Annotated in this window: 50 protein-coding genes (2 of these 50 running past the window's edge); 36 read left to right on the top strand and 14 right to left on the bottom strand. The window is 38.8% G+C overall.

Annotated features, from left to right (window positions below; translation table 11 throughout):
• The 9 genes from AC0L7T_RS24055 to AC0L7T_RS24015 all read left to right on the top strand — a co-directional run.
• Positions 1-1,060 carry the 3' portion of a nucleoside hydrolase gene (locus tag AC0L7T_RS24055; protein WP_473338988.1) on the top strand. The gene continues 5 nt to the left of window position 1, outside the view, so the window shows 1,060 of its 1,065 coding nt (coding positions 6-1,065); its start codon lies beyond the left edge, outside the window; it ends in the stop codon at positions 1,058-1,060.
• Entirely contained in the window at positions 1,057-2,415 is a 1,359-nt protein-coding gene (locus AC0L7T_RS24050) for a hypothetical protein (protein ID WP_473338987.1), read from the top strand. The genes AC0L7T_RS24055 and AC0L7T_RS24050 overlap by 4 nt, the downstream gene beginning before the upstream one ends.
• Positions 2,416-2,911: 496 nt before the next feature.
• Positions 2,912-4,018 (top strand): chorismate mutase, encoded by a 1,107-nt coding sequence (locus AC0L7T_RS24045; protein WP_473338985.1) that lies wholly within the window; start codon positions 2,912-2,914, stop codon positions 4,016-4,018.
• A gap of 240 nt (positions 4,019-4,258) precedes the next feature.
• Entirely contained in the window at positions 4,259-5,296 is a 1,038-nt protein-coding gene (aroB, locus tag AC0L7T_RS24040) for a 3-dehydroquinate synthase (protein ID WP_473338984.1), read from the top strand.
• Between the two features lie 59 nt (positions 5,297-5,355).
• A complete protein-coding gene (locus AC0L7T_RS24035) occupies positions 5,356-6,585 on the top strand; it encodes a 3-phosphoshikimate 1-carboxyvinyltransferase (RefSeq protein WP_473338983.1) in 1,230 nt (409 codons plus the stop codon).
• A gap of 113 nt (positions 6,586-6,698) precedes the next feature.
• Positions 6,699-7,514 (top strand): prephenate dehydratase, encoded by an 816-nt coding sequence (locus tag AC0L7T_RS24030; protein ID WP_473338981.1) that lies wholly within the window; start codon positions 6,699-6,701, stop codon positions 7,512-7,514.
• A complete protein-coding gene (locus tag AC0L7T_RS24025; RefSeq protein ID WP_473338979.1) occupies positions 7,514-8,674 on the top strand; it encodes a pyridoxal phosphate-dependent aminotransferase in 1,161 nt (386 codons plus the stop codon). Before AC0L7T_RS24030 ends, AC0L7T_RS24025 begins: the two co-directional genes overlap by 1 nt.
• Positions 8,671-9,519 (top strand): prephenate dehydrogenase, encoded by an 849-nt coding sequence (locus tag AC0L7T_RS24020; RefSeq protein ID WP_473338978.1) that lies wholly within the window; start codon positions 8,671-8,673, stop codon positions 9,517-9,519. Before AC0L7T_RS24025 ends, AC0L7T_RS24020 begins: the two co-directional genes overlap by 4 nt.
• Positions 9,520-9,576: 57 nt before the next feature.
• Entirely contained in the window at positions 9,577-10,794 is a 1,218-nt protein-coding gene (locus tag AC0L7T_RS24015; RefSeq protein WP_473338977.1) for an arginine deiminase, read from the top strand.
• Positions 10,795-10,866: 72 nt separating this feature from the next.
• On the opposite strand, the gene AC0L7T_RS24010 is transcribed toward AC0L7T_RS24015, so the two are convergent.
• Positions 10,867-13,599 carry a putative LPS assembly protein LptD gene (locus AC0L7T_RS24010; protein WP_473343399.1) on the bottom strand — a complete coding sequence of 911 codons (2,733 nt, stop codon included), beginning with the start codon at positions 13,597-13,599 and terminating at the stop codon, positions 10,867-10,869.
• Positions 13,600-13,698: 99 nt separating this feature from the next.
• Here AC0L7T_RS24010 and AC0L7T_RS24005 point away from each other — a divergent pair, with 99 nt between their 5' ends.
• A complete protein-coding gene (locus AC0L7T_RS24005) occupies positions 13,699-14,499 on the top strand; it encodes an N-acetylmuramoyl-L-alanine amidase family protein (RefSeq protein WP_473338975.1) in 801 nt (266 codons plus the stop codon).
• 124 nt (positions 14,500-14,623) lie between these two features.
• Positions 14,624-15,460, top strand: coding sequence for a transglutaminase-like domain-containing protein (locus AC0L7T_RS24000; RefSeq protein ID WP_473338974.1), 837 nt, complete (start codon positions 14,624-14,626; stop codon positions 15,458-15,460).
• Here AC0L7T_RS24000 and AC0L7T_RS23995 read toward each other — a convergent pair.
• Together AC0L7T_RS23995 and AC0L7T_RS23990 are read right to left on the bottom strand one after the other, a co-directional pair.
• Complete coding sequence (locus tag AC0L7T_RS23995; RefSeq protein ID WP_473338973.1) at positions 15,457-16,038, bottom strand: redoxin family protein; 582 nt, start codon at positions 16,036-16,038, stop codon at positions 15,457-15,459. The genes AC0L7T_RS24000 and AC0L7T_RS23995 overlap by 4 nt on opposite strands.
• Before the next feature lie 39 nt (positions 16,039-16,077).
• The gene (locus AC0L7T_RS23990) at positions 16,078-16,707 is read right to left on the bottom strand and encodes a 4'-phosphopantetheinyl transferase family protein (protein ID WP_473338972.1); all 630 of its coding nucleotides are present in this window, start codon (positions 16,705-16,707) and stop codon (positions 16,078-16,080) included.
• A 43-nt stretch (positions 16,708-16,750) separates the two neighbouring features.
• Here AC0L7T_RS23990 and AC0L7T_RS23985 point away from each other — a divergent pair, with 43 nt between their 5' ends.
• From AC0L7T_RS23985 to AC0L7T_RS23970, 4 genes are read left to right on the top strand one after another with little or no spacing between them, the layout of a single operon-like run.
• Positions 16,751-17,665 (top strand): WD40 repeat domain-containing protein, encoded by a 915-nt coding sequence (locus AC0L7T_RS23985; RefSeq protein WP_473338970.1) that lies wholly within the window; start codon positions 16,751-16,753, stop codon positions 17,663-17,665.
• Positions 17,666-17,698: 33 nt separating this feature from the next.
• Positions 17,699-18,535, top strand: coding sequence for a DivIVA domain-containing protein (locus tag AC0L7T_RS23980; protein WP_473338969.1), 837 nt, complete (start codon positions 17,699-17,701; stop codon positions 18,533-18,535).
• Entirely contained in the window at positions 18,535-18,900 is a 366-nt protein-coding gene (folB, locus tag AC0L7T_RS23975; protein ID WP_473338968.1) for a dihydroneopterin aldolase, read from the top strand. The genes AC0L7T_RS23980 and folB overlap by 1 nt, the downstream gene beginning before the upstream one ends.
• A 12-nt stretch (positions 18,901-18,912) precedes the next feature.
• Complete coding sequence (locus tag AC0L7T_RS23970) at positions 18,913-19,374, top strand: DUF4268 domain-containing protein (RefSeq protein WP_473338966.1); 462 nt, start codon at positions 18,913-18,915, stop codon at positions 19,372-19,374.
• 42 nt (positions 19,375-19,416) lie between these two features.
• Here the strand turns inward: AC0L7T_RS23970 and AC0L7T_RS23965 are convergent, their stop codons facing one another.
• Complete coding sequence (locus AC0L7T_RS23965) at positions 19,417-19,734, bottom strand: HesB/IscA family protein (protein WP_473338965.1); 318 nt, start codon at positions 19,732-19,734, stop codon at positions 19,417-19,419.
• Positions 19,735-19,846: 112 nt separating this feature from the next.
• Here AC0L7T_RS23965 and AC0L7T_RS23960 point away from each other — a divergent pair, with 112 nt between their 5' ends.
• From AC0L7T_RS23960 to AC0L7T_RS23935, 6 genes are all read left to right on the top strand, one after another.
• Positions 19,847-20,368: a DUF7935 family protein gene (locus tag AC0L7T_RS23960; RefSeq protein ID WP_473338964.1), complete on the top strand. Its 522-nt coding sequence runs from the start codon at positions 19,847-19,849 to the stop codon at positions 20,366-20,368.
• A 27-nt stretch (positions 20,369-20,395) separates the two neighbouring features.
• Positions 20,396-20,812, top strand: a complete 417-nt coding sequence (locus tag AC0L7T_RS23955) for a YkvA family protein (RefSeq protein ID WP_473338962.1) — start codon at positions 20,396-20,398, stop codon at positions 20,810-20,812.
• Positions 20,809-21,531: an NAD-dependent epimerase/dehydratase family protein gene (locus AC0L7T_RS23950; protein ID WP_473338960.1), complete on the top strand. Its 723-nt coding sequence runs from the start codon at positions 20,809-20,811 to the stop codon at positions 21,529-21,531. Before AC0L7T_RS23955 ends, AC0L7T_RS23950 begins: the two co-directional genes overlap by 4 nt.
• Complete coding sequence (dtd, locus tag AC0L7T_RS23945) at positions 21,528-21,980, top strand: D-aminoacyl-tRNA deacylase (RefSeq protein WP_473338958.1); 453 nt, start codon at positions 21,528-21,530, stop codon at positions 21,978-21,980. The genes AC0L7T_RS23950 and dtd overlap by 4 nt, the downstream gene beginning before the upstream one ends.
• Positions 21,981-22,059: 79 nt before the next feature.
• The gene (locus AC0L7T_RS23940; RefSeq protein WP_473338956.1) at positions 22,060-23,562 is read left to right on the top strand and encodes an ATP-binding cassette domain-containing protein; all 1,503 of its coding nucleotides are present in this window, start codon (positions 22,060-22,062) and stop codon (positions 23,560-23,562) included.
• A 12-nt stretch (positions 23,563-23,574) separates the two neighbouring features.
• The gene (locus AC0L7T_RS23935) at positions 23,575-23,901 is read left to right on the top strand and encodes a nucleotide pyrophosphohydrolase (RefSeq protein ID WP_473338954.1); all 327 of its coding nucleotides are present in this window, start codon (positions 23,575-23,577) and stop codon (positions 23,899-23,901) included.
• A gap of 59 nt (positions 23,902-23,960) precedes the next feature.
• Here AC0L7T_RS23935 and AC0L7T_RS23930 read toward each other — a convergent pair whose 3' ends face one another.
• Positions 23,961-24,755, bottom strand: a complete 795-nt coding sequence (locus AC0L7T_RS23930) for an MOSC domain-containing protein (protein WP_473338952.1) — start codon at positions 24,753-24,755, stop codon at positions 23,961-23,963.
• A gap of 196 nt (positions 24,756-24,951) precedes the next feature.
• Here AC0L7T_RS23930 and dnaK point away from each other — a divergent pair, with 196 nt between their 5' ends.
• The 3 genes from dnaK to AC0L7T_RS23915 all read left to right on the top strand — a co-directional run bounded on the left by dnaK (position 24,952) and on the right by AC0L7T_RS23915 (position 30,634).
• A complete protein-coding gene (gene dnaK, locus AC0L7T_RS23925) occupies positions 24,952-26,874 on the top strand; it encodes a molecular chaperone DnaK (protein WP_473338950.1) in 1,923 nt (640 codons plus the stop codon).
• Between the two features lie 260 nt (positions 26,875-27,134).
• Positions 27,135-27,509 carry a co-chaperone GroES gene (locus AC0L7T_RS23920; protein WP_473338948.1) on the top strand — a complete coding sequence of 125 codons (375 nt, stop codon included), beginning with the start codon at positions 27,135-27,137 and terminating at the stop codon, positions 27,507-27,509.
• Between the two features lie 515 nt (positions 27,510-28,024).
• Positions 28,025-30,634, top strand: a complete 2,610-nt coding sequence (locus AC0L7T_RS23915) for a PAS domain S-box protein (RefSeq protein WP_473338946.1) — start codon at positions 28,025-28,027, stop codon at positions 30,632-30,634.
• Positions 30,635-30,752: 118 nt separating this feature from the next.
• Here AC0L7T_RS23915 and AC0L7T_RS23910 read toward each other — a convergent pair whose 3' ends face one another.
• From AC0L7T_RS23910 to rocD, 5 genes are all read right to left on the bottom strand, one after another.
• On the bottom strand, positions 30,753-31,922 hold the full coding sequence (locus AC0L7T_RS23910; RefSeq protein WP_473338944.1) for a porin: 1,170 nt from the start codon (positions 31,920-31,922) through the stop codon (positions 30,753-30,755).
• 107 nt (positions 31,923-32,029) lie between these two features.
• Positions 32,030-33,328, bottom strand: a complete 1,299-nt coding sequence (locus tag AC0L7T_RS23905) for an ammonium transporter (RefSeq protein WP_473338942.1) — start codon at positions 33,326-33,328, stop codon at positions 32,030-32,032.
• Positions 33,329-33,825: 497 nt separating this feature from the next.
• Positions 33,826-34,794 carry a porphobilinogen synthase gene (hemB, locus tag AC0L7T_RS23900; RefSeq protein ID WP_473338941.1) on the bottom strand — a complete coding sequence of 323 codons (969 nt, stop codon included), beginning with the start codon at positions 34,792-34,794 and terminating at the stop codon, positions 33,826-33,828.
• An 86-nt stretch (positions 34,795-34,880) separates the two neighbouring features.
• Positions 34,881-35,537: an HAD family hydrolase gene (locus tag AC0L7T_RS23895; RefSeq protein ID WP_473338939.1), complete on the bottom strand. Its 657-nt coding sequence runs from the start codon at positions 35,535-35,537 to the stop codon at positions 34,881-34,883.
• Positions 35,534-36,823: an ornithine--oxo-acid transaminase gene (gene rocD / locus AC0L7T_RS23890; RefSeq protein ID WP_473338937.1), complete on the bottom strand. Its 1,290-nt coding sequence runs from the start codon at positions 36,821-36,823 to the stop codon at positions 35,534-35,536. Before rocD ends, AC0L7T_RS23895 begins: the two co-directional genes overlap by 4 nt.
• A gap of 223 nt (positions 36,824-37,046) precedes the next feature.
• On the opposite strand from rocD, the gene rpmB reads away from it, so the two are divergent.
• The 7 genes from rpmB to AC0L7T_RS23855 all read left to right on the top strand — a co-directional run bounded on the left by rpmB (position 37,047) and on the right by AC0L7T_RS23855 (position 44,820).
• A complete protein-coding gene (gene rpmB, locus AC0L7T_RS23885; protein ID WP_473338935.1) occupies positions 37,047-37,289 on the top strand; it encodes a 50S ribosomal protein L28 in 243 nt (80 codons plus the stop codon).
• A gap of 34 nt (positions 37,290-37,323) precedes the next feature.
• Positions 37,324-37,506, top strand: coding sequence for a 50S ribosomal protein L33 (rpmG, locus tag AC0L7T_RS23880; protein WP_014020702.1), 183 nt, complete (start codon positions 37,324-37,326; stop codon positions 37,504-37,506).
• Positions 37,507-37,537: 31 nt separating this feature from the next.
• On the top strand, positions 37,538-37,690 hold the full coding sequence (locus AC0L7T_RS23875; protein ID WP_020888572.1) for a DUF4295 domain-containing protein: 153 nt from the start codon (positions 37,538-37,540) through the stop codon (positions 37,688-37,690).
• 90 nt (positions 37,691-37,780) lie between these two features.
• The gene (gene ftsY / locus AC0L7T_RS23870; protein WP_473338933.1) at positions 37,781-38,737 is read left to right on the top strand and encodes a signal recognition particle-docking protein FtsY; all 957 of its coding nucleotides are present in this window, start codon (positions 37,781-37,783) and stop codon (positions 38,735-38,737) included.
• Between the two features lie 262 nt (positions 38,738-38,999).
• Complete coding sequence (locus AC0L7T_RS23865) at positions 39,000-42,500, top strand: sulfatase-like hydrolase/transferase (protein ID WP_473338932.1); 3,501 nt, start codon at positions 39,000-39,002, stop codon at positions 42,498-42,500.
• 163 nt (positions 42,501-42,663) lie between these two features.
• Positions 42,664-43,545, top strand: a complete 882-nt coding sequence (locus AC0L7T_RS23860; protein WP_473338931.1) for a cation diffusion facilitator family transporter — start codon at positions 42,664-42,666, stop codon at positions 43,543-43,545.
• 387 nt (positions 43,546-43,932) lie between these two features.
• Entirely contained in the window at positions 43,933-44,820 is an 888-nt protein-coding gene (locus AC0L7T_RS23855) for a dienelactone hydrolase family protein (RefSeq protein WP_473338930.1), read from the top strand.
• 196 nt (positions 44,821-45,016) lie between these two features.
• Here the strand turns inward: AC0L7T_RS23855 and AC0L7T_RS23850 are convergent, their stop codons facing one another.
• Together AC0L7T_RS23850 and AC0L7T_RS23845 are read right to left on the bottom strand one after the other, a co-directional pair.
• A complete protein-coding gene (locus AC0L7T_RS23850) occupies positions 45,017-46,081 on the bottom strand; it encodes an STING domain-containing protein (protein ID WP_473338928.1) in 1,065 nt (354 codons plus the stop codon).
• An 18-nt stretch (positions 46,082-46,099) separates the two neighbouring features.
• Positions 46,100-48,589 carry an NAD-binding protein gene (locus AC0L7T_RS23845; protein ID WP_473338927.1) on the bottom strand — a complete coding sequence of 830 codons (2,490 nt, stop codon included), beginning with the start codon at positions 48,587-48,589 and terminating at the stop codon, positions 46,100-46,102.
• 338 nt (positions 48,590-48,927) lie between these two features.
• Here AC0L7T_RS23845 and AC0L7T_RS23840 point away from each other — a divergent pair, with 338 nt between their 5' ends.
• A complete protein-coding gene (locus AC0L7T_RS23840) occupies positions 48,928-50,274 on the top strand; it encodes a M28 family metallopeptidase (protein WP_473338926.1) in 1,347 nt (448 codons plus the stop codon).
• 61 nt (positions 50,275-50,335) lie between these two features.
• On the opposite strand, the gene AC0L7T_RS23835 is transcribed toward AC0L7T_RS23840, so the two are convergent.
• Together AC0L7T_RS23835 and AC0L7T_RS23830 are read right to left on the bottom strand one after the other, a co-directional pair.
• A complete protein-coding gene (locus AC0L7T_RS23835) occupies positions 50,336-51,892 on the bottom strand; it encodes a S1 family peptidase (RefSeq protein ID WP_473338925.1) in 1,557 nt (518 codons plus the stop codon).
• Positions 51,885-52,754: a hypothetical protein gene (locus AC0L7T_RS23830; RefSeq protein ID WP_473338924.1), complete on the bottom strand. Its 870-nt coding sequence runs from the start codon at positions 52,752-52,754 to the stop codon at positions 51,885-51,887. The genes AC0L7T_RS23835 and AC0L7T_RS23830 overlap by 8 nt, the downstream gene beginning before the upstream one ends.
• A gap of 484 nt (positions 52,755-53,238) precedes the next feature.
• Between AC0L7T_RS23830 and AC0L7T_RS23825 the strand changes: the two genes are divergently transcribed.
• The 4 genes from AC0L7T_RS23825 to AC0L7T_RS23810 all read left to right on the top strand — a co-directional run.
• Complete coding sequence (locus AC0L7T_RS23825) at positions 53,239-53,520, top strand: YciI-like protein (protein ID WP_473338923.1); 282 nt, start codon at positions 53,239-53,241, stop codon at positions 53,518-53,520.
• A gap of 216 nt (positions 53,521-53,736) precedes the next feature.
• Positions 53,737-54,642: a hypothetical protein gene (locus tag AC0L7T_RS23820; protein ID WP_473338921.1), complete on the top strand. Its 906-nt coding sequence runs from the start codon at positions 53,737-53,739 to the stop codon at positions 54,640-54,642.
• 449 nt (positions 54,643-55,091) lie between these two features.
• Positions 55,092-56,060 carry a ThuA domain-containing protein gene (locus tag AC0L7T_RS23815; RefSeq protein ID WP_473338920.1) on the top strand — a complete coding sequence of 323 codons (969 nt, stop codon included), beginning with the start codon at positions 55,092-55,094 and terminating at the stop codon, positions 56,058-56,060.
• Positions 56,061-56,263: 203 nt separating this feature from the next.
• Positions 56,264-57,671 carry the 5' portion of a sulfatase family protein gene (locus AC0L7T_RS23810; RefSeq protein WP_473338918.1) on the top strand. Its footprint extends 107 nt past the window's final position, so 1,408 of the gene's 1,515 nt are visible here — the first part of the coding sequence; the start codon lies at positions 56,264-56,266; its stop codon lies beyond the right edge, outside the window.

Raw genomic sequence — 57,671 nt, 5'->3', positions numbered from 1 at the left:
CAATATGATTTTGAAAACCATTCCAAGTTATAGATTAGTCGGTAGCTTAATTTTTCTTTCTTTTTTGCTCTATGGTCAAGATTCAATAGGCCAGGCTGAGAAAATCATACTGGACACAGATATGGGTTCCGATTGTGATGATGTGGGGGCTATGGCATTATTGCACCATTTTGCTGACCAGGGGAAGGTGGGAATTCTTGGGGTGATCTACAGTTCTGGAAAAGTCCCTTATGGTGTTGGTGTAATTGATGCCATCAACGTTTACTATGGGAGACCTGAAATACCGGTTGGTGCCAGTCATGACCTGAGCTTTGGGGATCCGAAGGATAAAATGCATGCTGAGAAGCTCGCCAAAGACACCGTTGCTTATAAAAATAAATTGATTCATAACCATGATGCCATGGAGCAAACTGTCCTAAATCGAAAACTATTGATACAAGCAGCGGATAACTCAGTTACCTATATTACTATAGGTCATACCAAAGGTTTATTTGAATTACTTAAATCGTCCCCAGGTAATGATTCTCCATTGACTGGTTTAGAATTGGTATCCCAAAAAGTAAAAAGATGGGTGGCACTTGGTGCATTAGGCGCATCCAATGAGGAAGGAGTGGGGGTGAAAGATTGGAATTTTTTCCGAAACAATACGGCTATCTATACGGATTACCTAATAGACCATTTCCCCAAACCTACTTATTTTGTGGATGCTGGAGCTAAAGTGTTTACTGGAGAATCGCTCGAAGCTTTAAACCCTGGAAATATTCTTAGGACAGCTTATAGGGATTGGCTTTGGAATATGGAAAGTAAAAGAATTAAGGATCAAAGGCCAAGTTGGGATCTGGCTACTGTTTATTACGCAGTGCTGGGCACGGGAGAATTTTTGGAGGAGTTAGCGCCAGGTGCGTTAACCTTTGATATAGAAAAGGGCAGTAAATGGGTTTCTGACACGGTCAATCCTTTGCACCACTTTATAGTACAGCAAAAGGAGGTTGACAATGCATTTGCAGACAAGTTAAATTCAGCCATTAGTGCTAGACCCAAAAATTCGATTGCAGAATGAAAAAATCGGTTTTTTTATTTTTGGGGTGTTTAATGTTGTCTTCCCCGTTTTTGCTGCAAGGTCAAATCCATGATAAGCAGAGTATTTTATCAAATGATCAATTTGAATTCCTGGAAGAGTTGACAGAAGCCGTTCTTGAAGCTTCCAGGATCTATCCAAAGCAATTTATATCTGATGCTTTTGGAGCAAATAATACTGGCGGAATGTTAATCAGGCCTGGAGGAAGAAATGCTTACCCTTCTTTTTGGATAAGGGACTATGCAATGGCCTTGGAAACTGGGCTGGTTTCGCTGGCAGAACAAAAACACATGTTGTTGCTCACAGCTCAAACGCAAGCAACTCAAACATGGATTACCTCAGGAGGAAGTATGATTCCTGTGGGAGCGATTGCCGATCATATTAGAATAGATGATGGTCTACCCATTTATTTCCCGGGAACGTATAGTTTTTCTGCTCAGGGTACAGAAAAATGGGGCAGCCTTCCTCCCTATGGTGATCAGTTTATGTTTGTCCACATGGCTCATTCTTATGTGAAAGCCAATGGGGGAATGTCAATTCTCTCGGAAGAAATCAATGGTTTAAGTTTGATGGATAGATTGGTTTTGGCTTTTCACGTTCCTCCTTCTGGTTTAGAAAACCAGTTGGTATTTGCCTCTGAGAAATTTAGAGGTGTAGATTTCGGGTTTAGGGATGCGATTGAACTCACAGGGGAGTTACTGTATCCATCTCTGCTTAAGTACAGGGCTGCCCTGGAAATGTCAGCGCTTTTCTCAATTATGAATCGCCCAGAGCTAGTCGTGAAATACCAGCAAATAGCAAAAACGATTAAGGAAAGCATACCCAATGTTTTCAGGGATGACAGTGGGTTTTTAAAGGCGTCCACAAAACTGAGTGCCCAACCGGATGTTTGGGGAACTTCCCTAGCGGTTTACTTGGGCGTTTTAGAAGGTGAAGAACTTGTCGCTGCTAGTAAGGTTTTGACGGAAGCTTATAAAAAAGGGACCATTAGCTACCGTGGGAATATCAGGCATGTACCTACAAACCTTGATTTTGATGAAAACAAAGTGTGGGAAAAGTCCTTAGCAGCGAAAAATACCTATCAAAATGGCGCTTATTGGGGAACTCCTACCGGCTGGGTGGCTTATGCCATTCATCACAGCAGCCCTGAGCTTGCTAAACAATTGGCGACGGAATACATAGATGAGTTAATAGAAAATGATTTTAGAAAGGGAGCAGCTTTTGGTGCGCCTTATGAATGCTTTGATAAGGCGGGCGCAACCCAAAACCCCGTTTACCTTACCTCTGTAGCAAGCCCACTTGCTGTTTTTAGAAAGATATTGGGAGGAGAGGAATAATTGGATATCCTTCAAGAAATAATAGCGGAATAGTAATATCCTGACAAAACAGCCATTACCAGTGCCCATATTTAAGAAAGAGAATAGGGTATATCCCTGATGAATTACTGGTTGTGGGGAAATCTTGCTCAATTACCAGAGTACAATTGCTTCAGGTGAATAGTATAATAAAATATCGTAAAGTCCTGACTGTTTGTTATTTATAATAATAAGTTAGATGAGTTTGCTAATCTAATGGAACAAACCTGCTTAAATTCAAGACTTAATGCGAAATAAACCAATAACTATTTGATTTTTAAAGGGGGATAGGTTACATTTGACGCATGAAAAATTTCGCAGCTACCTACTTTAGCTTCTTTTACTTTTACTTTCGTCCCCAAAGTCGAATCGGAGCTGCGTATTGTCTTAACAAAAAATAAAAAAAGATAAAAAACATAGAAGCCCGATTCGAAAGAGTCGGGCTTTTTTATTTTAATATTTAACCGAGAATACAGAAATGGAAAATCACTTACAAACAAAAGACTGGGGTTTAGGGCTTAACAACGAGCACCTGATTATCGCAGGACCTTGTAGTGCAGAAACTCCTGAGCAAATCGAAAAGGTTTGCGCAGACATGATCACCGCCAATGTTGTCCCTGACGTTTTCAGAGCAGGAATCTGGAAGCCTAGAACAAGGCCAGGAAGTTTTGAAGGTATTGGAGAAGAAGGATTGGGTTGGTTAGAAATCGTTAGAGAGAAACTTGATATTCCTATTACTATAGAAGTAGGGAATGCATCTCATGTAGAATCAGCGTTGAAACACGGCGTGGATATTCTTTGGATAGGTGCCAGAACAACGGTAAATCCATTTGCTGTTCAGGAAATCGCTGATGCCCTTAAAGGTGTTGACATTCCTGTAATGGTAAAAAACCCAATGAATCCTGATTTGGAACTTTGGAGAGGGGCTTTGGAAAGACTTCAGGTAGTGGGAGTGAACAAACTTGCAGCCATACATAGAGGATTCAGTGATGCTTATGACACTAAGTTCCGTAATAAGCCAAATTGGTCTATGCCTATTCATTTGAAAAGACTTTGGAAAGGGATGCAAGTCATCAATGACCCTAGTCATATTGTAGGAAATAGAAAAGGGATACTTGAAACAGCTCAGCGAGCGATTAATTTCGGTCTTGACGGATTGATGATAGAAACACATCATGATCCTGACAATGCGTGGAGCGATGCCAAGCAGCAGGTAACACCTCAGCAGCTTAGGGAGATTTTGGACAAAATTGATTTCAAACATCCAGTTCAAAATGAAAATCCTTCAGAAAAATTACAGGATCTTAGAAATGCTGTAGATCATTTAGACGATCAGTTGATGGATCTTCTTGCAGAAAGATTTTCTATTATAGATCAAATTGGTGAGCACAAAAGAGACAATAACCTAATTGTTTTTCAAGCAGATCGTTGGAAGCAAGTGATGGAATCCAGAACAGCTAAAGGGATGGAGAAAAATCTTAGCGAAAAGTTCATGAAAGAATTGCTTTATTGTATTCATGAAGAGTCTGTTAAACGTCAAGAGAAAAAATTGAGGGAAGACGTTTCCGCAAAAAAATCAGTTTGATGTTAAGCCCGTTTTTATTCTTAAATAAGTACTGATTGATGTCCATAAATTTATTAACAACCTTGTATTTGTAGTAGGAAGTGAAGTAAATTTAGTCTGAGATAGGGGTTAATTGCCTATTTCGGATTCAAGGGATTGAAATTCAGAGATTGGAAATAGTGAGGTAAATAACCTTTTTTCAATCCATTCTTTTAAGGGATAAAGACGGGTTTAATTTTTACCTTTACAAAAAAACAGATTTTGGAAACAATTATATTTTCTTCCCGAATAGCACAGGATTTGATTCGGTTTCTCGATTCAAAAAAGTACTCCAAACTAGGAGTCATTATGGATAGCCATACCATCAAACACTGTTACCCGTTAATCTCAAATCATCTTCCTGAGCATAGCAGTTTTGCTTTTGAAGCCGGGGAGGTTCATAAAACGCTCGACACCTGTGTGGGTATCTGGGAATGGATGACAGAGAATAGTTTTGACCGGAAGACCCTGATTTTGAATATTGGTGGTGGAGTAACAGGTGATATGGGAGGCTTTTGTGCCAGTACCTACAAGCGAGGCATAAGGTTTATTAATTTACCTACTACCCTGCTTTCCCAGGTTGATGCCAGTGTTGGTGGCAAGTTAGGGATTGACTTTAAGGGTTTTAAAAATCATATCGGCGTATTCAACCAACCTGAAGGGGTTTTGATCAGTGAAGAATTCTTAGGAACGCTACCTGAACCCGAATTGCGTTCAGGATACGCAGAGGTTATCAAACATGGGTTAATAAGGAATGAAAATTACTTTAATAGCCTTAAAACTGAAAATTGGCAAAATCAATCCTGGAAAGATATTATTTCTGTTTCAGTTGGGATCAAAAGAGAGGTAGTTGAAAAGGACCCAAAGGAAGATGGCCTCAGAAAAATCCTGAATTTCGGACATACCATCGGCCATGCCGTAGAGTCACATTATCTTGATACACCTTTACATCTTCTTCACGGTGAAGCCATTGCTGTAGGCATGGTAGCTGAAGGGTATCTTTCGCATAAATTTTTAAGATTGCCAAAGGAGCAGCTTGAAATAATTCAACAAAAACTTTTGGCAGTATATGGGAAGGTTCATATTGATGAAAAAGATTTTGATACAATAATTGACTTATGTTTTCAGGACAAGAAAAATGAAGGAAATGTGCTTAATTTTTCCTTGTTAAAAAGAATTGGAGACTGCGATTTTAATATTGTGGTAGGAAAAGAAGCCATTACAGAGGCCTTGGAATATTACAATCAATTGGAAAATTGAAAGCTGAACTATACCCCTTAATCGTTCTGAACCTGCAAATTTTAAGCTTTAAATAATTCATGAATACTATTGTACTGCCAAAAAAACGCGCATTTGGTCAAATTCAAATCCCACTTCCTTCATCTAAAAGTGAAAGCAATAGGGTTTTGATTATCGACGCCCTCACCAAAGGAGAGAATAAACTTTCCAATCTGGCTGAAGCCAGAGATACGCAGACCATGATTCGGCTACTCAAAGAGGATCCGGACACTTATGATGTGTTGGATGCAGGGACTACTATGCGGTTTTTGACAGCATATGCAGCGCTAAACAATAGACAAAAAACCATGACGGGAACTCCCCGAATGTGTGAAAGGCCTATAGGTATTTTAGTAGATGCCTTGAAAGAAATAGGAGCCAGTATAAGTTACCTTGAAAAAGAAGGTTATCCCCCTCTGTCTATAGAAGGGTTTTCTGGTCAAAAAACCAAGGAAATAGAAATTCGAGGTGATGTCAGTAGCCAGTACATCTCAGCCTTATTGATGAATGCCCCTTTACTTCCAGAAGGATTAGTGCTTAACCTCACGGGTAAAATTGGTTCAAGGACTTATATCACCATGACCCTGGAATTAATGAAGACCTTCGGTGTTGATTATATTTTTGAAGGAAGTAAGATTATAATTAAACCTGGAAAATACCAGCCCACTACTTTTTCAGTAGAGAGCGACTGGTCAGGAGCCAGTTATTGGTTTAGTTTATTGGCATGTGCTGATTCTGGGGAATTATTTCTTAAAGGTCTCAAAGCAGAAAGCCTACAGGGTGACGCAAAGATCGTTGCTATAATGGATAAGTTGGGAGTGGAGAGTGAATTTACAAGTGATGGAATACTCCTTAAGAAAAAAGCGATTAGCGGTTTGCCTTCATTTGACTTTACCCATTGTCCTGATTTGGCACAGACAGTAGCAGTTACCTGCGCACTTACGGGACAAACCTCTGATTTCACAGGCTTAGAAAGCTTGCGAATAAAAGAAACAGACCGAATTGATGCACTACAAAAAGAATTGGCAAAAATTGGTGCTTTACTTGAAGAACGCAATGAAGGTGTTTTTACCCTTGTCCCTGCTACGAATATTCCTGACACGGTAAGCGTTGCTACCTATGATGATCACAGGATGGCAATGGCATTCATGCCGCTGATAACCAGAACAAAGCTGGAAATAGAAGATCCAGAGGTAGTGAATAAATCTTATCCAAGTTTCTGGAAGCATTGTTCCTTATTGGATATTCAGCCAGAATTTATCAATGAATAATCCGTCACAATGTTTTTTCCTCGCTAGCTAGGAGCAATTATGGTAGGGAAAGCTGAGAGCATAAGCTGATTTTACAGTATAATCCACTTAATAGATAGATTTTGGAAAAGAAAATGAAAATAGCAATACAGGGCGTTCTGGGTTCTTTTCATCACCAGGTGGCCCAACAATATTTTGGGGAGAATATTGAAGTGTTTGGTTATAATACTTTTGAAGAAGTAGCCAAAAGTGTTGAGAATCAGGTTGTGGATGTGGCAGTAATGGCCATTGAGAATTCTATTGCAGGAGCTATATTGCCTAATTATGATATAATAGATCGGCATGAACTTTTTATCACCGATGAATACTATTTGCCCATTTCTCACAATTTAATGGCATTGCCAGGTCAGAAGTTATCTGATATTACAGAAGCCAGATCTCATCCCATGGCCCTGTTGCAATGCAAAACCTTCTTCGCCAATCACCCGTCCATAAACCCATTAGACGATGTTGATACAGCATATGTAGCCAAGATCATCTCAGAACAAAAAATCAAAGGATTAGCTGCAGTGGCCAGTATAAAGGCAGCGGAGTTTTATGGATTGGAGTTGTTGGCCGAGGATATTCAAACGGTGAAGAATAATTTCACCCGATTTATCATTCTTCAAAAGGAGAAACCCATAAGCATGGCTTTCCCTACAAAAGCAAGCTTGAAAATTACGATAAAAAATCAAAAAGGAGGTCTGGCCAAAATGCTAACCATTTTAAGTGACAATGACCTTGATTTGACAAAAATTCAGTCTATTCCAGTAATGAGCAAACCCTGGGAATATTCCTTTTTTATCGATACCCTTATTTCTGATGTTAAACAATTTAATCACGCGATGGATAAAATCGCTTCTGATTTTGGTTCAGTTAAGATTTTTGGAACTTATCAAAGTAGAAAATAATGAAAGGTTTTTCTGACAGATTAGGAGAAGTTAAGGAGTATTATTTCTCCAAAAAGCTTAAAGAGGTACAGAAACTTAGAGAAAGTGGAAGGCCTATAATCAACATGGGCATTGGTAGCCCAGACTTGCCTCCCGATCCTAGCGTGATAGAGGCGTTGAAGCGCACTGCCGAATCTGCCTCCGGACACGGATACCAATCCTATCAGGGTATTCCCGCTTTGAGAAATGCTATCGCAGCATTTTATGACAAGAATTATGGCGTGTCTTTAGATCCTGCTTCAGAAGTATTGCCTTTGATGGGTTCTAAAGAAGGGATTATGCACATTTCCATGGCTTTCCTGAATGAGGGAGATGAGGTTTTGGTTCCCAATCCAGGATACCCTACTTACACCTCTGTGACCAAATTGCTGAATGCCATACCTGTGTATTATTCACTTAATGAGAACGATAATTGGGAACCGGACTGGAAAGCATTGGCTGAAATGGATCTTTCAAAGGTTAAATTGATGTGGGTCAATTATCCCCACATGCCTACCGGTGCAAAGGGAAGCGAGTCCTTGTTTATAAAGCTTGTGGAATTTGCGAAAACACACAATATTCTCCTGGTTCACGACAATCCTTATAGCTTCATATTGAATGAAGAGCCAAAAAGTTTATTGGAAATATCCGGTGCCAAAGATCATGCTCTGGAGTTAAATTCTTTAAGCAAAACTTTCAATATTCCGGGTTGGAGAGTGGGAATGTTGGCTGGGAGGAGTGATTACCTTGATGCCGTTTTGAGAGTAAAGAGCAACATGGATTCGGGAATGTTTTTGGGAATTCAGGAGGGGGCTGTTGCTGCTTTAAAACTAGATGGTTCCTGGATACACTCTATGAACAAAATTTATGCAAGGAGGAGAGCACTCGTATTGAAAATGGCCAAGTTATTGCAGCTTGAAGTTCAGGAGGATGCAGTTGGCTTATTTGTTTGGGGGAAAGTTTCAGATGACATAACAGCCACTGATCTTGTGGATCAACTGCTTTATGAATACGATATTTTCATTACTCCGGGATTAATATTTGGTAGCAAAGGCGCTTCATACGTTCGTTTTTCATTGTGTATAGGTGAAGATAAAATTAATGAAGCAATAACAAGATTAAAAAATTATAAAACGCCATGAAAAAAATACATATCATAGGGCTGGGCCTGCTGGGTGGTTCTTTCGCACTGGCAGCCAAGAAAATATATCCTGAATTAGAGATCACTGGTTTTGATTCAGACAGTGTAAACATGGACCTTGCTTTGGACATGCAACTTATATCCAAAAGCCTTGCTGTACCGGACAAGGATACTGATATTGTGATTCTGGCAACCCCTGTTGATACTTTATTTGCGCTTTTAGAAAAGACGCTAGATCAAGTAGGAGAGAAAACATTAGTGATGGATTTCGGTTCTACAAAAGACCAACTTTGTCGCCAAATGAGTCAGCATCCCAAAAGGGCACAGTTTCTCGCTGTGCATCCCATTGCGGGCACTGAAAACTCAGGCCCCAGAGCTGCCCAAGAGGATCTTTTCGATGGGAATGTAATGATCATTTGCGAAATGGAGAAGACAGATGTTCACCTTAAGGGTATGGCTTATGAAATTTTTGATGCCCTAAATCTTCGGTTACGCTTTATGGATCCAAAAGACCATGATCTTCACCTGGCCTTTGTTTCTCACCTTTCTCATGCGACATCCTTTGTGTTGGGAAAGACTGTTATTGATAAAACAGCAGATGAGAGAAATATTCTAGACATGGCTGGAAGTGGGTTTACCTCCACGGTCAGACTGGCAAAAAGTTCTCCTGAAATGTGGGGGCCAATTTTTTTAGAAAATAAAACCAATGTTTTGGAAGCTTTTGATAGCTACATTGAACATTTGACAGCCTTCAGGAATAGAATAGCTGAAGATGACATTGAAGGTTTGAAAGCAGATATGAGAGAGGCCAATAGAATCAGAGATATTCTAGATTTTAAAGAATAAATTGAAAAAATGGTATTAATAGTTCATTAATTGTGGTTTTGTTGTAAATTGGTGAATATGCATTTGACCATTAACTCTGAATTCGCGACATTAAAAGAAGTACTAGTTCATCGACCTGGACGTGAGATTGATCGATTAACGCCCTACAACAAGCACCTGTTGTTATTTGAGGATGTTCCTTATCTGGAAGAAATGCAGCGAGAGCATGATGTTTTTACCCAGCTTATCAGTGAACAATGTGGCGCTCAAGTTTATTTTTTCGACAAATTATTGGGTGATATTCTTGAAGACAACTTATTAAGAAATGACTTGATACGGGAAGCACTTGCTGTTTCTAGATTGGAGCATTTGAGCGAAGAGCTGCTCGGGGTACTCAGCCAGGAGCAATGTGTTCAAGCTTTAATCGCAGGCATAAAAGTGCATGAAGTTAGGGGAAGAGTTAGTGCTGCGGCATTGGCTGATCTTTTAGACCTGGCATTTTTGATTCCCCCTTGTCCCAATTTGTATTTCCAGCGGGATACTGCTGCCATTTTGCCAGGAGGCATGGTTTTTTCCAGTATGCGCTTGGATCAACGACAAAGGGAAGCCAATATGGTAAGGAAAATATTTGAGAATCACTCTTTATTTAAGGATAAAATTCAACAAGTATATCCCATGACTACCCACAATCACACGCCATCAATAGAAGGGGGAGATGTGATTATTTTGTCAGATAAAGCTGTAGCCATTGGATGTTCAGAAAGAACAGACGAAAAGGCCGTATACCATGTGGCCAAAAACCTCATTGCTGATGGGCGAATTGAAAGAGTTTATGAGATACATTTGCCCAAGAAAAGAAATTTCATGCATTTGGATACCGTATTTACTATTTTGGATAAAAACAGGGTCCTAACTTATCCAGATGCGCTTCAAGCTGTTCAGCGCATTTCGGTATATACTCGAAAAGAAGAAGACAGTGAACAGGTTAACATCAAAAGAACTGTTTTAAAGAAACCCTTAAGAGAAGTACTTAGAATGGAAATTCCTGATTTGGAAATAATTGGTACCGACAAGGTAAACCAGGAATATGCCCTGAGAGAGCAATGGTTTGATGGAGCCAACGTATTTACCATTGGGCCTGGAAAGGTTATTTCCTACAATCGAAACAAACACACCAATCAAGCATTGAGAGAATATGGTATAGAAGTTTTGGAAATGCCTTCTTCGGAACTTTCTCGAGGTTTGGGTGGGCCAAGGTGTATGAGTCTACCGATTGCCAGGGAGGTAATTTTATAAGCTACTAAAAAGCGCCAATGATTTTACAAAGGGTTACCATACCTTTTTAGTGACTCAGTAATAGCGTAGGGATTAAAAACTATCGAAGAAGGACCTTCTTCTGGATACTTTAAGGTCACGAAGGATATTTGATTTTACCCGAATATCTATGCTGTAGGAAGTGAATTTCCCGAAAGGCACCCAATTCGCATTCAATTGCCAACAATGTAGGTCCCTCGCGATTCCTACCATGGTATTTGTGATCTTAGCAGTAGAAAGATCGTAACCACTGGTAAAGTTGATTTTCCATTTATCAGACAGGCTTAGATCACCTGAAATGTTTATTGCTTGGGTGACATTTTTAGTTCCTGAGGCGGCCTTACTGTAACTCAGGTTATAACTATAAGTCATGTTCCAGGGAATCGACCAATCGATGTACTGGCTCGGGTCATTGGCTATTCGATTGATTTCATTTTCTACAAAATCATTCATTTGACCACCTTGATTTAGAAATTCATCAGTCAGTTCGTCACGTACTTCACCGGGTGATTGCTCTGTTTTACTTGGGTTAATGCTTCCATTGATATTTAAAGAGGCTCTTCTGATGGCGCCTATTCCTTGACCCTTCTTCCAGGCAAACTCGTTTATTTTTCGTGTTGTCACCTCTTCACCGTTAGTAAATGTGGCAGTAGCATATGGGTCAAGTGTAGAGCTAAGATTGACAGAAAGCTTTTTATCAAATAATGAAGTTCTGGTACTGATAGTGAATGGCAAAAGGTTAAATGAATCTGCTGCAAAGTTGTAATTGGTAGATATGTTAAGTGATTGCAGGAGGGGTATTTTCTTGGTTGTGGTTTCTGCAGTATCACTTTCTGTCTTAAGTTTTGCTTCCAAAGTGTTTTTTATATTGATGCTCAGGGATTTTGACTCGCCCAATGGAGCACCGCCATAGATAAAACCCTGAAAACGAGATAAGCGCCGAAGGGTTCCGCTGGCATCCGTTTGTACTTCCTGATAATACCCGTATTTAGGATCGGAAAAATCAGGAGTACTGCTGAAACCAAAAGTAGGTTGCATGTGGTGCCTTATGGCTTCTATTTTAGAACCTTTCTTGAAGGTGTAAAAGCCATAAACATTGGTAGAGAGGTTAAAAGAACTTTGGTAATAATTTACTCTGTTAAAGCCACTTTCCAGAATTTGATCCAATCGTTCTTCTTCAGGATTGTAATAATAATTGATTTTGTCCAGGTACCACAGCTCCGTGAAGTTCATTGAGGCAGTGCCTGTAAAAAACCGAAATAGGCTAAAGTTTGAGGATATAGGGACCGTGTTTTTAAAGCCGTTATCAGCATCTCTAAGCAGTTGAGGGATATTTTCAATAGTAAACGGAATCACATTTGGAGTGGAGGTTGCTCCCAATTCCTCCAATTCTTGCTGAAGCCCTGGATCAACGCCCAATTCAGTTGTAATCCTATTATTAATAGAGTTTTGGGCATTAAAATTCCAAGATAGATTTAATGTCTTAAGGGGCTCGAATTTTATATTTCTAAAAGGATTTTGCCTATTCATATTGATCGCCACATCTGGCAGGAGCAAATTCACTTCGTCAGTTACCTGATTTTGAGAATGCCTCAAGTTGGCAGACATGCTAAAAGGTGTTCCCGTAAATGTTTTGCTATAAGAGATATTAGAAGAGAAATCTGACTGCTGATTTTGCTGGAAATTTCCCTGATTAAGGATATTGTCATTGTAGGACTTGGTGCCAAAATTAGCTGAAGCAGAGAACCTGGAATTGCCTCGGGTCTCGGGTGTGTGGTTCCACCTAAACCAGAAAGCATTGTATTCCAAAGGGGTTTCAGCTGTTTCCGGGCTTTGAAATTTCTGGTAATCAATATTTAATCCTCCTTTGTACCGGTATCTTTTATTGTAATTAGAGGCCGTCTTCAAGCCATATCCACCTTTAGAATACACTTCACCTGTCACCCGGGTGTGCACATAATCATTGAACGCAAAATAATAGCCGAAATCCCTCAGGAAGAAACCTCTTAGTTGTTCTTCGCCATAGGAAGGAAAAATTATCCCAGATGTTTTTTCTTCAGGAGTATCGGGAATTACGCCAAAAGGAAGGCCCAATGGTGTAGGGATATTGTTGAAATACAAATTAAATGGTCCGGAAATAATGTGCTTTCCACGGACCGATTTGATTTTGGAGGAGGAAATGTGCCAGTGTGGTTCCACCAGGTCACAGGTGGTATAAAAGCCTTTACTCAAATAAACTGAGCCATCATTGTCTTTTTTTACAATCGCTCCACGGAGAAGGCCCTCGTCCTGTTGCGTGACCACATCCGAGATAATGGCCTTTTGACTTTTAAAGTTATAGCGCATCTCCTTACGGATTTCATACACACTATTGCCCTCTTTAAACATTGGGGTCCCTTGTGCCACACCGAGACTGTCTTTCAATCCTGAGGCGTAGAGTTCATTTTTTTTCCAATCAATTGCGATATAATCTGCGTCCAGCCGTATATTTCCATACTCAAACCATGCACCTTTGTAAAGAAATACTTTATTTTGCGCAAAGTCAGTGATTATACTGTCTTCGGCGTAATAATTGATTGTGGTTTGAATATCACTTTTTGGTTGATTCAGCGTTGAATCCAAATCAGCAGCAGTGATAGTAAGTATGCTGTCTGGAAGTACTGGCATTAACGTGTCTCGGCTGACTTCGGGATTCCCCAAGGTGTCAGGAGATGTAAGTTCTAGTTCAGAAGTTCTTTCATTGCCGGGTTCCTGGGCCAGGACAGTATGCCCAAAGAAGGTGAGCATACAGATGGAAAGAAAAACGTTCTTAATTATCTGCACCAATTATTTATGTTTGCTATAAAAATCATTAAATTTTCAGTAAAGTTAAGGTTATTAACGTTTATGAAACGAACCAAATTGAAAAATATTCTTATAATTTCATTGCTCTTCATTACCACTGTTTTAGCGGGGTTTATCCCCCCAGATGAGAAAAAATCAGAATTCAAGTTGAGGAGGATTGTAATTGATGCCGGGCATGGGGGTAAAGACCCTGGGACTTCAGGAAGAATTTCGAGAGAAAAGGATGTTACACTGTCCATTGCGCTCAAGGTTGGTGGGTATATTTCAGAGTTGCTTCCTGATGTGGAGGTAATTTATACACGAAAAACCGATGTATTTATAGAACTAAAGGAACGGGCAAACATCGCCAATAGAAATAGAGCGGACTTATTTGTTTCCATTCATTGCAATGCGATTTCCTCAACCAGAGCTTACGGTACTGAAACTTATGTAATGGGGAATAAAAATTTCAATGGTAATTTTGAGATTGTCAAAAGGGAGAATGCAGTGATTCTACTAGAAGACGACTACCAACAAAACTATGAGGGCTTCGATCCCAAGTCACCTGAGTCATACATGATGTTTAACCTTATGCAAAAGGCATACTTTGCAAATAGTCTTTCTTTGGCAGAAAAAATTGAAACTGATTTGTCAACGAGAGTGAATCGGCATTCCAGAGGTGTAAAGCAAGCTCCTTTTTATGTTTTATGGACAACGAGTATGCCGAGTGTACTGATAGAAACAGGCTTTTTGTCAAACCCCGCTGAAGAAAAATACCTTAATAGTAAAAGTGGACAAACTTATGTAGCTTCTAGCATATTCAGGGCAATTAAGGCTTATAAGGAGGAATTGGAGGCTATTTAATGTTTTTATTGATGTTAAATTCAATTAATATCTTACCAAAAAATAAAATCACAGGTAATTTATTCCCAAAATTTGGTAAATTTGATTAGTTGAAACTGTGAGGTAAGTTGAGATGAATATTCAAATGACAGATAAAGAATTAAATGCTCTTGTGTCTTTGTTGGATGATGGGGATCAGGAAGTAAAGGAACATGTTAGGGATAAAATCCTCTCCTTAGGTAATGAAATCATTCCTTTCCTGGAAAATAAGTGGGAGGGTTCATTCAATCCTGAACTACAAAAAGAAATAGAAGAGATAGTACATGACATGCAGTTAAACCTGCTCATGGAAAGGCTTACGGATTGGAAAAATTCCGAGGAAAAAGAATTACTTGAGGGATTGTGGATTATCAATACCTACCTGTATCCTGAGCTTGAATTTGAACAGCTTAATGCCCTTATGCAGCAAATTTATTTTGATGTGTGGACGAACTTCAAGAACGAACTTTCGGTCTACGATAAAATTAAGTTGATCAACAATGTGATGTTTAATGACCTGAAATTTTCTGCCAATACCAAGAATTTTCATAGTCCGGCGAATAGCATGATCAAAACGGTGCTGGAAACAAAAAAAGGAAACCCTATAAGCCTTTGTTCTGTCTATTTATTGGTAGCAAAAAAACTTGGTCTGCCTGTTTATGGGGTTAATTTGCCCAATCTTTTTGTGCTGACTTATCAATCAGGTAAATTTAAATTTTACATCAATGCCTTCAATAAAGGCCTTATTTTTACGAAACAAGATATAAATAATTACCTGGATCATTTAAAATTGGACCCCAAGCCTGAATATTATGAGCCTTGCGAAAACATTGAAATTATCAGAAGAGTGATTCGGAACCTTATTTATTCATTTGAAAAAATAGGGGATTTGGACAAATCCAAAGAGGTAAGTCAAATGTTGAAAATAGTGGATCATAATTAAGGTAAAAACCTAATATTGCAACCTACAGCTCTTGTAACTGTAGGGCTAGGGCGGTCTCTTTTAATGATGTCTTCCAGAGCAGTGTCAAGATAATGAACAGTAGCACTTTCCATCGCTTGAGCATTGTTGTCTATTGCCCCTCTGTAAGCGACACTGTATCCCGTAGGTCCCGATGTAATAATGACTACTTCCGGTATTTTTTTCACGCCAGTCATTTTGGTGAAAATCTGATCTCTATCTATTAAGAAAGGCAATTGATTGTTTTTCGCAAAAGCCAGGGAGGCAAGCTTTTCCACAGTCTCATCCTCCTGATCAGTATGAGGGTTTACCAAGGCAAATTTAATATTTGATGGTACGTATTTCTCCTTTAATGCCTTAATTCTCGAATTGTATAATTTTGGATAGGGGCATTTAAGGGTGTAAAAAATAAAAACCTGCGCCGTAGATGTTTTGTTTTTTTCAAGTGAATAGGCTTGATTGCTAATAGCATCTACCATTTCCAGATTCGAAATTTTTTGTCCATAAATGGAGGAGCTCCATAGGAAACAAATTACAAAACACCCAAAAAGCTTCTTCATCTCTAGTTGTGTTAATTACAATCATAAATATAAGGATAATCACCAAACTGTATAGGTGAGTACCATGTCGTTTTCTGAATGAACCATGACCTCGTAAAAATGGTCCGAGAAATCAGAGCCGTAAACTTTACCTTTAATAATTTTATCTTTTGCAGTAAAAGGTTCTAAAATAATATTTTGCCTTAGGCTAATGCCTCTTTTGCCCTGGCATTTGTAAATGCTTTCCTTTACCGACCATGCTAAGGTATGCAAATAGCTGTCTTTATCTAAAAATGCCAATTCAGAAGGGTCGAGATACTTCGGTCCAAGAGGTACCGTTTTTTCTCTAACCCTCTCCAGGTCCACCCCTACAGGCATGTTCTTGTGAAATATCGCTGCGGCGTAATCACCATGGTGGGAAAGAGATACGTGCCCCGAACCATCCATAGTATGGGATTTTCCGTGGCTGTCCTTATAAAAGCCAGGGTAGGGTAGGTCCAAGCTGTCCAAGGTGTTTTTGATGGCTAGTCTTGCACCTTTCCATTCTTTTCTTTTTTGAACATGACCTATGTTAGCCAGTGATAGTTTTTCTCTAAAACTCAAAAAGTCCATGGATGAGTTTTCGGACGTTTTAATATTGTTGATGGCAAAAGCAGATAAAGGGCTAATTTTTTCTATTTTTGTTAACATAGTAACTTAAAGGCAACTGAGTGGTAATTAGGTTTTGCAATATATGTCAAATATTCAAGTAAGTAAACTTAACACATTAAGAGGTCATAATCATTCCGTTTTCGCACTCGCCAGTGGTTGCTTACCTCATCTTATTTACACTGGTTCAGGAGATGGGATGGTAGTAGAATGGGATCTTTCTCGTCCTGGAGACGGACTTTTGCTGGCCAAACTGCCAAGCTCAGTTTATGCCTTGGAAGTAGATGAAAAAAGAAATCTTTTATTTATAGGCCAAAACAATGAAGGGATTCATGTTATTGACCTAAAGACTAAAAAAGAAATTTGGTCTTTAAAAATTACGTCCCATTTAATTTTTGATCTAAAAGTAGTTGATAACGTATTATTGGTCGCTACGGGAGATGGGGTGCTTGTCGTTTTGGATATAGAAGAAAGGTCACCAGTTCGCCATATAAAAATTAGTGAGCAGTCCTTAAGGGTTTTGGCCGTATCTCCGGACAAACGCCAGGTAAGTGTAGGTGCCAGCGATAATTTGGTGAAAGTTTTTGATTTGGAAAACTGGAAACCATTGGCGAAAATGGAAGGACATAGTAAATCAGTTTTTGCCTTAGCATACAGTCCAGATGGTGAAACAATCATTAGTGGAGGAAGGGATGCGCAACTTAAATTTTGGGATACCGAGAAATTTATAGAGCAGCAAAATATTGCGGCGCACATGTATGCGATTAACTACTTGTCATTCCGAGAGGATGGCAAGTATTTTGTAACATGTAGCATGGACAAGTCGATGAAAATTTGGGATTCTGAAGCTTTCAAGCTATTGAAAGTTATAGATAAAGCCAGGTATGTAGGTCACGGGACCTCCATTAATAAAGTCTTGTGGACGAAGAATAATAATCAAGTAGTAGCCATCAGTGATGATCATACTGTTTCTGTTTGGGAGATAAATATTGGTCAATAACTTCCGGTCATAGATCGGCTAAATGACGAAAAAATGAAAATTACACCATTAGATATCCGTCAAAAGACCTTCGAAAAGAATTTCAGGGGCTATGATAAAGATGAAGTTTCAACATTCTTGAGTTACCTGTCACAGGAATGGGAAAAACTGGTCGAAGAAAAAAACGCACTAAAGATTAAATATGAACATGCTGAAAAAGAAGCTTCAAAGCTCAGAGAGGTGGAGCAGTCTCTTTTCAAAACCCTGAAAACAGCAGAGGATACTGGTGCAAGCATAATTGAACAAGCCAATAAAACGGCGGAATTAATCCTGAAAGAGGCACAGATGAATGCTGATGCCCTCCATGCCGAATCAAGAGGCAATGCCAGAAACATGATAGATCAGGCGGAATCCCAATCAAAAAATATCATAGAAGACCTAAAAGAGGATGTCAATGTCCTGGTGGAAAATTATGAAAAACTACTAGACCAAAGGGATTACTTACTTAAGAATTTAAAGCGTACAGCCACCGAAACACTAGAGAACGTAAATGCTGCAAAAGAGGGATTTAATGAGATAGATTCGGGTGTTTATACCCGTTTGGTGAAAGAACTCCAACGGAAAGAAAAGAACTTCAGTTCGTCTGAGAAGGAGGGATCAAATCCAGGTCATACGGGCAACACGTATATTTGGGAGCAGCCTGGAAATCAGAGAGATTCCGAAGAGGAAACGGTGATTAGTGAAGATGAAACAATAAAAACCCCAGACGTTGACTCGACCCAAATAATTGAAGAGGTTGAAGAAAAGGAAGAGCAGAAAGAGGAAAAACCCCCTGCCAGCAGGCCTATAAATAAAGACCAATCTGGTTCATTTTTTGATCAATTTGAATAATGGGGAAAGTATCACTTGAGGGGATTGAGTTCCATGCCTTCCATGGCGTGTTCTCAGAAGAAACCAAATTAGGCAATCGATTCACTGTTGATTTGCATGTGTATACAGATTTTCAGCAAGCCATGCGTACAGATGATCTAAAGTACACTGTTGATTATTTTAAGCTTTATCAAATAGCCAAAGCACACATGCAGGTTCCTGTAAAATTGTTGGAACACTTGGGGCATTTGATGATTACGGATATCTTAAAAGCGTATCCTGAAAGTACCCAGATCCAGGTAGTGATAAAAAAACATAATCCAGCACTGGGAGGGGTGGTGAATTTTTCTGTTGTTGAAGTAGCTTATCCTAGAGATTACGAATAAACTGGATTTTTAATGTATACCAAACATGAAATTAGTAAAACCAGGCAAGCGTTTTGGGCCACTTTTGGGCAGTATATGAAACCCGTACCTAATGCTGATGGAACAAAAATAAATTGGAAAAACTATAAAACAGGTGTAAAGCACATGTATTTTAGGATGAAGGCAGAGCGAGATTTTGCATCAATTTCCATAGAGATACAGCATCCGGACAAAGAAATAAGAAGCCTGTTGTTTGATCAGATGGTTACTTTTAGACGAATTTTTCAGCAGGAAGTAGAAGAAGAGTGGACATGGACATCCGATTCAATAAATGAATGGGGTGAATTTTCCAGTAAAGTGGAGAAAACATTGCCAGGTGTAAGTGTGATGAGAAAAGACGACTGGCCAAAAATTATCTCATTTTTGAAGCCTAGAATAATTGCAATAGACGCTTTCTGGGCAAACATGAAATATGGCTTTGAAGGGCTGACCTGAAATTAAATGTTGCACCACTCAATTCAAATAAAGTAAAAGTTACTATTGGTTGTCGTGCCTTTTGGGCAGGTCAGGATTGGTGAAAACAAATCCTTTTGCCTCATTGCTTTCATGAAAGTCTATCTGCATGCCCATCAAAAACATCACGTGCTTTTTTTCAATGAGTACGGGCAATCCTTCGATTTCATAGCTTTGATCGCCCTCTTTGGTCAGGTCAAAACCCAATGCATATGAAACGCCACCACATCCACCACCTTTCACGCCTACGCGTAAGGCATACTCCACAGGGATATTCTTGGTAGCCATAATGGTTTTAATCTCTTCGAGCGCCTTGGCAGTTATTTTTATTGGAGTCAACATGTGAATTTAAGGATGAAGAATGATTAATGGTTCCAAAATTAAAACAGAAAAACAAATGGTGCATAGTAAAACATGACATTATTTCAGATATTGCCAATTAAAACCTTTGAATATGGATTACCTCTTTGAGCTATTAAAAATAATTATTCCTGCAGGTCTTGTCATTTATGGGATGTTTATTATTACGGTATCATTTTTGAAGAAGGAAAAGGAGATGAAATGGTTGGATATTAAATCCAAGAATTCAGAACTGGTGATTCCTTTACGCATCCAGGCAGGAGAACGGCTTTGCTTACTCTTAGAAAGAATTTCTCCTAATAATCTAATTAGAAGAATAAATGGGCCTGACATGGTTTCTGGAGAATTACATAGCCTTTTGATTCAGGAAATCAGGAGCGAGTTCAACCATAATTTGTCTCAACAAATATATTTTACAGACGATACCTGGGAGACATTACGGTCTGCCGTAGAGCAAACGATTTCTCTAATCAACAAAGCCTATCAGCAGGTGGGGGGAAATGAAAGGAGCCTTGAATTATCGAAAAAAATATTCCAACTCGCAATGGAGTTGGAACAGGACAGTATAGAGATTGCGTTAAGAAAGATTAAAGATGAAATACGTATTTACTACTGACCCGAACACTTAAATCAATAAACACCTATGGACAGTTATACTTCAGGCCAAAGCCTTTTTGAGAAGGTCAAAGCCATTTATTTAAACAGGGCTGAGCACATTGCTGGTACTGAGAAAAAGCTGGGTAGTTTACTTGAGAAAGTAAACCGGAAATGGCAAGAGCTTTCTCACAATCCTACATTTGCGGAGGTTAAATTTCAAGTCGAGATATTTATTAGAATGGTCAAAGCGCATTTAAGTAAGAAATATGCAGGGCTATCTAACAGGTCTTTGGGTTTGTTGGTGCTCGGTTTGTTTTATTTTGCGCTTCCTACTGATCTGGTTCCAGATTTCATTCCTTTCGTAGGTTATGTAGATGATATAACCGTATTACTTTTCATATTCAAAAGTCTTCAATCCGATATTGAGAAGTTTTTAGATTGGGAAAAAAATCAAAAATCATGAGTCAAATAGCTTTTGTTTCAGGAGCGTCAGGGTTGATAGGTGTCCAACTTCTCCATCAGCTTTTTAAAAATGGCGACATTGATTGGGTGGTCTCTTTTGGTAGAAGAGATTTGGCTTTTAAACATCATAAACTGGTGCAGGTGAAGGTTGATTTTGAGCAGTTGGATAAGGTAAACCTGGAAGAAGAAATAAGGAAGCAAAATATGGGAGGGGATAAGCAGTCCTTATTAAAGGCTCTCAATGAAGCCTCAACCTCTATTATTGCTTTTTGCGCTTTAGGAACTACCATTAAAAAGGCAGGATCAAAAGAGAACTTTTACCGCATAGATCACGATTATGTTCTTAATTTTGCCAGGATGACCATACGATTAGGGGCAAAGAGATTCCTGTATGTAAGTGCCATTGGAGCAGATGCCCAATCGTCCATACAGTACAATAGAGTGAAAGGGGAAGTAGAGGACGGCTTAAAGAGGATGGATTTTGAATATGTTGGTCTCTTCCAGCCCTCTATATTATTAGGCGAAAGAAATGAAAGCAGACCTGGAGAAGAAATAGGTAAGGTAGTCATGAAATTTGTAACTTTTTTTGGGCTTTTTAAAAAGTATAAACCCATATACGATCACCAGGTAGCCAAAGCAATGGTGAAGAAAGCACTCAACTTAAAGATGTCCGGGAATGAGACCATTACCTCTACCGAGATGCATAAGATGACCAAATGATTGTAGTTTTACAACGCGTAAAAAGAGCCTCTGTACATGTCGATGCCAATGAAAAAGCAGTGATTGGTTCAGGCTTGCTTGTTCTCCTAGGCATTGAATCGGCAGATACGCTGGAGGATATCCATTGGATTTGTAGAAAAACCGTAAATATGAGAATATTTTCGGACCAGCAGGGGGTAATGAATAATTGTATCCTGGAAACAGGGGGTGAGATTTTAATTGTAAGTCAGTTTACCCTGCATGCAAGTACCAAGAAAGGCAACAGGCCTTCTTATATCAAGGCGGCCAGGCCAGAAATCGCTATCCCTCTATATGAGCAATTTATAGATGAGATGAGCAAACAATTGGGGAAACCTGTCCCAACTGGTGAATTTGGAGCGGACATGCAAGTATCTTTGATAAACGACGGTCCGGTAACCATTGTCCTGGATTCAAAAAACAAGGTTTAAGTCATCTATTCGTTGGTTTGCTTATTTATATTATGCCCTCAGATTTAAGTGAAGCCAGTTCTGACACAAATTTATTACAATGAAGGAAAAGAGTGTTTTTTTAGAAATAAACCATGCTACCGTTCAGTCTTTTGGTAAAACAGTATTTAAAAATCTAAACTTTTCCGTTCAAAAAGGAGAGTCCTGGGCTATTTTAGGAGATTCTGGAAAAGAACGCACTTTGTTTCTGGAAACTATTTTGGGAAGGACCACTCTTGTAGAGGGGAGCATTGAATGGCCATTTGCAGCAGCTTATCAGGAGAAACAGCGCAGTCTTGGGTTGATCAATAGCTTTAGGGACTTAATAGCGCTGGTCTCACAAAAATATACTTTTCGCAATAAATCCAGTCAACAAAATTTTTATTACCAGCAACGGTTTAACAGTTCAGAATCTGAGGATACAGCCACTGTTGATGCTTTTCTGAGCGAAGTAGAAATTAAAGAAGAGGGAGCGTGGAACTTGGCAAACGTAATTCAGCTCTTTGGGCTTGAGGATTTAAAAAGCAAATCTCTGATTAAGCTTTCAAATGGTGAAACAAGAAGGTTGGCAATGGCAGAGGCTTTGCTAAAGAATCCGAAATTGTTACTAATAGACATGCCGTTGGTAGGGCTTGATGTGCAAACGCGAGCTGATTTTGAAGGGATACTCAAGGCCATTCAGCTATCAGGGATCCAGGTTGTCATTACCTCCTCTGCCAAAGAGGTTCCAGCAGCCATTGACCGAATTGGGTGGATAAGCGGAGGTAAATTATCTATAATAGAAGAAAGGGACAGCTTAATACCCTTGGAAAATGAAGCTTTCTCTACCTTCAATTTTTCTCCCATCTCTTTTGACGGATTACTGAACACGGGCGCCTTGCCGTTTTCGGATCAGGAGATTATTAAAATGAACAATGTTATAATCAGGTATGGCGAAAAAAAATTGCTCGACAATGTTTCCTGGCGGGTAATGCCTGGGGAAAAATGGCTGATAAAAGGACATAATGGCGCAGGGAAATCTACCCTCATTAGCTTGGTACTTGGAGAAAATCCTCAGGCATATGCCAATGACATTTCACTATTTGGCAGGAAAAGAGGTACTGGCGAAAGTATTTGGGACATTAAACGTCCTATGGGTTTTGTGTCTGCAGAATTGGCCAGGTATTTTCCCGCCAACCAAACTTGCAAAAAGGTAGTGGCTTCTGGTTTTTTTGATACCATGGGGCTCTATAAAAAGCTTAACAAAGAGCAAGAGACCATGGTGGACAGTTGGCTAGAAGCACTTCGTTTGTCCCATTTGGGTGAATTAAGGTTAAACCAGATAAGTCTGGAAGAACAAAGATTTTGCCTTTTGGCAAGGGCGATGATCAAATCCCCCACTTTGCTGGTCCTGGATGAAGCTTCTCAAGGAATGGACGAGGAACAAAGAAGTAGGTTTAAGTCCACAATTGACTATTTCTGTCAAGAGACGAGTTTAACTTTACTTTTCATAAGTCATTATGATGTAGATATTCCTGATTGTATAGGGCACAAGCTTGAATTAAAACTAGGTAAGGTAATTTAACAAACAGAAAAAATGACGATAGAAGAAGCTCAAAAGCAAGTAGACGACTGGATAAAAACTACAGGGGTTCGGTATTTTAGTGAGTTGACAAATATGGCCATATTGACCGAAGAAGTGGGAGAAGTAGCTAGGATTATGTCACGAAAGTATGGAGAGCAATCCTTCAAAGAAAGTGACAGGGACGTCGATTTGGGTGATGAAATGGCAGATGTGTTATGGGTGTTACTCTGTCTTGCCAATCAGACAGGCATAGATCTTAATAAGGCGTTTGAGAGAAATTTTGAGAAAAAGAACAAGAGGGATATAGACAGGCATAAAAACAATGATAAATTGAAATGATTGGCTGTTGTTTTTCAATCAATCCCCTCTTTTGTCCTAAATGAGGTAGTATATCCAAATCAAATGAGCTTTATAATATTGCCCACAGATATTTCCCCTTTGTCTAAAGCAATAAGGTTCTGACCAAATAATATTTTCCCATCGACCTTTCTGTATTGAGCCAATGTCGTCAGAGGTTCTTTGCCTTTAGTCCCTGTTTCCTGATCTATGGTAATCATTGTACATCTGGCACAGGGTTTAGTAACCTTAAACCTTACCTGCCCTATTTGGATAATGTTCCAGTCATCCTCTGCGAAAGGAAGTGCGCCAGTAAAAACTATATTTGGACGGAACCTTGTCATAGGTAAAGGCTCTTCCAGTTTGCTGTTTAGATCATCCAATGAAGATTGGCCAATAATTAAAAATGGCATACTGTCAGCAAAGCTGACGTGTTCATTATTAACCTTGTATTTATTTTCGATATACCTTTTGTTATTCAGGTCCATTTTCACTAATTGACAATTCATTTTTAATTGGTCTGAAAACCATTTGTCAACTTCGGAGGAAACATGCAGGGTATTCACTGAGTCATCCCAAACCGTTCCTTTAATGTATTTGCCAGTGTTTTCAAGAAAAGGGATTTCAATCCGATCTTTCGGATTCAATTGATGGAAAACAAATAAGCTGTTTGCCCGTAATTCTACCTGAAGTAAAGCCATTTCAGGCAGGGAGCGTTGCGTAAGAAATTTCCCATTTTGGTCTACTAGCATCCAGTTTCTGTCATATTGGAAACCAGCGATTTCTACATTGGCATTGATTAAACTAATTCCGCCAAGAGATTTTATTGGGTAAATATTGATTTGAGAGACTTTCATTTTGATTAAAAATATGGACTAACCATGTAAATATCGTTTACTTTTGCTGCAATACTATGGGAAATATTGACATTTTTAAAGATAACCTGTCATAAATTATGACAATGTGGCATTAATTTTTCGAATAATTCACTTGGCACATTGGTTGTTATAGTAGTTTTGTGTTTAAAACGAAAACGACAAAATTTATATAATTATGGGAAAGATTATCGGTATTGATTTGGGTACAACCAACTCATGCGTTGCTGTTATGGAAGGGAATGAGCCAGTGGTCATTCAAAACAGTGAAGGAAGAAGAACCACACCCTCTATAGTGGCATTTTTGGATAATGGAAACGGAGAAAGAAAAGTTGGAGACCCTGCCAAGCGCCAGGCAATTACCAACCCAGCTAACACCATTTCTTCTGTCAAGAGGTTTATGGGTAAAAAATATTCTGAAATTTCAGATGATAAAAAGAATGTCTCTTATAAAGTTGAAAAGGGACCTAATGATACTGTTGCAATAAAAATTGGCGACAGGTCGTATACTGCACAGGAACTTTCTGCAATGATTTTGCAAAAAATGAAATCTACTGCAGAAGATTTCTTGGGTCAGGAAGTTACTGAAGCTGTAATTACGGTTCCAGCTTATTTCAATGATTCAGAAAGACAAGCGACCAAAGAGGCGGGGCAAATTGCCGGTCTTGATGTGAAGCGAATCATCAATGAGCCTACTGCGGCAGCATTGGCTTATGGTTTGGATAAGAAAAATGCAGACATGAAAATTGCTGTATTTGACCTTGGTGGAGGTACTTTTGATATTTCTGTTTTGGAATTAGGAGACGGTGTATTCGAAGTTAAGTCTACCAATGGAGATGTACATTTAGGTGGTGATGATTTTGATCAGGTGATAATCAATTGGCTAGCCGATGAGTTTAAATCTGAAGAAGACATTGATCTTAAAAAAGATCCTATGGCGCTTCAAAGATTGAAAGAAGCTGCTGAGAAAGCTAAAATCGAACTTTCAAGCTCTTCTGTAACGGAGATCAACCTCCCTTATATCACAGCTACTCAGTCTGGGCCGAAACACTTGGTAAGAAGTCTTTCAAGAGCTAAATTTGAGCAATTGTCAGACAGTCTGGTAAAAAGATCCATGGAACCTGTGCGTAAAGCAATGGCAGATGCTTCTTTGTCTCCTTCAGATATTGATGAAGTGATTCTTGTTGGAGGTTCTACAAGAATCCCTAAGATACAAGAAGAAGTTGAGAAATTCTTTGGTAAGAAACCTTCTAAAGGTGTAAACCCTGATGAGGTAGTAGCTATTGGTGCTGCCATACAAGGAGGTGTCCTTACAGGAGAAGTGAAAGATGTTCTTTTGCTAGATGTTACACCTCTTTCTTTGGGTATAGAAACAATGGGAGGAGTATTTACCAAGCTAATTGAGTCTAACTCTACTATCCCAACTAAAAAATCTGAGGTATTCTCAACAGCTGCTGACAATCAACCTGCTGTGGACATTCATGTCCTTCAAGGAGAAAGATCCATGGCAAAAGATAACAGAACTATCGGAAGGTTTCAACTTTCAGATATTCCACCATCCCAAAGAGGTGTTCCTCAAATAGAGGTAACTTTTGATATTGATGCCAACGGTATACTAAATGTATCCGCTAAAGATAAAGGTACAGGTAAGGAGCAGAAAATTAAAATTGAAGCTTCTTCTGGATTGTCTGAGGAAGAAATCGATAGAATGAAGAAGGAGGCCGAAGCAAATGCTGCTACGGACAAAGAAGAGAAAGAAAAAGTCGATAAAATCAATCAAGCTGATAGTTTGATTTTCCAGACGGAGAAACAACTAAAAGAGTTTGGCGATAAATTGTCAGAAGGCAATAAAACAGCCGTTACTGGTGCTTTGGAACAGCTCAAAGCTGCACACCAAAGTCAGGATTTAGCTGGAATAGAGTCAGGAATGGAGACTTTGAACACTGCTTGGGCTGCTGCTTCTCAGGAAATGTACAGTGAAACTCAGGGTGCTGAAGGTGCTGCTGGTCAGCCTGGTCCTGATGCCGCTGAAGGAGATGCTTCTGGTGATGGCGTTTCAGATGTTGATTATGAAGAAGTAAATGAAGAAGATAAGAAGTAAACAATCTTCAATTCTTTAGTTTATATTAAAAATAATGGTGTCTCCGGTAGTCGGAGATGCCATTACTTTTTAATATACCTTTCATTTATCCTTCAATAGGAAAATTTGGAGCCTTAGAAATAGCTATTGGGCATCATTTCTTAGCAATCTTTTTTACCGTTCTGTGCAATGGTGCCGTTTCGGGAATTCAGATTTATTAGAAATCCATTGCTGGATAGGATTATTATCCCCCAAACCATGAGTATTAAACATATAACGGCATGCAGTTAACTTCCGAAAATAAACTTAAAAACTTGATTATTGTTGGTGATAGGCTACTTATCAAATTAAAAAAGCCGAACCAAAAAACATCCAGTGGGTTATATTTGCCACCTGGGGTTCAAGAAAAAGAAAAAGCGCAACAAGGTTATATTATTAAAGCAGGGCCGGGTTATCCAATTCCACTTCCTGTAGAGAATGATGAACCATGGAAAGACCAAAGTGAAAATGTAAAATATATTCCTTTACAAGCAAAAGAAGGAGATTTAGCTGTTTTCCTGGTAAATGGTTCTTTTGAAGTGATGTATGAAGGTGAAAAGTATTATATCGTCCCTCAAAGCGCTATATTAATGCTAGAAAGAGAAGAGGACCTTTAAAAGCTTAATAATCCATGAGCCTGTTTTTGGCAAGAGGATTTGTGATTGCGGCGCATCTATCTGCTTTGAATGCGATTTAAGCATAATGGAGGGGTAATAGCGTGTTTCGATTAATGAAGTGAGATCTACCAAGGAAATTGGGCGTCTCACTTTTTCTATTTTTACTCTAACGATTTATATTTTTTCTAACAATTTAAATAAGTTTGAAGTTATCTGTGTAATGGTCTATTTTTAGAAGAGTTAATTGCATTCTTCCATTCCGTTAATTTTGCATTTTGGGATTCTTTTTATACTTTCTGTACAAATAGGCGATTTTATTGTGTATTAAAAGAGATTAATTCGTAGCTTAATGGGTGTTTTGTCACTATAATGCAGCGATAGGAAATAATTGGTTATTAATCCTATTTAAGACACCCTTAAAAGAATTGCAGGTATATTAAGAATTATTGTCTCCTTAGGTTACCTATTTATAGAAAATCAAATTTTCGCATTCAAGAAATATTTAATCGAAGCAAATGATGACTTCATCAATTTTTGAAAGTATCACGAAGACGGGCCTACTAAATTTTTTGCAATCCCACTTTAAGGAAGGGGTGGTTTTATTCAGAAAAAGGGACGAATGGAATGATGAGTGCAATGAGCAACTTATTGGTACATTAGGTTTTACGGGGTCAAATGTACAATTCCCAGGATTATTTAATTTGATGTCTAAGGAGGCTGGGAATCAATTGAAACGTTTTCTTGATGAAGCGAGCCAGGGGAAAGAAAGGGCTATAAATCATACTTTTGAGCTTCTATCTGCAAAAGGGACGTTACTTACTTTAAAGTTAAATGGCTTTTCAGTATCCAATAAAGATGAAAAAAAACCTTCAGAAGTTATCTTTTTTACAGAAAATCTTACAGATGCATTAGAAAAGGAGAGATTTCAATATGAATGTAATCTCAACTCGAAAATCGGGTATTGGAGAATTAATTTAGAAGAAGGTAAACCCGAATGGAGTGCAGTTACCCGCCTTATACATGAGGCACCTGAACATTTTACTCCAAATCTGGAAGAAGCCATCGAATTCTATAAAGAGGGTAATAGTAGAGAGGCTATTAAAAAAGCAGTTGATAAAACTTTAGAAACCGGAGAATCATTTGAGCTTGAGCTAATTATTATCACTTATACCAAAAAGGAAAAATGGGTTAGGGTAATAGGTCAGGCAGAGTTTATTGATGGTAAACCTGTACGTGTATTCGGCACCTTTCAAGATATCCATACCAAAAAAATTGCACAGCTTAGCTGGGCAGCAGAACACGAAAAGTTTAAATATGCGATTGAGCTAACTAATCTTGGGACCTGGGAATGGGATATTGAAACTGGAGTAACAATTTTTAATGAAAGATGGGCGGAAATTTTAGGCTATAAGCTAAGTGAATTGGAGCCACTAAATTTCCAGACATGGGTAGACCTAATGGATCCCGAAGACTTGAAAGTAGCTGAATCGAATTTAAAGGCTTGTCTTGATGGGGAAACAAAATATTATGAATGCGAGTTTAGAATGAAGCACAAGAATGGGTCTAGAAAGTGGATTCAGGCTAGAGGTAAAGTGTTGAGCTGGGCGGAAGACGGAGCACCAAAATTAATGTTTGGCACACATCAGGACATTAATTTTTCCAAAATTATGGTTCAAAAGCAAGCTATTTTTATTTCACAGGCACCCATAGCCATTGCTATGTTTGACAATGAAGTAAAATACCTGGCAGTTTCTTCTAAATGGATTTCTGATTATGATTTGGGAAATAAAGTTTTGATAGGTAAGTCTCATTATGAGATTTTTCCAGAAATTGATGAAAAATGGAAAAAAATTCATCAAGAATGTCTGGCTGGAGCCACTAGAAGCAATCGGGAGGACAAATTTTTTAGAAAAGATGGCACTGTACTTTGGCTATCTTGGGAAGTGAAACCCTGGTTTGATGAAAAAAATAATATTGGAGGTATAATTATGTATACTGAAGATATAACCGCGCACAAGCTTGTAAGCGAAAAGTTGGACATTTCATTAAACGCTTTTCAAAGGAATTTCGAAAATGCAGGGATAGGGATGGCAATTGTTTCAATTGAAGGCAAGTGGCTGAATGTGAATGATAAAATATGTGATATGGTTGGGTATAGTAAATCAGAATTCACCAATCTGACCTTCCAGGATATCACGCATCCGGATGATTTGGCTTCCGACTTAATGCTTCTTAGAGAAGTAATTGAAGGGAAAAGGCAAACCTATCAGATAGAGAAAAGGTACATTCATAAAAGGGGGTATGAGGTGTCAGCAATTTTGGCAGTTTCGGTTGTAAGAGATGCAAAAAACGTCATCCTATATTTCATCTCTCAAATCATAGATATTTCTGCTTTAAAAACAGCGCAAAATCAAATATCTACCCTGCTGAAAACTACCCAGAATCAGAATGAGCGATTGAAAAATTTCGCTCATATAGTTTCACATAACTTACGGTCTCATTCCTCAGGAATAAATATGTTGTTAGAGTTATTGGAACGTCAACATACCGATTTGTTTGACATGGAAATAATTAAAATGCTAAAGAAGGGGGCTTATAACCTTTCAGAGACCATTGAGCATTTGACTGAAATAGTAAAAATAAATTTGAATGAGTCAACAGAAAATGAGAGGGTGGAACTGTCTGCTATTTTGAATAAAACGATTGAAAGTGTTTATCCTATCGCCCTGCAGGAAGGAGTGAAAATTATAAATGAAGTCGGCAAGGAATTGTATGTTTCCGGTATTGCTGCCTATATCGAAAGTATTGTATTGAATTTTGTTACCAATGGTATTAAATACAAGTCGCCTGAAAGAGAAAGTTACCTAAAAGTTCGGGTGCAAGAGCATGAAGAAACTTTGGAAATTCGATTTGAGGACAATGGTTTAGGGATAGATCTTAAAAAAAATGGGAAAATGCTGTTTGGTATGTACAAAACTTTCCACAGGCATAAAGATTCAAGGGGCATTGGCCTCTTTATTACTAAAAACCAAATCGAAAGTATCGGAGGTAGTGTAAGTGTTAAAAGTAAGGTAGGTGAGGGGACGGTATTTAGTGTTTTCCTTCTGAAAGACGAGAAGGTTTGACACCCTTCAATATTTTTAATTGTATTTAGCTGTTCAGGATAAATGAAAGCGGTATAAAAAAAAACGCCATGGTTGAAACATTCACCATGGCGTTTTGTCGTTATCTATTGTTTTTTTCCTAGAAGGAGAAAACTCCTGCCACCAAGAATGAAGCTAAATTCTTGGAGTCTTGATAATCGTTGTTGATAAAGAAATCGTCGGACATCATGTCCACTCTAACTTCTGGAATAATGGTAAAGTTATCTGTGATTTTGATATTCCCTGACAGGGTGCCAGCCAATACGCTGCCATCACCAACTGCATTTAAACCTACAACGCCATCCAATCCGTCATTGAAAACTTTGAAATATTCTCCTCTTGCTCCAAGAGAAAATTTATCAGAAGTGGCAAATTGTAAGTAACCAGCTACGCCATAGAAACCATAGCCATCACCAGTCTCATCCTGTATGGATGATCCATTGTACATTTGACCTGCTGCAGTGGTGTTGTAAGTCGTGTTAAGACCAAGAAATAAAGTTTCTGTTACATCATATCCTGCAGTTAAATCGATCTGAAAAGTGTTGCCCATAGAACTAGTGCCGAAAGATGACAAAGTATTCATGTCTAATTTGCCATCTTGATCTCCATAAAGCAAGTTCAGGTAAGTTCCTCCAGCATCGGTAGAATATCCAAGTTGGCCACCCAAGGTATAAGAACCGGAAAAGTTTAGCTCTGTCATGTCTGTTGGATTCATAACGGAAGCCATAAAAGACCAATTGTCAGAAAGCTGGAAGTCAGCTTTAAGGCCTGTATGAGAGAAGGGGCCATATGAAAACATATACGAGGTAGAGTAATTGAAGTTTCCCGTTGGGGAGATGACCTCGTATCCCAAATAAGTGTTGAAATTACCTAACGTAAACGTTACAGCATCACTTACATTGTAATACATGTAAAGCTGGTTTACGATTTGAGAGCTACCAGCCATTCCTCCAGCGTAGAGTGGAGATCCGAAAACGGCATCTTCTCCTCTTGGGCCAAATACCAAGTCGGCAACAAATCCTACTTTTTCACCTTCATAAGTTGCGATAATATTCGCCATTCCTAATGAAAAACCTGGCAAGTTTCCAAATGATGTGGCCGGTGCTTGAGCGGCATCACCTTTATTAGGTGCGTTTAAATTGCTTCTAAAGTAAGCATCAACTGACCCCGATAGAGAAAATTCTGATTGGGTTTCTTGTTCTTCCTGTGCCAGAATAAATGTAACTGGCAGTAAAAATAGGATTGCTAAAATTGAATAAAATTTTTTCATTTTGGATATTGATTAAATTTTAAAATATGTCTAAAATCAATGAATCCTGCTTTTCTAATCCTTTTATTAAAAAAGCAGGATTCTGTTTTTAAGCTTTGAGAGATGATTTATTCATCATAAATGATAGTATAACCTCTTATACCATGCTCATGACTGTCAAGTCCTGATATCTCGTGTTCTTTAGAAACCCTTATTCCAATTGTTTTCTTCATTACGAAGAATATGGCAAGGGCAGAAAAGAAAGCCGCAGCACCACAAATTGCTACGCCCGCTAGTTGCGTTAAGAAGGTATGGTCAGGATTGTTAGAAAAAATACCGACAGCTAAAGTTCCCCAGATACCACAAGTAAGATGGACAGAAACTGCTCCTACCACATCATCAAGTTTTAATTTGTCTAATAATAGTGCAGACATTACAACTAATATTCCAGCTATAAAACCTATTAAAAGCGCATATATTGGGTTGATGACATCGGCTCCGGCAGTGATCCCAACTAGTCCAGCTAAGATTCCATTCAATACCATTCCAAGATCCAATCGTTTGAAAGCAAAATAGGCTGCAAAAAAACCACCTAACCCACCTGCACATGCAGAAAGAGAAGTTGTAACGAGTACAAAAGACACTAATCCAGGATCAGCTGAAAGTACAGAACCTCCATTGAAACCAAACCATCCTAACCAAAGAAGGAATACACCAATTACTGCCAAAGGAACACTCGATCCTGGCTTGTCCATTGTTTTACCATTCACATATTTCCCGATTCTTGGGCCTACCAAGATAACACCGGCTAAAGCTCCCCATCCACCTACAGAGTGAACCAAAGTAGAACCAGCAAAGTCATAGAAGCCCATGGCATCTAATGCGCCTCCGCCCCATTTCCAGCTTCCTATTACTGGATATACAATACCAACAAAGATTACAGTAAAGATTAGATAAGCCCAAAGTTTTACTCTCTCTGCTATTGCACCAGATACTATAGTGGCAGCTGTGGCTGCAAACATTGCCTGGAAAAGAAAATCTGTCCAATAAGTATAGCCAGCGTCTGCGTATTCAGTGCTTACATCGGCACTTGCTGGACTAAACCAAAACATGCTCCAACCTGCACCATCAAATCCGAACCAACCTGGAACGTCAAATCCTGGGTACATAAGGAAAAAGCCAAGTAAGCCATAAGTCAAAATACCTATTATAGGAGTAACGGTATTTTTAAAAAGTATATTCACGGTATTTTTTGCCTGGCCAAAACCAGCTTCAACACCTGCAAAACCGAGGTGCATAATGAATACAAGTGCCGTAGCCAACATCATCCAAACATTGTTTGTTGTAAGGAGGTTTTGAGCGATTGCATCAGCGTAGTCAATTCCACTGGAACTAACTTGTAATAAAGGAGGTAAAATGTTTTTCATAAAGAACCTAGAGTTAAAGAGTTACAGGTTGAATTTTCACTTTCATTTTCATTTGCAACAAATTTAGGCAATTAATAGTCAAAAAAACAACTCATATAATTTAAATAAGTGTAAAAATTACAAAATCAAGGTTAAAAACAATCCAAAAAATAGATTTATTTTGTTTTTATGTATATTAAAGGGTAGTAATGACACCCTTGTTTAAAACTTAGTATAAGTTTGTTGAAGGGGTAATTGTTAAATTAATCTATGGCAATATTCCTTGGAGGAGGCATAAAAATTTATCTTAACAAAAAAAAGCCATCACTTATTTTAAATAAGTGATGGCTTGATGGATTTTTGGCCTAGGGTAAGTTTTGGTATTATTTCAATATTAAATTTATTTTCGTTTATTTTTAAAAAAAAGCTGAAATAATTACCTAATACTTATTTTATTCATGTTGTTTTGATTCATTATGCAATAAAAACGTCAAGTTGTTGAAATTTTAAAACAATGGCTACTGTTGAAGGAGTGCGAATTCCTTAGCGAAGTAGGTAAGGATGATTTTTGCTCCGGCTCTTTTGATGCTCAGTAAAGATTCTGTCATTGCTCTTTCACCATCTAGCCAGCCATTGGCAGCAGAGGCTTTGATCATGGCATATTCTCCACTTACGTTATAAGCCGCAATTGGAAGGGGGAATTTGTCATGTAATAATTTTATAATGTCGAGATAGGCCAAGGCAGGCTTTACCATTAGAAAATCTGCTCCTTCATCAAAGTCCAATTGTGCTTCTATTAATGCTTCCTGACTATTTGAAGGATCCATTTGGTATGATTTTTTATCGCCGCCTTTAGGTGCAGAGTCCAATGCATCTCGGAAGGGATTATAAAATGCACTTGCATACTTGGCTGTGTAGGACATGATAGAAACTTCTTGAAAGCCATTTTTATCAAGTAGTTTTCTCAAATAGCCCACACGCCCATCCATCATGTCTGAAGGTCCTATTATATCTGCCCCAGCCCTGGCTTGTGCGAGTGTCATTTTTCCCAAAATCTCCAGGGTTTCATCATTCAGGATTTTCCCGTTCTCAACCAGCCCGTCATGTCCATCTATACTATAAGGGTCCATGGCTACATCGGTCATGATGCATACTTCAGGGAAAGTTTGTTTAATAGTAAAGAGTGCTTTTAAGTAAAAAGTGTCTTCCCTATGGCTTTCTGTTGCCCATCGATCTTTTTTGTCTTCAGTGTATGCAGGGAAAATGTCAAAGGTAGTGATGCCCAATTTAAGGCAGCTTTCGATTTCTATTAACATTTGATCCAGGGAATATCGATAAATTCCAGGCATCGATTTCACAGGTTCTTTCTGATTGACTCCATCAATTAGAAAAAGAGGTAGAATGAAGTCTTTGACAGATAGTCTTGTTTCTTCTACCAGCGCACGTATAGCTGGGGATTTTCTGTTTCTTCTGGGCCTTCTCAACATGGCTTTTGTTTTAAGGGGTAGGTATTCAATAGTCTTGGTAATATATAAATGCTTACCTATTTATAGGTAAGCATTTATTGTTTTCTTTATTGTAAAAGGTTTCCTACAGTCTGGATATCAATTTCCGAATAGTCATTTATATACAATTGACAAGGAGGGAGGTCTTCTTTTGTGTGGGAAGAGAGTACACCTACTACCTGCATTCCTGCGTTGATGGCAGCAGAGACTCCAGAAAATGAATCTTCGAAAACCAGACAATTTGCCGGATTTACATCCAGCAATTTTGCAGAGGTAAGGTAAACTTCTGGGTCAGGTTTATGGTTCTTTACATTCTCACTGGCTAAAATTGATTCCATCTGCGGTGCAAATTTCAATGCACCCATAATTAAGTCAAGATTGGCTCTTGGTGCAGAAGTGGCTACACCAGTTCGGAAGCCCTCACTCTTTAGCTCGTGTAAAAAGGGGAGAAAAGCTGGAAGCGTTACGATCTTATCGGCATAAATTTCTCTAAAGAGTCCTTCTTTTTCATTTTCCAGGTTTGTAAATTCCTCCCCTATGATTTCTCTTCCCAGGAAATGATTGAAAATGTACTTATTGCTTTTGCCGTACATGTGTTTTTCGAATTCTGCTTCAGTAGGATTAAGTCCTCTTTTCCCGAAAAACACCTTGAAAGCTTCAGAGTGGAAGGGGTTGGTGTGACAGATCACACCATCCATATCGAAGATTACTGCTTGATTTTTCATTTTTGACTTGCAGGTTTTTCAAAATTTAAAATAGTACGTTCAATGATGTTACAGCAGTCCTCCAATTGTTCTTCCGTCATTACAAGTGGAGGAGCGAAGCGAATAATGTTCCCATGAGTGGGTTTAGCAAGAAGCCCATTTTCTTTTAGTGCAACACAAATGTCCCAGGCAGTAGTACTGTCGGCTGTATCGTTGATTACTATCGCATTTAAAAGGCCCCGGCCTCTCACAAGCTTGATCAGATTGGTCTTTGTGATCAGCTTTTCCATACGTTCCCTAAATAGTTTGCCTAAACGTCTGGCATTCTGTGCCAGCTTTTCGTCTTTTACAACTTCTAATGCAGCGATGGCTACTTTTGCCCCCAGTGGATTGCCTCCGAAAGTGGAACCATGTTGTCCGGGATGCAAAACTTCCATTATAGAGTCATTGGCAAGAACGGCGGAAACTGGGAAGAAGCCTCCGGAAAGTGCTTTACCCAATATCAGGATGTCTGGTTCCACATACGTTTCTTGTTTTTCACAATGGCCTACACAGGTGCAATCCCCACAAACAGCCAATAAGGAACCTGTTCTTGCAATACCAGTTTGAATTTCATCTGCCATCAACAATACATTGTGTTTCTGGCAAAGTTTTTTTGCGATTTTCATATAGTTTTCGTCAGGAGCGATTACTCCTGCTTCCCCTTGAATGGGTTCTATTAAGAAACCAACGCATTCAGGGTTGTTGGTCAAAACCGCTTCGAGCGCTACTGTGTCATTATATGGGATTTGGATAAACCCTGGAGTGTAAGGGCCGAAATTGTGTCTTGCGTCCTCATCTGTCGAGAAAGATACTATAGTTGTTGTCCTTCCATGAAAATTTTCTTTGGCAACAATTATTTTTGCTTGATGAGGTTGGACCTCTTTTTTATCGTAGCCCCATTTTCTCGCAATCTTAATTGCAGTCTCCACAGCTTCGGCACCAGTATTCATTGGGAGCACCTTATCGAAACCAAAATAGGTAGTAATGTATTTTTCGTAAGGGCCTAGTATATCATTGAAAAAAGCCCTTGAAGTTAAGGTAAGGGTCCCGGCCTGTTCTATAAGAGCGTCTTTAATTTTTGGATGGCAATGTCCTTGATTAACAGCAGAATAGGCTGATAGAAAGTCGTAATATCTCTTGCCTTCTACATCCCAAAGGTACACTCCTTCACCTTTATTTAGAACCACCGGTAATGGGTGGTAATTGTGCGCACCGAATTTATTTTCTAGCTGTATTGCTTCCTGACTTGAGCTGATCTCCTTCATTCTGGATCTCTTTTTTGGTTCATTATAAATATAAAATTGCAGTGCATTTGCGCTGTTTGGCAAATATAATAAAAGGGTTTTGGAATCTTGAATCAAAACCAAAAACTTGGAGCGCAGGGATTTATTAAATAATTATGGGGTACACTTTTGTTATTTAATGAAATCTTCCGATATTTGCAAACCCAATTGAAAAAAGTCAATCATTACTGGATACATATATATCATGGCAAAAATTTGTGACATTACTGGAAAAAGGCCTCAGGTAGGAAATAACGTATCACACGCCAATAATAAAACGAAGCGTAGATTTTACCCTAACCTGCATAAGAAGAGCTTTTATATTCCTGAAGAAGACGCATGGATCACTTTGAAAGTGTCGTCCTCAGCTTTGAGAACGATTAATAAAAAAGGAATCAGCGCTGTATTAAAAGACGCGCAGAAAAAAGGGGAGATTATTATTAAATAAGACTTGCCCCATACCAATATTAAAATAAAAGGAAATGGCTAAGAAAGGTAATAGAGTTCAGGTGATATTAGAGTGCACTGAACATAAAACAAGCGGTATGCCTGGGACTTCCCGGTACATAACCACTAAGAACAGAAAAAACACTACTGAAAGGTTGGAACTTAAGAAATTCAATCCTATTTTGAAGAAAGTTACTGTTCACAAGGAAATCAAGTAATCACACAACCCAAGGGTAAAACGATAATATTATGGCTAAGAAAGTAGTAGCAACACTGAAAAAAGAAGGTGGCGTCACTTATGCCAAGGTAATTAAGGCAGTTAGATCTGAAAAAACTGGTGCTTATACCTTTAAAGAAGAAATGGTGCCAAGCCAAATGGTTCAGGAAGTCCTGAAGAAATAAGGTTATAAGGCAAACAAAAACTTTTACTATCCCTTTCGGTTCCTATCGAAAGGGATTTTTGCGTATATTCGACTCAGATTAAAAAAAATTATGGGAATATTTGATTTTTTTTCTAAAGAGAAAAAAGAAAGTTTAGATAAGGGGCTGGAAAAATCCAGCGAAAACCTATTTTCGAAACTAGGGAAAGCCATTGTAGGTAAATCGAAGGTAGATGAAGAAATTTTGGATGAGTTAGAAGAAATTCTCATTACATCCGATGTTGGCGTAGATACCACGATTAAAATTATTAAAAGAATTGAAGAACGAGTTGCCAAAGATAAATATGTCAGCACCGGAGAGCTTGACCTTTTACTTAGAGAAGAAATTGCAGGCCTCTTAGAAGAAAACAACACCCAAGACCTTGGTGGTTTTGATCTACCAACAGATAAAAAGCCTTATGTGATCATGGTAGTTGGCGTCAATGGAGTAGGGAAAACCACTACCATTGGTAAATTGGCCCATCAATTCAAACAAGCCGGCAAATCGGTTGTACTTGGTGCGGCTGATACTTTTAGGGCAGCGGCAGTAGATCAATTGATTCTGTGGGGAGAGCGTGTAGACGTGCCCGTAATTTCTCATGGTATGAATACCGATCCCGCATCAGTAGCCTTTGATACGGTGAAAAAAGCAGTGGAAATGAAGGCTGATGTGGTAATCGTAGATACTGCGGGACGATTGCACACAAAAGTGAACCTTATGAACGAGCTCACTAAAATTAAAAGAGTGATGCAAAAATTCATTCCAGAAGCTCCTCATGAAATCTTATTGGTTCTTGATGGCTCTACTGGGCAAAATGCATTTATTCAAGCCAAAGAATTTACCAGGGCAACCGAAATTAATGCACTTGCAATCACCAAATTGGATGGAACAGCCAAGGGTGGAGTAGTAATTGGTATCTCCGACCAATTTAAAATACCGGTAAAATACATTGGCGTGGGCGAGAAAATGACCGATCTACAGGTTTTTAACAGAAAAGAATTTGTGGATTCTTTGTTCAAAAAAAAATAAACACTTTTTAAATAAGACGTCTTTCCCATAAATAATCTGTCTACCTTTTACCAAAGTCATTGTGGGGGTGTTGGGATAAGATTTTTAGTATTGGATCACTTACCACTTCAAAAGAGCACTACCTTGGATTAAGACTATTGAAGTAGGTTTAAGTCAATTACATGGGGAATAGCTAAGGAATTAATTTATCCTCTAGCAGGTAAGTACAGTATGGCTATTTGATCGAAAAATACTACATTTATCGCTCATTAATTCTTATCCCATGTATCCTATTACTTCAAGATTTGTGCTACTCTTGCTAGCCATCAATGTTTTCAATTCTTTCCAAAGTAATGCTCAGAGCCAACGTCCCAATATTATATTTATCCTCACGGATGATCAAAGGTGGGACGCGCTAGGCTATGCAGGAAACGACCTAATCCATACTCCTGAAATGGATAAATTGGCTGAGGAAGGTAGCTATTTCCAAAATGCCTTGGTGACTACGCCTATTTGTGCGGCAAGTAGAGCAACTATCTTTACAGGTCTATATGAGCGAAGTCATGCCTACACTTTTCAAACTGGCCCTATAAAATCCGCGTATATGGAAACGTCCTACCCTAAATTGCTCAAAGATGCAGGCTACAAGGTTGGGTTTTTTGGCAAATTTGGCGTCAACCACAAAGACTTGGATGGGCTGTTTGATTCCTTTGAGTCCTATGACAGGAACGGAAAGTTTTCAGATCGCCGTGGCTATTATTACAAAACCCTTGGTGCAGATACTGTACACCTGACACGCTATACTGGACAGCAGGCACTTGACTTTATTGATGAAGCTGATGCTGACGAGCCTTTCTGCCTTTCGCTCTCCTTCAGCGCCCCACATGCACATGACTCAGCCGAAAAACAATATTTCTGGCAGGACGAAACCGCACCTTTACTGGATGGGGTGACTATTCCAAAAGCAAAAATCTCAGAGGACCGTTATTTTGATGCCCAACCTGAGATAGTGAAAAGTGGTTTTAATAGACTGCGATGGACTTGGAGGTATGAAACGCCGGAAAAATATCAGCACAGCGTAAAAGGTTATTACCGTATGATCTCAGGGATAGATCTGGAAATTTCCAAAATCAGGAAGCAGTTAAAAGCCAAAGGGATGGACAAGAATACAGTCATCATCCTGATGGGAGACAATGGCTATTTTTTAGGGGAGCGACAGTTGGCTGGGAAATGGTTACTATATGACAATTCGATCAGGGTGCCATTGATTGTGATGGATCCAAGGTTAAAGAAACAATCGGATTCTAAAGAAATGGCTGCCAATGTGGATGTTCCATCCACCATATTGGATTTGGCAGGGGTTGATATTCCTGCAGGATATCAAGGTAAAAGCCTCGTTCCAGTGATTAAAGGAGAAAAACTGAATAGAGATACGGTCTTGATTGAACACTTATGGGATTTTGAGAATATACCGCCAAGCGAGGGTCTGAGAACAGCAGAGTGGAAATATTTTCGTTACATCAATGACCAGTCTATAGCAGAACTATACAATCTTGCTGAAGACCCGATGGAAATAAATAACCTCTTAAATGATCCACGGTATGCATCCAAAGTGAAGCAATTTGACAAAACATTGGACGAGATGGGATCTAGGTTCTCAGACAATAGCACGGCCGCACCGATGAACATGCATATAGAAATGGTCAGACGACCTTCTGAAAAACAAATCACGGATAAAAGACCTGAATTTGGTTGGCAGGTTCCAGATTGGTTGGACTTCCAATCTGCTTATCAGGTTTTGGTAAGCAGTTCGGTTGAGAAGAGCAAAAAAAATATTGGTGATGTTTGGAACAGTGGAAAAGTAATCGATAGTAAAGTCTCTGACATTGCTTATATGGGATCGGAGCTCACTGAGGATAAAACCTATTACTGGAAGGTGAGGATTTGGGATGAAGACAATCGAACAGGAAGGTATTCTGCCAGTCAAAGTTTTCAAGTAGGTGGAACTGACAATTACATTACCACAGCCAACATTTTTGAATTGGAAGAGATTTCTCCAAAATCTGTGGAAAAAGTGGCTACCAATACCTGGTTAGTTGATTTTGGTAAAGCCGCTTTTGCAACCATGTCTTTTAATTACCCAAACACAAAGAAGGAAACCATCAAAGTAAGGATAGGTGAACAATTAAAAGACGGCAGGATAAATTCTGACCCTCAGGGCAATATTAGGTTTGAGGAAGTGGTAGTTGCCGTAACTCCCGGTCAAACGGAATATTTCTTGGATTTGCCAAAAGACAAACGCAATACTGGTCCGGCAGCTGTTGCACTTCCGGATAGTTTTCCTGTACTACTTCCATTTAGGTATGCGGAGATAGTTGCGGCTAAAAAGCCAGAAATGCCTACCCAACAGGCTTACTTTAGCTTTTTCGATGACAGTCAAAGTAGTTTTAGTAGTTCAGATACGATTTTGAATCAGGTTTGGGAGCTTTGCAAATACTCTATGAAGGCCACTTCTTTTGCAGGCATTTATGTAGATGGTGACCGGGAAAGAATCCCCTATGAAGCGGATGCCTATATCAATCAACTTAGTCACTATGCAGTGGATTGGGAATACCCGATTGCGAGAAGGACAATTGAATACTTCATGGAAAACCCTACATGGCCAACCGAGTGGCAATTGCATGTGGCTTTGATGTTTTATGAGGATTATCGGTATACGGGCAATACAGAGCTTATAGAAAAGTATTATGATGAGTTAAAGCACAAGACGCTGATGGAATTGGCAAGGGAAGATGGCTTGGTTAGCTCAGCCAATGCTACTCCGGAATTCATGAAAAAACTTGGGTTCAAGGATCCTAAAATAAAATTGAAAGATATTGTTGACTGGCCACCAGCCCAGAAAGATACAGGATGGAAGCTAGCAACAGCTGAAGGAGAGCGGGATGGTTTTGTATTCACACCGATCAATACAGTGATCAATGCCTTGTATTTCCGGAATTTGGAAATAATGGGTGAATTCGCTCGCCTTCTCAATAGAAACGATGAAGCCAGAGAATATGAATTAATGGCCATCAAAGTAAAAAAAGGGGTCAATGAAAAATTGATGGATCCTGATAAAGGAGTTTATCTCGATGGTGAAGGAGCAGGGCATTCCTCCCTTCATGCCAATATGATGCCCTTGGCTTTTAATATGGTCCCGGATGAAAATGTTGCAACAGTTGTCGACTTTATTAAATCAAGAGGGATGGCTTGTAGTGTTTACGGCTCTCAATACCTGATGGATGGTTTGTACAACGCAGGTGAAGCAGATTATGCGCTTGAGTTGATGACAGCTACTCACGACCGTAGTTGGTGGAACATGATTGCCATTGGGTCTACGGTCACTCTGGAAGCATGGGACATGAAATACAAACCTAACTCAGATTGGAATCATGCATGGGGAGCTGTGCCTGGAAATATTGTTGCCCGAAAAATGTGGGGAATCGAGCCCAAAACACCAGGGGCAGCCTTATTGGAAATCAGACCCCAATTGGGGCGTTTGACGGCTACAGAAATAACCGTGCCATTCATTACGGGAAAAGTTAATGCTTCCTACAAAAAGGTCAATAATCGTCTGCAACGCTATGTTTTTGAATTGCCCGCCAATGTTTCTGCTGAGCTATTCCTGAAGTCCAATGCCAACGATGCGATCTCTCTCAATGGTGAAAAGGTCAATAATCGTTTTGGATCTATCCGACTTTCTCCGGGTAAAAATGAAATAGTATTACAGGTTAATTCCTTTTAAATTTCGATAAGTTAACTTTTGATCTTTATGTTGATAGGTAGTACGCCGCGGCAAATATTTGGCTGATCTTATCCTATCAAACTTTGTAATAACCAAGCTTTTAACTCATTTGGATGAATTAAATGCATATTCAGTTCCAATTTTAGCTCGTTAAAGACTAATCATGGCAGCACACCATCACCACCATCAATCTGGCAATAACCTTAAAGTAGCATTTTTCCTAAATTTAGGTTTCACCATTTTAGAAATATTTGGAGGCCTGTACGTAAACAGTATAGCCATCATTTCAGATGCGGTACATGACTTGGGAGATAGTCTTGCGTTGGGATCTGCCTGGTATTTGGATAAAAAATCTAAACAGGAATCAGATAAAAAATTCTCGTTTGGCTACTCTAGGTTTTCGCTTTTGGGTGCACTTATCAATAGCATCGTGTTGATTGGAGGGTCGATATATGTTATTAGTGAAGCATTTGGTCGTTTGTTGAACCCAGAGCCCACTGACGCAAAAGGAATGTTTTATTTTGCAATTGTTGGTATTCTTGTAAATGGTTATGCCGCATGGAAAATGAGCGGTGGAAAATCATTGAATGAGAAAGTGGTTTCCTGGCACCTACTTGAAGATGTCTTAGGCTGGGTTGCGGTTATGATCGTAGCGATTGTTCTAAATTTTAAAAACATCCCTTACCTGGACCCAGCCCTTTCTTTGCTTATAACGGCCTATATCCTTTGGGGAGTAGTTGGAAGATTGAAGGAAACCTTGTATGTATTTCTGCAGGGAGTGCCAAAAGAAATCGATTTAGTAGAAATTGAAAAAGAGTTGCTTGCGATTGACCACGTACAGTCCCTACACCATACCCATATCTGGTCATTGGAAGGGGAGCATCATGTTTTTTCTACCCATTTGAAACTAGAGCGTATCACCAGCTTTGAAAATTTATTAGAAGTGAAAAATGATGCGAAAGCCCTTTTGAAAAAATACCATTTCAAACATTTCACCATTGAGACTGAATTGGATACTGAAAATTGCGATCTGGTTTCTGACTAAAATGTACCTTGTCTACATTACTGTTGGGGCACCATTTTTTTATTTATGCCGTCAATATTGCAGATTTTCTTAGTAGACTTTTCCGGTACCAGACTTTGGCTTAATACTTAATTGAAGACTATGGTTGACAACCTATAGGTAGATGCATCACCTTTTTCTGATATTTGTTAAAATGCTGTAATACAGATAAAAAGAAATAAATATCTATAAAATTTTATATATTGAATATTGACAAGCTATTATCATTAAACCCTACTATTTAATATTAAGTGAGATCACCGCTATTTTGAGGTGTCAATAGTAGGAGAGTGGATGTTTAAATAGTTTTCTATTGACCAAATGAGTTCAAATGTGCCTATTTTCATTATAACCTAAAAATATAAAGCCATGAAATCCCTAAAAAAAGAAGACCTTGACCAGGAAGTTTTTGACCTATATGATGATTATGCCCACAGTAGAATAGAACGCAGAGAATTTGTTAACCGACTTTCCAAATTTGCGGTCGGAGGCCTAACAGTTTCCGCTATTATGGGATTTCTTATGCCGAATTATGCCAAAACAAGTCGTTTTTCCGAGTTGGATCCACGTCTTGTTGAAGAGACGATCACTTATGATTCACCAAAGGGGGCAGGTACCATGAAAGGATTACTTGTCCGTCCAAAAAATGCATCAGGTAAATTGCCGGGGATAGTTGTGGTGCATGAAAACAGAGGGCTCAATCCCTATGTCGAGGACACTGCACGGCAGGCTGCTTTGGATGGATTTATTGCTTTGGCACCAGATGCATTGTCACCTATGGGAGGTTATCCTGGAACTGATGACGAGGGCAGAACAATGCAAGGTAAAAGGGACAGAGAGGAAATGTTACAGGATTTTATTGCCGGTTTTGAAACCTTGAAAGCCCATGAACTATGCACAGGTAAAGTAGGGGTAGTAGGTTTTTGTTTTGGGGGATGGGTTTCCAATATGATGGCGGTTAGAGTACCTGATTTATCCGCGGCTGTCCCATTTTATGGAGGTCAACCTACCGCAGAAGAAACAGCAGCCATAAAAGCACCTTTGCAATTGCATTTCGCAGGGCTTGACACCAGGGTGAATGCAGGTTGGCCTGATTATGAAGCAGCATTAAAAGCAAATGATAAAACCTATACGGCTTATATGTACCCTGAGGTTAACCATGGTTTCCACAATCATTCTACGCCTCGCTATGATGAGGCTGCCGCAAAACTTGCATGGGGCAGAACGATTGATTTCTTTAAAGAGCATTTGAAGTAGGGGGGATGCGTCTTAAACCCAGATTCGAAGAAATGGAAAAATACAGCCTAATTTGAGAGATTTTTGACAGTATTGTTGCAGAAAAATGGTGACAATACTGTCAAAATCGTGTTGTATTTGTTGTTTTCAACCAATGGCCATACCCATGACTATACATGTTTTATCCCTACGGGGTTTATAATTCCTTTTCTGGCTTTTAATCCAAATCTAATTCAGGATTCCACCTCCAATTGATAATTATTTTTTTCCTAACACTTGGAAAATCTGTTGCTAATTTCTTTTGAAACAGTTCACATTTGTTGGCAAATCGCTCTAATTCCTGTGCCTCTAGTAAAATCCATTCAGTATTGTCTATTTGTGTTTGTTGCAATCCTCTTCTTCGCTGAATGCTTTCGTTTAAAGTAACAAGTACAGTAGGGATATCGATCAATACGGGGTGTCCGTTTTCATCCCGTCGTATATGCAAGTTAAATTCCCTGGTTCTAAGCTTTACTTTTGCCTCCTTATATTCAATCAGCTTACTTTCTTTGAGATTACGGATATACTCATGACTGGCCATGTGCATTTTTATGGGAACCAGTATTTCAAAACGCATATTTTCTCTTTCCTGATAGGTTAATAGGCGGTATTTCAGGTTGCCTTTGTCGTCGATACCATCGGCTTCAGATACTTTCAGCTCAAAATTATCATTGTCCTCCTGTCGCATGAATACCTTGGGCAGGATCATTCCCATAAAATTTTTAAGGTAATTTTTCGATAGACCTACTGCGGTGGGAATTTCAGCTATTGGGGAATCATAAAACCGGGTAACAGGATTAGGGAACCAATCGATTTCTCCCAAAACATTGATTATAGCATCTATACGAGGCTTCAGGATTTTTTTCGATTCAGCTACGTCATCAAATGGTAGTGCTGTGAACCGATAGGCCGCAATGTCAAATGGCGTTTGTTCTTGTTCAACAGATTGGGAACTGTTCTTTATTATTATTGAGGGTTTGCCGAAGGAATGATAAATTCCCAACTCGTACATCACATTAGGATTATTCCCGGTAATATCTGCGACTAGGATGTCGGCTTGTTCCAAATAGAGAAGCACCTGGTCCATCACGGAGCCAATATTTCCTTCATCTGGCGTAATAATTTCAAAACCATAGGGTTGAACAAGAGGAGCCACTATTTGATGCGCCAGCAACCGGAGCTTATTAATGTCCTTCATGGGTCCGATGACAAAACAGCGTTTTATTAATTCTTGACTAGACATATAGGAAGAAGTAAAAGGTTATTCGGTATTTATTATGGCTTTAAGGAATTTAGGGATATTGCGAATTTGGTCTAAATCTTTTTTCTGTTCGAAAGGTCCAATGTCTTCAAATGGTAGCAAATCTATATGCAATTTTTGAGCTTTAAGCAGGGCTTTTCCACCGGGTTTAAACCATAATTCCCCTAGGTCTTCGATCTCTTCCTTAGTAAGGCCCGCATCTTGTAAGGGCCTAAATCCCTTCAGAAGAAGTTCAGCACACCATCTTCTATGTTCGGTTTCACATAATGGGAGTTCATTTTCTGGAGTAATGACCACATCAGGCAATAATTCAAATGTTTTTGGGTTAAATTTCCAGTCTATAATATGCCATATGGACCTAATTTTGATCCACAAATGATCTGCAGCATTGCGATTGGATTCCTTTTCTTGTTCACTGGTTAGCAACCAAGCCTGTTCTAAATTTAAGGAGCTGTCTCCATAAGTTTTTGTATACCAATAGGCAATTTGTTTGGGGAGGGCATCAAGTGCCCTGTCTCGAATAGCAACTGCTGAACATTCATCCAGTAAATTACCAAAACATACCACAGGTATGTCTGGAGCAAGGCAATTGAACCGGTATTCAGTGGCCTTTTCTTCTTTTTTATCCGGAAAATTGTAAAAACAGAAAACCTGTAGGTTACAATTTCTCTGTATTTTAATAAAATTTAGCTTGGGCAACAATACAGACAATAGGGCTCCGGAATCGAACCCGTTTTCCAGGCATGCATATAGACTGACAATGTGTTTTTCCTTTAATATTTGGGTAAATAAAGGGTTTTGACTGGATAATAACTCACTGTCGGCATTCGGGAGTTCATGAAATGACAAATTTTCATCTTCCCATAAATTTCCCTTAAGAAGGTTTAAATGATGTTGTGAAGATGCGTGTGGATCTAAAGCAGGATAATGCGATTCAAATTGAATTTTTTCATCATTGGCATTTTTACAAAACACACTTACTTTAAGGCGCTTTCCAAAAGGGAAATGTCCAAGTCGAAGTGCACTTAAAACAATTTCTTGAGCCAATTTCCCAAAACCAAATACCACCACATGAGTTGAATTTGTACCTGGACTTTGGTAAAACCTATCAAAGGGATAATAGAGTTGGAGCCTTCTGGCGGTATTCTCATTGGTGTCAAAAACATGTGTATTTGCCCAAAACTCATTTCGTATATGGGTGGTTAAGAGCTGACGTTGACTTTTGCTATGAATATGCACATACCATTGTTGTTTTAAAGATCCACTTGGTGTTAACCTATCCAATTCTAATGCTCCACGAATGTTTTTGGTGTCATCATCATCCATTAAAAATATTTCATTTGCGCTTTGGTAATGGACTTTTTTGAGGCTGTCTTCAGAATGAGACTGACCTTTTATAAGGATAACACCCATTCTGGCAACCTCCTCTGCAAATAACATAGAATCTGTTGAAACAAGCCATACTATTTTTTTTCCAGCTTGGCTTAGGTCCTTGACAAGATCAAAACCCTTTTCTCCAGAGCCTATCACTAGGGTATAACTATGTTTATGGAAAATTCGCCATAAACACAGTTGGATCCTTTTCCATTCATTTCCTAGCGCCAGAAAAAAGGCGATTGCAAAAGCTGACATCGTTGTAATAAGCCCCAAAAATCTAGCGACTTGAAGGCTAGTGGGTAAGTTCTTGGGTGATATAATTACTGATTCGCTTAAGGTCAAAAGATTAACAGCTTTATAAAATGCGTTTATATCCGTGATCCACGGGGAGATTTCCGAAAACCCCAAAGCACCCAAGCTAATCGTTAAAGCTACTAATATAATGGGCAAATAGAAGGATAGAAAAATTTTAGATTTTAAAAAATGTAATGAAATCTTTAGCCACTTTTTTACCAATGCTTCTTTTTTTTTCAAAGGTAATGCCAGTTCAATCCAACTAAAATGGACAGTAAATGGGATTCTTTGAAATTTTTCATGGCTAAAATTCAGGCTTTCTTTTAGGAGATTTGCAAGTGGATAAGGGTTTTGTTGTCGTGGAACTACTAGTTGGTGGAGGGAGAAATTGCGCTGGCTTTTTAATGCTTTAAGGACTACCTCAGATGTTCCACCTTTTTTACCATTGTATATACCATCCCAAAGTACCAATAGATGGTCGCTATTCTGAACAAGAAAGTCTCCTAAAGCATCATAAGACAATTGCGTTTCATTTTCCAAAAATTGTTTTGGGAGTACTTTTTTTTCTATACCATCGGGTAATGGTTCATCTTTATTCAGCATGCTCCTTACAGCCACTACCCTGATTCCTAATTCGAGTGCAACCTCTGCTGTTAAGCTGTCTGCACCTTTAGCCATTCCCGTGTATAAAACTACTTCTGATGGTGAAATCTCCTTGGTTATTTTCTCTATTCTCTCTTTTATTCTTTTCTTAATAAAATTGAAATCTCCGCGTATAAGGTCAATGTGTCCGGAAATTCCAATTGAGAGTTTGGTCATAATTTTTAATTGTTGTTGGTTGTCAGGTTAGTACAATATATTAAAGGTTTTGAAATAATCCTCTTCTTTAATCAGTAAAATTTGAGTTTTTTGTTAAAGAGCCTTTTGTATAAAATTCAGTTAAGTAATTTATTTTTGAATGTTAATGGTCAATAATTATATCATGTTATTGGAAAATAATTTATTTCTGTAGTTTCTATTTATATGGTATTTATTTGTAAAATTGATCTAATTTATTTCTATTGCTGTACTTTGTATTTCTTCAAAGTATTTTTAATAAGGCCGAGATTATTCTGATTTAGGTTTTGTTTGGATTCACGTTATTTTAAAATAAAGCAATGAGACTTATATATGGAATATTGTTTTTATTCTGGTCACATACATGTTTTTCTCAAGTAACGACCATCCATCGCAATGCTGAAATTCTTAGCATGGCCCATCAAGTTTCATCAGATAGTTTGGAGAAATACCTGTACGGCCTGGTCGCATTTGGCACACGGCATTCGCTCAGTTATGACGCAGAGGATAGGGGGATTGAGGCAGCTAGACAATATGTATTGACAAAGTTTCGCTCATTTGAACCGCTAGCGGGTGATAGACTTACATCAGAAATTGATTATTTCACCGTTGCCCCCGATGGGAAAAGGGTAGCACAGGAAACCAGAATGGGCAATGTTATGGCGACACTCAAAGGTAGCGACCCAAAAGATGACAGGGTTTTTGTGGTAAGTGCCCATATTGATAGCAGGGTTTCTGACATTATGAACTTCGAAAGTGATGCCCCTGGAGCGAATGATGATGGCTCGGGAGTAGTGGCATTAATAGAGATGGTAAGAATAATGTCAAGCCAATCCTTTCCTGCTACTATCGTTTTTGTAGCTGTTTCAGGGGAGGAACAAGGTTTGATAGGTGCTACACATTTGGCAAAAAAAGCCAAAGAAGAGCAATGGAACCTTGTGGCCATGATTAACAATGACATGATAGGAAACAGCAGGTCCAGTGGAACTGAGTTACGAGACAATACCAAACTTAGGGTCTTTAGTGAAGGTGTTCCCCTCTTTGAAACCGATCAGATGGCTACCTTAAGAAGGCAGACAAACGCTGAAAATGACAGCAAGTCGAGGCAACTAGCCAGATACATTAAGGAAGTGGGAGAAAGGTACGTGGATCACCTTGAAATAAAATTACTGTACCGGAACGATCGTTTTTTAAGAGGGGGAGACCATACCCCTTTTTCAAGAGAAGGGTTTACAGCAGTGCGACTTTGCGAGTTGAATGAAAATTACAATCAACAGCATCAGGACATTAGAGTTGAGGAGGGGATAGCTTATGGTGATAAGCCCGAACACATTGATTTCGAATACCTGCGAAAAAATACAGCTGTAAATCTAGTGGTTTTGGCGGGCTTGGCAAGGGCTCCCTCTGTCCCCAGAGAGGTGGGGATTGTGATTAGTGAACTCACCAACCGTACCCAACTTACCTGGTTAGTCCCAAAATCTGGAGAGGCAATCGGTTACTATGTTTTAATCAGGGAAACCAATGCATCCATGTGGGAGAAGAAATTTTATACTGAGAAACTTACAATTGATTTACCCTACTCAAAGGACAACTACTTTATTGCTGTTCAGGCAGTAGGCGAAGGTGGCGAAGAAAGCCCGGCAGTCTTTACTATCCCTTTGCGGTAATAGAGAAGCAACCATGCTGTAAGTAATTAAATTTCAATTTTTCTCCTAAATCATAAGGTTTTTAATAAGCAAAATTCACTAGATGTGCTGCTGAGAAGGTTCTAAACATCTTGTTGAAATAGTCGCAGTATTCTGCAAAAATTCCAGGGTTATTGCAGTCTATACCTGTGGATATTGCAAGTGCTACCATTTCTACCGGCACCGGAATGGTAGCAATTGCCATAAAAGTTTTTTTCTCAGTCATTAGAATGGTCATGTATACATAGAGCCCGTATTGCAGTCCATCCTGCCCCATGAGATATTCATTTCCCAGTGACAATATCCATGCTACTTTTCGATCACCTTGGTATTCGTTCCATATAGAATAATCAGTATCGATGGTAAATCCACTGACCCCATACCGCATAGCAAAATTTTGATTGATGATTTCACCTACTGAAACCAAAAGGTCTTCAAAATTTGTCTGAGAAAAATCATTTTGCACCCCATAAAAATAGAGCTGCATGTCATTATTATCGGGATTAATCACCTGAAAAGCTTCTTCAGCAGGGTTGTAACCAAGTGCCATTCCCTCTGGAACAGCCACTACCACTCCATTACTGATGTCTTCGTAGATATCAAAGCGCATTGCATCATAGTCCAGTTGGATGTTCATGTCCAGCTCAAATTCATCAGAAAGCTTTAATAAATTTTCCGGATCGTCCGAGGTTTCGATCATATCAGTCAAGGACCTGTTTTTTGTAGGATAAAATTCAAAACCAATGGCTTTGACGGGAGCAGCGTTTGATGATTTGAAACCAGATCCGGATAAAATTAATTTTTCGGATTCCAAAGAAGCTGGGCCAGTTTTGGGAGATTCAATCACTGCAGCAGCAGAAAAAAGTTGGGTAAGATTCTCAAAACCATTTGGTAGCGAGGTGTTATTTGACTGCTCCAATTCTATTAAATAGCTTGCAGGTATAATCCAACTCACATTACTGGCTCCTTTTTCGAGTCCCCCATCACCTATTCCAATAAGTTGACTCTGTGAGTCAAATACCGGAGCACCTGAAAACCCAGGCAACAAGCTTCCTTCGAGGTAAAGAATATTGAGGTCGAGAGCTGGGAAACCAATTTTCGCCAGTGCATCTTTGTCCTTTTTTGGGATTAAATGGCTAAGTTTTTCAGGATCTACAAAACCTTTTTTCATTTGCCTTGAGGAGCTTCCAGTGGCACCCCCGTTATATCCCAGCGCAAAAACATCTGTTCCAAATTTTATTTTTGAAGGGTTAAATTGGTTAATTGGTGAAACAGTTGAAGGGGGAGCAGATTCGCCTTCTAACAATTCCAGAAGTACAAGATCTGCTTTTTGTAGTACTTTTTTTATTTTGGCTTTCCTCCAGGCTTGTCCTTGGTACAAAATGCGAATATCACCTGTTCTGCTCATCCCATGAAGCGAGGTGACAACCTGATTTGGTGTTTTCCAAACAAAACCCGTTAGTGCATTTGAGGCGTTGTTGTTTGTAGAAACAACAACCTTTACCAATGCGTTTTTCACATTGTCAGGATTAAATTGCCTGGCTGCTACTTTGTAGAAGAACGAAAAGGATAGAACGATGCACCAAAACAATTTATTCATGGTTGAAAATTTTAATCAGTGAATGCATTACCATTTCCCTTTGATCAGGGTTGAATTGGGTTTTTAATTTTTTTAGTATTTCCGGCCAGGGAACATTGGCATTTTCAAAGGCTTCTGTCATTTCTTCCAAGCTACTCTGTTGATTAAGTTTAGTGATTTCTCCTTCAGCCATGATGGTTTCTCCGGCCTTATCGTTATTTCCACAAAAACCATCTCTAAGAATTAAAAGTGCTTCAGCTCCAGTTTTATCTGAGAGGTCTTTTTCGAATAAAGAAGAAAGTTGTGCCCATATTCCTCCTGCTGTGTTGAAAGTATTATAGATTTCTGATGCAGGTGTTTCCGAACTTGCATATACCAAGAAATCACAGGCTTCAATTTTAAATTCAGTGCTATATAGGACATTGGCCTGCCTTTTAGCAAGCGTGGAATCTGCTTGGATAAAACCACTTACAAAGCCTCTGGCTTGTGTTTCGGAATAGCCTATATCCGTATATGTTTTCATTTTTTCAGCCAAACTGGGTGCGAATGGATCATTGGCTCGGATGTAAAGGCCTAATAAAATACCAACAACTGAGAATAGTCCGAAGGCACCGATTCGCAGACTTTTGATTGGACTCAAAAATTTCTCGTTAAGCCCCACTAAAATAGCTAACAATGAGGAGATGGTACCAATAACTCCACTTACTACGGGGGATACAGATAAGCCTAATAATAATCCCAAAAACAGCCCAATACCCAGGCCATTGAAAATTGCAGCAAATCCTTGGAATCGGCCCGGATTTTGATTGATCTTACCGTCGGGTATCAAATCTTTTAACTGGCTGTTTGAAGAATTGGTTGCGGATGAATCTTTCTCTTCCATACCTTATAGCGTTTTTATTTGTAGGTTGGATATGGTAGAAAGTGTGGTTAAGGCTAATACAATTTAGTAAAAATAATGGGATACAAGTTAATTTGGGTGTTTATTTCGTTTTTCGAGGATTTCAGCTCATCGATTCTTTATGCCGAGTGATCCGAATGCGTATTAGAGAGTATAGACAATAAGCCTTATTGATTCGAGATTTGTAAGAGGTAAAAAAAAACCTAACCAATAGGAGATGGAGTTGGTGGTTTTTATAGTTGATGCATTAAGAAATATTCCTCTTAAAGTGATTAATATAGGCTGAAACAGATGTAGGAACTGTTAATTGTGGCGATAATGGTTCTGAATGCTACATGGAAAAACTCAATAATATAATTTATGGTCGCTAAGAATTCATTAATTTAAGTTTGAAAAATTAAATAGTAATGAGAAAAATATTTTTGATAATATTCAATTAATTTTTAAGAGTAAAAAAATTTAAGCTATGAAATATTATATGTTAACCTATTTATTGGTCAATGATTACATTGATAAGCGAGGTGACTACAGGAAAGAACATTTGGAACTTGCTGATGATTTTTATAAGAAAGGCCTTTTATTGATGGGAGGAGCACTTTCAAGGCCTGCAGATAAAACGATATTGGTTTTTAAGACGGAATTAATAGAAGATATTGAAGCATTTGTTAAAGAAGACCCTTACGTGAAAAATGGACTTGTAGAAAGCTGGGAGATCAGGGAATGGAGTGTTGTTGTAGGTGTGGTATAAGTGAGTTTCTATTGTTGTTTTTTTTATTTACAGCTTTTTACTCTCTGGGTTTACTGAACTAATAAGACATTAAGTCTAGGAAATATTTAAATAATTTTATATATTCATTAAGTATTGATTTTTTTGACCTGATATCGTTTTATTGATGGTTGTTCTGTTTTAGTTTTATTTTCTTTTCATATAAATTCTTTTGTAGTGATCTAATTGGGTTTTAGGATGAGGTACTCTTTGGTTTTTGCATTGGTATTAATTTGTGGATATGGAATTTGTCAATCCACCAATAAAATTGAATTAAAAGGGAATATAGGTATAGGAACATTGAAACCAACATCGAAATTGGAGGTTGTGGGTCAAACAATAATGAGAGGTACCTTATATATAAGGGGAGACGAGTTTGCTCAATTTGTTCAAGGAAGTAATGCAGATGGAAGAGGCATTGCAATAGGCCCAAATGATTTCGGGTTAAAAACCAGATATAAGAAGTGGAGTGGTGGCTCAAGGGCTTTTAACCAGGTATGGTACGATCAAGGGGGTAGCGATTTTTATTATGGCCATTCCAAAACCCCTATTTTCTCGATTGCTGAAAAAGGAGTAGGTGTGGGCACTAGCAATGCCACTCATAAACTGACAGTAGCAGGGTCGGGGAAATTTTTGGGCACCAAATCTAGTTTTACAGAAATTAATTCAAATAAGAGTGGACAATACATCCGTCAATATGACAATGACGGCTCCAATGTCAGTTGGGTTATCAGAGGTTATTCTAATAATAACTTGCAGGCTGAATTTAATAGTGGGGGGATTTTAGTCAAAGGTAAGGTTCAAGCAGAAGAGGTAAACATTACGTTGGATGGTTGGGCTGATTACGTTTTCGACGCAAATTATCCACTAATGGACCTTGGCCAACTAAAGATGTTTATTGCTGAAAATGGCCATTTGCCAGGTATTCCTGATAAAGAGGAAGTGAAAAAGGAAGGGCTTAATTTAGGTGAGATAAACACGAAATTGCTTGAGAAAATAGAGGAGCTTACCCTTTATATTTTACATCAAGAGGAGCAAATCCAAGAACTTATGAAATTGAAGGAGGAGGTAGATAAATTGAAAGGAGCGATCTCCATAGATTAGTCCAGCCTTGACTTTAAATTCTGACAGATTTAACGAGAAGAGATAAGCAACCTAAAGAACGAAATTTTTATAAGGAGAGCATTTGTAATCCTAAATAGGCAATTTGAAACAAGGGCATACAGTCTTCATCTTTTGCTTGTTATTTTTCAGGTAATGCAGCATAATGTTTTAACCTTTAGTTTTATCACCCTTTTTGTCAAAGTAACTGTTATTTATTAAATATTTTTTAGATTAGTAAATTAGATACCTTTTCACATAAGAGAAAGGTCTTTATTCCGCTTTGGGATTTGCAATTGGGCCTTTAAGAGAGGTGAGATTTAATAATTGGAAACATAGCATGGATTCATGATAAGCCTTTTCTCTTTTGGACAATTGACCTGTCCAGTTAGCATTGATTCGTTTCCCGGCTGCAGAAGCCGGCATTATAACCTAAAAAATCATTTACAGCTATGTTCTTAAAAACTTTATTTTTAATGGTATTGACCGTTCTGACTCAATACGCTTATGCAACCACAGAAAAGGATAAAATCAAGGTCCTGATCATTGATGGTCAAAATAACCATACAGATTGGCCTAAAACAAGCCTGATGATGAAAAGTCAGTTGGAAGAAACGGGTCTCTTTCAAGTAACGATTGAACGGACAAAGTACACATGGAATGGTGCGGAAAACAGCGAGTTTTTAAGCATGGCTGGTACCGGAGAAACAGAGGATTTAAAAGAGCCAAAAGCAGACCCGGATTTCAGTCCAAATTTCAAAGCATATGACGTTATAGTTTCCAATTTTGGATGGAAAGCTGCTCCTTGGTCTGAGAAAACAAAGAAAAAATTTGAGCGTTTTGTTCGTTCAGGTGGTGGATTTGTAAGCGTTCACGCAGCAGATAATTCTTTTCCAGAATGGTTAGCCTACAACGAAATGATAGGAATAGGAGGCTGGGGAGGTCGAAATGAAAAAGATGGCCCTTATGTTTATTATGATGAGGAAGGAGAATTAGTAAGGGACAATAGCCCTGGATCGGCCGGCTCTCATGGTTCAAAAAACAGCTTTACCATCAATATCCGAAACGAGAATCATCCGATCACTGCGGGAATGCCGGATACATGGGTATCGGCAAAGGACGAGTGTTATGCCAGGTTAAGAGGGCCTGCCAAGAACATGACCATTCTAGCTACTGGCGAGGATTTGACCAATAAAAACAGAAACGGTAGACACGAGCCGGTATTTATGGTAATAGATTATGGCAAAGGGAAGGTTTTTCATACCACATTGGGACATGATCAAGGATCTCTTGAAGGAGTTGGTTTTATAAGCTCATTTACGAGAGGCGTGGAATGGGCTGCGACAGGGGAGGTGACCTTGCCTATTCCGGAGGATTTCCCTACAAAAGAAAAATCCAAATCCAGACCATTTACCTTTTGATAAACTACTTAAAAAAATAGAAACGGTTTACTTTTTCACTTCGAATTCGAAGGTTAGGATGTGAGGGTATAAAAATTACACAAAAGCTCCTGCAGTTTTTAGTTTATTTAATTCCCTGGCTGGCACCTATTGATAAAGATAAATTGGTTGACAATTAAGTCCTTTTATTAACGATACAACATGTTTACGAAACCCATTAAACAATGAGAATATCGAAACCTTGTCTGTTCTTGCTAAGCTTGTGCCTCCTTAGTTGTGCGCCGGATAAAAAGCAACAAGAAGTTGTCGTACAGAAACCCAATATTTTATTCGTTTTTGCGGATGACATGACCTTTACCCTTCTCGATGAGCTAGAGCAGAATGAGATATTTACCCCAAATCTGGATAAGTTAATGTCGGAAGGCACGTCTTTTACCAAAGCCTACAACATGGGCAGCTGGTCTGGTGCAGTTTGTACTGCTTCCAGGAGCATGATGATCTCAGGTAGAAGTGTTTGGAATGCATTCGATGTCAAGGAGGAATGGAGAAAGGGTGAAAAAACTGACCTGACCTTGCCTAAACTGCTTGAAGAATCGGGCTACGAAACTTATATGACCGGAAAATGGCACGTTGATATACCCCCTCCTGAAATCTTTAACCATACCATCCATATTCGTGCAGGAATGCCGAAAGATACTTGGGCAAAAAACAATACCGGAGCGAAATTTGATTCTATAAATAAGATTGGTGCAGATCCAGCCTCCATAATGCCTTTAGGGTACAATAGACCACATAGTGACCAACCGGATGAATGGTCTCCATCTGATCGCTCTCTTGGGGGGTTTTGGGAAGGAGGAACGCATTGGAGTGAGGTGTTGAGAGAAGATGCTAAATCTTTTTTAGACAGTGCCTCTAATTCAAACAATCCATTTTTCATGTATTTGGCCTTCAATGCAGTCCATGATCCGCGGCAGTCTCCTGGTAGCTTCCTGGATTTATATGTGGCGGAAGACCTGAAAATCCCTGAAAGTTTTATGCCTTTATATCCTTATAAAGATGACATTGGAAATGGACCTGGATTAAGGGATGAAGCACTGGCTCCTTTTCCACGGACCCCTTATGCCATCAAAAAACATTTGCAGGAGTATTATGCAATAGTTTCTCATATGGATTATCAAATTGGTAAAATTTTTGAAGAATTAGAAAGGAAAGGTCTCCGGGAAAATACTTACATCATCTTTACGGCTGATCATGGACTCGCCATGGGAAATCATGGGTTAATGGGAAAACAAACGATGTTTGACCACAGTATGGGAGCTCCTTTTATTATTTCGGGCCCCAATATACCGAAAGGGAAAAGGCTGGATCATGACATCTATATACAAGATGCCATGGCCACAATTCTGGAAATAGCAGGGGTAGATAAGCCCGACTACGTTGAATTCGAAAGCCTATTGCCTTTAATAAATGGTGACAAAGACTTGATTCGTGAGGAAGTTTATGGTGCTTATTTGAACAATCAACGAATGATAAAAAAAGATGGATTTAAGCTTACCGTTTATCCAAATGCTAAAAAATTGCTTTTATTCGATATGGAGAAAGATCCTTTAGAAATCAATGATTTAGCAGATC

Source organism: Cyclobacterium sp. 10D3-21 (genome assembly GCF_055809755.1).
The sequence above is the reverse complement of the archived record's forward strand: the minus strand, read 5'-3'. Positions and strand labels throughout refer to the sequence as shown.

Bases quoted from the DNA above. Each gene is read 5' to 3' on its own strand.
- AC0L7T_RS24035 (WP_473338983.1), top strand. From the start codon at position 5,356: ATGAATACTATTGTACTGCCAAAAAAACGCGCATTTGGTCAAATTCAA.
- AC0L7T_RS23970 (WP_473338966.1), top strand. From the start codon at position 18,913: ATGTATACCAAACATGAAATTAGTAAAACCAGGCAAGCGTTTTGGGCC.
- AC0L7T_RS23835 (WP_473338925.1), bottom strand. From the start codon at position 51,892: ATGAATAAATTGTTTTGGTGCATCGTTCTATCCTTTTCGTTCTTCTAC.
- AC0L7T_RS23855 (WP_473338930.1), top strand. From the start codon at position 43,933: ATGAAATCCCTAAAAAAAGAAGACCTTGACCAGGAAGTTTTTGACCTA.
- AC0L7T_RS23915 (WP_473338946.1), top strand. From the start codon at position 28,025: ATGATGACTTCATCAATTTTTGAAAGTATCACGAAGACGGGCCTACTA.
- dtd (WP_473338958.1), top strand. From the start codon at position 21,528: ATGATTGTAGTTTTACAACGCGTAAAAAGAGCCTCTGTACATGTCGAT.
- AC0L7T_RS23830 (WP_473338924.1), bottom strand. From the start codon at position 52,754: ATGGAAGAGAAAGATTCATCCGCAACCAATTCTTCAAACAGCCAGTTA.
- AC0L7T_RS23990 (WP_473338972.1), bottom strand. From the start codon at position 16,707: ATGTTAACAAAAATAGAAAAAATTAGCCCTTTATCTGCTTTTGCCATC.
- AC0L7T_RS24010 (WP_473343399.1), bottom strand. From the start codon at position 13,599: ATGCTCACCTTCTTTGGGCATACTGTCCTGGCCCAGGAACCCGGCAAT.
- AC0L7T_RS23875 (WP_020888572.1), top strand. From the start codon at position 37,538: ATGGCTAAGAAAGTAGTAGCAACACTGAAAAAAGAAGGTGGCGTCACT.
- AC0L7T_RS23860 (WP_473338931.1), top strand. From the start codon at position 42,664: ATGGCAGCACACCATCACCACCATCAATCTGGCAATAACCTTAAAGTA.
- hemB (WP_473338941.1), bottom strand. From the start codon at position 34,794: ATGTTGAGAAGGCCCAGAAGAAACAGAAAATCCCCAGCTATACGTGCG.
- AC0L7T_RS23995 (WP_473338973.1), bottom strand. From the start codon at position 16,038: ATGAAGAAGCTTTTTGGGTGTTTTGTAATTTGTTTCCTATGGAGCTCC.
- AC0L7T_RS23865 (WP_473338932.1), top strand. From the start codon at position 39,000: ATGTATCCTATTACTTCAAGATTTGTGCTACTCTTGCTAGCCATCAAT.
- AC0L7T_RS24015 (WP_473338977.1), top strand. From the start codon at position 9,577: ATGCATTTGACCATTAACTCTGAATTCGCGACATTAAAAGAAGTACTA.
- AC0L7T_RS23935 (WP_473338954.1), top strand. From the start codon at position 23,575: ATGACGATAGAAGAAGCTCAAAAGCAAGTAGACGACTGGATAAAAACT.
- AC0L7T_RS23950 (WP_473338960.1), top strand. From the start codon at position 20,809: ATGAGTCAAATAGCTTTTGTTTCAGGAGCGTCAGGGTTGATAGGTGTC.
- AC0L7T_RS23845 (WP_473338927.1), bottom strand. From the start codon at position 48,589: ATGACCAAACTCTCAATTGGAATTTCCGGACACATTGACCTTATACGC.
- AC0L7T_RS23910 (WP_473338944.1), bottom strand. From the start codon at position 31,922: ATGAAAAAATTTTATTCAATTTTAGCAATCCTATTTTTACTGCCAGTT.
- AC0L7T_RS23960 (WP_473338964.1), top strand. From the start codon at position 19,847: ATGGATTACCTCTTTGAGCTATTAAAAATAATTATTCCTGCAGGTCTT.
- rpmB (WP_473338935.1), top strand. From the start codon at position 37,047: ATGGCAAAAATTTGTGACATTACTGGAAAAAGGCCTCAGGTAGGAAAT.
- AC0L7T_RS23825 (WP_473338923.1), top strand. From the start codon at position 53,239: ATGAAATATTATATGTTAACCTATTTATTGGTCAATGATTACATTGAT.
- AC0L7T_RS23965 (WP_473338965.1), bottom strand. From the start codon at position 19,734: ATGTTGACTCCAATAAAAATAACTGCCAAGGCGCTCGAAGAGATTAAA.
- AC0L7T_RS23895 (WP_473338939.1), bottom strand. From the start codon at position 35,537: ATGAAAAATCAAGCAGTAATCTTCGATATGGATGGTGTGATCTGTCAC.
- AC0L7T_RS24050 (WP_473338987.1), top strand. From the start codon at position 1,057: ATGAAAAAATCGGTTTTTTTATTTTTGGGGTGTTTAATGTTGTCTTCC.
- AC0L7T_RS23850 (WP_473338928.1), bottom strand. From the start codon at position 46,081: ATGTCTAGTCAAGAATTAATAAAACGCTGTTTTGTCATCGGACCCATG.
- rpmG (WP_014020702.1), top strand. From the start codon at position 37,324: ATGGCTAAGAAAGGTAATAGAGTTCAGGTGATATTAGAGTGCACTGAA.
- AC0L7T_RS23905 (WP_473338942.1), bottom strand. From the start codon at position 33,328: ATGAAAAACATTTTACCTCCTTTATTACAAGTTAGTTCCAGTGGAATT.
- dnaK (WP_473338950.1), top strand. From the start codon at position 24,952: ATGGGAAAGATTATCGGTATTGATTTGGGTACAACCAACTCATGCGTT.
- AC0L7T_RS24020 (WP_473338978.1), top strand. From the start codon at position 8,671: ATGAAAAAAATACATATCATAGGGCTGGGCCTGCTGGGTGGTTCTTTC.
- AC0L7T_RS23985 (WP_473338970.1), top strand. From the start codon at position 16,751: ATGTCAAATATTCAAGTAAGTAAACTTAACACATTAAGAGGTCATAAT.
- AC0L7T_RS24030 (WP_473338981.1), top strand. From the start codon at position 6,699: ATGAAAATAGCAATACAGGGCGTTCTGGGTTCTTTTCATCACCAGGTG.
- AC0L7T_RS23930 (WP_473338952.1), bottom strand. From the start codon at position 24,755: ATGAAAGTCTCTCAAATCAATATTTACCCAATAAAATCTCTTGGCGGA.
- AC0L7T_RS23815 (WP_473338920.1), top strand. From the start codon at position 55,092: ATGTTCTTAAAAACTTTATTTTTAATGGTATTGACCGTTCTGACTCAA.
- folB (WP_473338968.1), top strand. From the start codon at position 18,535: ATGGGGAAAGTATCACTTGAGGGGATTGAGTTCCATGCCTTCCATGGC.
- AC0L7T_RS24005 (WP_473338975.1), top strand. From the start codon at position 13,699: ATGAAACGAACCAAATTGAAAAATATTCTTATAATTTCATTGCTCTTC.
- AC0L7T_RS23920 (WP_473338948.1), top strand. From the start codon at position 27,135: ATGCAGTTAACTTCCGAAAATAAACTTAAAAACTTGATTATTGTTGGT.
- rocD (WP_473338937.1), bottom strand. From the start codon at position 36,823: ATGAAGGAGATCAGCTCAAGTCAGGAAGCAATACAGCTAGAAAATAAA.
- AC0L7T_RS24045 (WP_473338985.1), top strand. From the start codon at position 2,912: ATGGAAAATCACTTACAAACAAAAGACTGGGGTTTAGGGCTTAACAAC.
- AC0L7T_RS24000 (WP_473338974.1), top strand. From the start codon at position 14,624: ATGACAGATAAAGAATTAAATGCTCTTGTGTCTTTGTTGGATGATGGG.
- AC0L7T_RS23820 (WP_473338921.1), top strand. From the start codon at position 53,737: ATGAGGTACTCTTTGGTTTTTGCATTGGTATTAATTTGTGGATATGGA.
- AC0L7T_RS24025 (WP_473338979.1), top strand. From the start codon at position 7,514: ATGAAAGGTTTTTCTGACAGATTAGGAGAAGTTAAGGAGTATTATTTC.
- AC0L7T_RS23940 (WP_473338956.1), top strand. From the start codon at position 22,060: ATGAAGGAAAAGAGTGTTTTTTTAGAAATAAACCATGCTACCGTTCAG.
- AC0L7T_RS23840 (WP_473338926.1), top strand. From the start codon at position 48,928: ATGAGACTTATATATGGAATATTGTTTTTATTCTGGTCACATACATGT.
- AC0L7T_RS23980 (WP_473338969.1), top strand. From the start codon at position 17,699: ATGAAAATTACACCATTAGATATCCGTCAAAAGACCTTCGAAAAGAAT.
- ftsY (WP_473338933.1), top strand. From the start codon at position 37,781: ATGGGAATATTTGATTTTTTTTCTAAAGAGAAAAAAGAAAGTTTAGAT.
- AC0L7T_RS23955 (WP_473338962.1), top strand. From the start codon at position 20,396: ATGGACAGTTATACTTCAGGCCAAAGCCTTTTTGAGAAGGTCAAAGCC.